General features: G+C 57.6%; 56 protein-coding genes and 1 pseudogene (1 of these 57 running past the window's edge). 33 read left to right on the forward strand and 24 right to left on the reverse strand.

The window, feature by feature from the left end; genetic code table 11:
• Window positions 1-127: 127 nt before the first annotated feature.
• Both GTU67_RS08010 and GTU67_RS08015 read right to left on the reverse strand, forming a co-directional pair.
• Window positions 128-643 (reverse strand): annotated as a pseudogene (locus GTU67_RS08010) (DUF2058 domain-containing protein); the annotation flags it as partial.
• A gap of 109 nt (window positions 644-752) precedes the next feature.
• Window positions 753-1649 (reverse strand): LysR family transcriptional regulator, encoded by an 897-nt coding sequence (locus GTU67_RS08015; RefSeq protein WP_249417636.1) that lies wholly within the window; start codon window positions 1647-1649, stop codon window positions 753-755.
• A gap of 153 nt (window positions 1650-1802) precedes the next feature.
• On the opposite strand from GTU67_RS08015, the gene GTU67_RS08020 reads away from it, so the two are divergent.
• From GTU67_RS08020 to GTU67_RS08050, 7 genes are all read left to right on the forward strand, one after another.
• The gene (locus GTU67_RS08020; RefSeq protein ID WP_185779578.1) at window positions 1803-2345 is read left to right on the forward strand and encodes a cytochrome b; all 543 of its coding nucleotides are present in this window, start codon (window positions 1803-1805) and stop codon (window positions 2343-2345) included.
• Between the two features lie 93 nt (window positions 2346-2438).
• On the forward strand, window positions 2439-3011 hold the full coding sequence (locus tag GTU67_RS08025) for a YceI family protein (protein ID WP_185779579.1): 573 nt from the start codon (window positions 2439-2441) through the stop codon (window positions 3009-3011).
• Window positions 3012-3111: 100 nt separating this feature from the next.
• Complete coding sequence (locus GTU67_RS08030; RefSeq protein WP_185779580.1) at window positions 3112-3681, forward strand: YceI family protein; 570 nt, start codon at window positions 3112-3114, stop codon at window positions 3679-3681.
• Window positions 3682-3896: 215 nt separating this feature from the next.
• Window positions 3897-5138, forward strand: a complete 1242-nt coding sequence (locus tag GTU67_RS08035; protein WP_346727004.1) for a SpoIIE family protein phosphatase — start codon at window positions 3897-3899, stop codon at window positions 5136-5138.
• A 2-nt stretch (window positions 5139-5140) separates the two neighbouring features.
• Window positions 5141-5734 carry a SiaB family protein kinase gene (locus tag GTU67_RS08040; protein ID WP_221893321.1) on the forward strand — a complete coding sequence of 198 codons (594 nt, stop codon included), beginning with the start codon at window positions 5141-5143 and terminating at the stop codon, window positions 5732-5734.
• Between the two features lie 50 nt (window positions 5735-5784).
• Window positions 5785-6174 (forward strand): DUF1987 domain-containing protein, encoded by a 390-nt coding sequence (locus GTU67_RS08045; RefSeq protein WP_185779582.1) that lies wholly within the window; start codon window positions 5785-5787, stop codon window positions 6172-6174.
• Between the two features lie 29 nt (window positions 6175-6203).
• On the forward strand, window positions 6204-6875 hold the full coding sequence (locus tag GTU67_RS08050; protein ID WP_185779721.1) for a GGDEF domain-containing protein: 672 nt from the start codon (window positions 6204-6206) through the stop codon (window positions 6873-6875).
• On the opposite strand, the gene GTU67_RS08055 is transcribed toward GTU67_RS08050, so the two are convergent.
• Window positions 6860-7768 carry a LysR family transcriptional regulator gene (locus GTU67_RS08055; protein WP_185779583.1) on the reverse strand — a complete coding sequence of 303 codons (909 nt, stop codon included), beginning with the start codon at window positions 7766-7768 and terminating at the stop codon, window positions 6860-6862. The two genes, GTU67_RS08050 and GTU67_RS08055, sit on opposite strands and share 16 nt — an antisense overlap.
• Before the next feature lie 108 nt (window positions 7769-7876).
• Here GTU67_RS08055 and GTU67_RS08060 point away from each other — a divergent pair, with 108 nt between their 5' ends.
• From GTU67_RS08060 to GTU67_RS08075, 4 genes are all read left to right on the forward strand, one after another.
• Window positions 7877-9097, forward strand: coding sequence for a M20 aminoacylase family protein (locus GTU67_RS08060; protein ID WP_249417637.1), 1221 nt, complete (start codon window positions 7877-7879; stop codon window positions 9095-9097).
• 23 nt (window positions 9098-9120) lie between these two features.
• The gene (locus GTU67_RS08065; RefSeq protein WP_185779584.1) at window positions 9121-10155 is read left to right on the forward strand and encodes a TRAP transporter substrate-binding protein; all 1035 of its coding nucleotides are present in this window, start codon (window positions 9121-9123) and stop codon (window positions 10153-10155) included.
• Window positions 10156-10261: 106 nt separating this feature from the next.
• On the forward strand, window positions 10262-10747 hold the full coding sequence (locus tag GTU67_RS08070; RefSeq protein WP_185779585.1) for a TRAP transporter small permease: 486 nt from the start codon (window positions 10262-10264) through the stop codon (window positions 10745-10747).
• Window positions 10747-12039: a TRAP transporter large permease gene (locus GTU67_RS08075; protein ID WP_185779586.1), complete on the forward strand. Its 1293-nt coding sequence runs from the start codon at window positions 10747-10749 to the stop codon at window positions 12037-12039. The genes GTU67_RS08070 and GTU67_RS08075 overlap by 1 nt, the downstream gene beginning before the upstream one ends.
• A 136-nt stretch (window positions 12040-12175) precedes the next feature.
• Here GTU67_RS08075 and GTU67_RS08080 read toward each other — a convergent pair whose 3' ends face one another.
• Both GTU67_RS08080 and GTU67_RS08085 read right to left on the reverse strand, forming a co-directional pair.
• Window positions 12176-14347 carry a xanthine dehydrogenase family protein molybdopterin-binding subunit gene (locus GTU67_RS08080; RefSeq protein ID WP_185779587.1) on the reverse strand — a complete coding sequence of 724 codons (2172 nt, stop codon included), beginning with the start codon at window positions 14345-14347 and terminating at the stop codon, window positions 12176-12178.
• Window positions 14348-14358: 11 nt separating this feature from the next.
• Window positions 14359-14820, reverse strand: coding sequence for a (2Fe-2S)-binding protein (locus GTU67_RS08085; protein WP_185779588.1), 462 nt, complete (start codon window positions 14818-14820; stop codon window positions 14359-14361).
• 311 nt (window positions 14821-15131) lie between these two features.
• On the opposite strand from GTU67_RS08085, the gene GTU67_RS15505 reads away from it, so the two are divergent.
• The 3 genes from GTU67_RS15505 (at window position 15132) to GTU67_RS08095 (ending at window position 16707) form a co-directional block, all read left to right on the forward strand.
• Window positions 15132-15731 (forward strand): catalase, encoded by a 600-nt coding sequence (locus GTU67_RS15505; RefSeq protein ID WP_221893322.1) that lies wholly within the window; start codon window positions 15132-15134, stop codon window positions 15729-15731.
• Window positions 15732-15771: 40 nt separating this feature from the next.
• Window positions 15772-16161, forward strand: a complete 390-nt coding sequence (locus GTU67_RS15510) for a catalase family protein (protein WP_221893336.1) — start codon at window positions 15772-15774, stop codon at window positions 16159-16161.
• A gap of 135 nt (window positions 16162-16296) precedes the next feature.
• The gene (locus tag GTU67_RS08095) at window positions 16297-16707 is read left to right on the forward strand and encodes a cytochrome b (RefSeq protein ID WP_346727008.1); all 411 of its coding nucleotides are present in this window, start codon (window positions 16297-16299) and stop codon (window positions 16705-16707) included.
• Here the strand turns inward: GTU67_RS08095 and GTU67_RS08100 are convergent, their stop codons facing one another.
• Window positions 16708-17331, reverse strand: a complete 624-nt coding sequence (locus tag GTU67_RS08100) for an NUDIX domain-containing protein (RefSeq protein WP_185779589.1) — start codon at window positions 17329-17331, stop codon at window positions 16708-16710.
• Between the two features lie 31 nt (window positions 17332-17362).
• Window positions 17363-18865, reverse strand: a complete 1503-nt coding sequence (locus tag GTU67_RS08105; protein WP_185779590.1) for a methyl-accepting chemotaxis protein — start codon at window positions 18863-18865, stop codon at window positions 17363-17365.
• A 332-nt stretch (window positions 18866-19197) separates the two neighbouring features.
• Here GTU67_RS08105 and GTU67_RS08110 point away from each other — a divergent pair, with 332 nt between their 5' ends.
• From GTU67_RS08110 to GTU67_RS08130, 5 genes are all read left to right on the forward strand, one after another.
• Window positions 19198-20148, forward strand: coding sequence for a MerR family transcriptional regulator (locus GTU67_RS08110; protein ID WP_185779591.1), 951 nt, complete (start codon window positions 19198-19200; stop codon window positions 20146-20148).
• Window positions 20149-20431: 283 nt separating this feature from the next.
• A complete protein-coding gene (locus GTU67_RS08115) occupies window positions 20432-21262 on the forward strand; it encodes a VOC family protein (RefSeq protein ID WP_185779592.1) in 831 nt (276 codons plus the stop codon).
• Window positions 21263-21296: 34 nt separating this feature from the next.
• On the forward strand, window positions 21297-22154 hold the full coding sequence (locus GTU67_RS08120; RefSeq protein WP_185779593.1) for a fumarylacetoacetate hydrolase family protein: 858 nt from the start codon (window positions 21297-21299) through the stop codon (window positions 22152-22154).
• A gap of 16 nt (window positions 22155-22170) precedes the next feature.
• Window positions 22171-22941 (forward strand): IclR family transcriptional regulator, encoded by a 771-nt coding sequence (locus tag GTU67_RS08125; protein ID WP_185779594.1) that lies wholly within the window; start codon window positions 22171-22173, stop codon window positions 22939-22941.
• 20 nt (window positions 22942-22961) lie between these two features.
• Window positions 22962-24560, forward strand: a complete 1599-nt coding sequence (locus GTU67_RS08130) for a bifunctional 3-(3-hydroxy-phenyl)propionate/3-hydroxycinnamic acid hydroxylase (protein WP_185779595.1) — start codon at window positions 22962-22964, stop codon at window positions 24558-24560.
• Window positions 24561-24600: 40 nt separating this feature from the next.
• Here GTU67_RS08130 and GTU67_RS08135 read toward each other — a convergent pair whose 3' ends face one another.
• Entirely contained in the window at window positions 24601-26118 is a 1518-nt protein-coding gene (locus GTU67_RS08135) for an AMP-binding protein (RefSeq protein WP_185779596.1), read from the reverse strand.
• A 196-nt stretch (window positions 26119-26314) separates the two neighbouring features.
• On the opposite strand from GTU67_RS08135, the gene GTU67_RS08140 reads away from it, so the two are divergent.
• Genes GTU67_RS08140 through GTU67_RS08150 form a run of 3 tightly spaced genes read left to right on the forward strand, consistent with a single transcriptional unit; the run spans window position 26315 to window position 31475 of the window.
• On the forward strand, window positions 26315-28768 hold the full coding sequence (locus tag GTU67_RS08140) for an ATP-binding protein (protein ID WP_185779597.1): 2454 nt from the start codon (window positions 26315-26317) through the stop codon (window positions 28766-28768).
• Window positions 28765-29484 (forward strand): heme oxygenase-like domain-containing protein, encoded by a 720-nt coding sequence (locus GTU67_RS08145; protein WP_185779598.1) that lies wholly within the window; start codon window positions 28765-28767, stop codon window positions 29482-29484. The genes GTU67_RS08140 and GTU67_RS08145 overlap by 4 nt, the downstream gene beginning before the upstream one ends.
• The gene (locus GTU67_RS08150; protein WP_185779599.1) at window positions 29481-31475 is read left to right on the forward strand and encodes a sensor domain-containing diguanylate cyclase; all 1995 of its coding nucleotides are present in this window, start codon (window positions 29481-29483) and stop codon (window positions 31473-31475) included. The genes GTU67_RS08145 and GTU67_RS08150 overlap by 4 nt, the downstream gene beginning before the upstream one ends.
• Before the next feature lie 10 nt (window positions 31476-31485).
• Here the strand turns inward: GTU67_RS08150 and GTU67_RS08155 are convergent, their stop codons facing one another.
• Together GTU67_RS08155 and GTU67_RS08160 are read right to left on the reverse strand one after the other, a co-directional pair.
• Complete coding sequence (locus tag GTU67_RS08155) at window positions 31486-31674, reverse strand: YgaP family membrane protein (RefSeq protein ID WP_185779600.1); 189 nt, start codon at window positions 31672-31674, stop codon at window positions 31486-31488.
• 108 nt (window positions 31675-31782) lie between these two features.
• Complete coding sequence (locus GTU67_RS08160) at window positions 31783-32643, reverse strand: MBL fold metallo-hydrolase (protein ID WP_185779601.1); 861 nt, start codon at window positions 32641-32643, stop codon at window positions 31783-31785.
• Between the two features lie 118 nt (window positions 32644-32761).
• Here GTU67_RS08160 and GTU67_RS08165 point away from each other — a divergent pair, with 118 nt between their 5' ends.
• From GTU67_RS08165 to GTU67_RS08180, 4 genes are all read left to right on the forward strand, one after another.
• Entirely contained in the window at window positions 32762-33094 is a 333-nt protein-coding gene (locus tag GTU67_RS08165; protein WP_185779602.1) for an ArsR/SmtB family transcription factor, read from the forward strand.
• Window positions 33084-33515 (forward strand): YeeE/YedE family protein, encoded by a 432-nt coding sequence (locus GTU67_RS08170; RefSeq protein WP_185779603.1) that lies wholly within the window; start codon window positions 33084-33086, stop codon window positions 33513-33515. The genes GTU67_RS08165 and GTU67_RS08170 overlap by 11 nt, the downstream gene beginning before the upstream one ends.
• Window positions 33516-33620: 105 nt before the next feature.
• On the forward strand, window positions 33621-34037 hold the full coding sequence (locus GTU67_RS08175; protein ID WP_185779604.1) for a DUF6691 family protein: 417 nt from the start codon (window positions 33621-33623) through the stop codon (window positions 34035-34037).
• Window positions 34038-34055: 18 nt separating this feature from the next.
• Window positions 34056-35765, forward strand: a complete 1710-nt coding sequence (locus tag GTU67_RS08180) for a SulP family inorganic anion transporter (protein ID WP_185779605.1) — start codon at window positions 34056-34058, stop codon at window positions 35763-35765.
• Here GTU67_RS08180 and GTU67_RS08185 read toward each other — a convergent pair.
• Both GTU67_RS08185 and GTU67_RS08190 read right to left on the reverse strand, forming a co-directional pair.
• Window positions 35762-37552 carry a ClcB-like voltage-gated chloride channel protein gene (locus GTU67_RS08185; protein WP_185779606.1) on the reverse strand — a complete coding sequence of 597 codons (1791 nt, stop codon included), beginning with the start codon at window positions 37550-37552 and terminating at the stop codon, window positions 35762-35764. The two genes, GTU67_RS08180 and GTU67_RS08185, sit on opposite strands and share 4 nt — an antisense overlap.
• Before the next feature lie 9 nt (window positions 37553-37561).
• Window positions 37562-39406 carry a phosphoenolpyruvate carboxykinase (GTP) gene (locus tag GTU67_RS08190; RefSeq protein WP_185779607.1) on the reverse strand — a complete coding sequence of 615 codons (1845 nt, stop codon included), beginning with the start codon at window positions 39404-39406 and terminating at the stop codon, window positions 37562-37564.
• 178 nt (window positions 39407-39584) lie between these two features.
• Between GTU67_RS08190 and GTU67_RS08195 the strand changes: the two genes are divergently transcribed.
• The 4 genes from GTU67_RS08195 to GTU67_RS08210 all read left to right on the forward strand — a co-directional run bounded on the left by GTU67_RS08195 (window position 39585) and on the right by GTU67_RS08210 (window position 44212).
• A complete protein-coding gene (locus tag GTU67_RS08195) occupies window positions 39585-40778 on the forward strand; it encodes an ABC transporter substrate-binding protein (RefSeq protein WP_185779608.1) in 1194 nt (397 codons plus the stop codon).
• 2 nt (window positions 40779-40780) lie between these two features.
• A complete protein-coding gene (locus tag GTU67_RS08200) occupies window positions 40781-41230 on the forward strand; it encodes a MarR family winged helix-turn-helix transcriptional regulator (protein WP_185779609.1) in 450 nt (149 codons plus the stop codon).
• Window positions 41231-41460: 230 nt separating this feature from the next.
• Window positions 41461-43119 carry an FAD-dependent oxidoreductase gene (locus tag GTU67_RS08205; RefSeq protein ID WP_185779610.1) on the forward strand — a complete coding sequence of 553 codons (1659 nt, stop codon included), beginning with the start codon at window positions 41461-41463 and terminating at the stop codon, window positions 43117-43119.
• Between the two features lie 28 nt (window positions 43120-43147).
• Complete coding sequence (locus GTU67_RS08210; RefSeq protein ID WP_185779611.1) at window positions 43148-44212, forward strand: maleylacetate reductase; 1065 nt, start codon at window positions 43148-43150, stop codon at window positions 44210-44212.
• Between the two features lie 129 nt (window positions 44213-44341).
• Here GTU67_RS08210 and GTU67_RS08215 read toward each other — a convergent pair whose 3' ends face one another.
• Both GTU67_RS08215 and panB read right to left on the reverse strand, forming a co-directional pair.
• On the reverse strand, window positions 44342-45892 hold the full coding sequence (locus tag GTU67_RS08215) for a DNA recombination protein RmuC (protein WP_346727006.1): 1551 nt from the start codon (window positions 45890-45892) through the stop codon (window positions 44342-44344).
• A 150-nt stretch (window positions 45893-46042) separates the two neighbouring features.
• Window positions 46043-46873, reverse strand: coding sequence for a 3-methyl-2-oxobutanoate hydroxymethyltransferase (panB, locus tag GTU67_RS08220; protein WP_185779612.1), 831 nt, complete (start codon window positions 46871-46873; stop codon window positions 46043-46045).
• A gap of 83 nt (window positions 46874-46956) precedes the next feature.
• Between panB and GTU67_RS08225 the strand changes: the two genes are divergently transcribed.
• Complete coding sequence (locus tag GTU67_RS08225; protein WP_185779613.1) at window positions 46957-47802, forward strand: aldo/keto reductase; 846 nt, start codon at window positions 46957-46959, stop codon at window positions 47800-47802.
• Here GTU67_RS08225 and GTU67_RS08230 read toward each other — a convergent pair whose 3' ends face one another.
• From GTU67_RS08230 to GTU67_RS08240, 3 genes are read right to left on the reverse strand one after another with little or no spacing between them, the layout of a single operon-like run.
• Complete coding sequence (locus tag GTU67_RS08230) at window positions 47803-49269, reverse strand: MFS transporter (protein ID WP_185779614.1); 1467 nt, start codon at window positions 49267-49269, stop codon at window positions 47803-47805.
• A complete protein-coding gene (locus tag GTU67_RS08235) occupies window positions 49266-50156 on the reverse strand; it encodes an LOG family protein (RefSeq protein ID WP_185779615.1) in 891 nt (296 codons plus the stop codon). Before GTU67_RS08235 ends, GTU67_RS08230 begins: the two co-directional genes overlap by 4 nt.
• A 35-nt stretch (window positions 50157-50191) precedes the next feature.
• Window positions 50192-51136 (reverse strand): Gfo/Idh/MocA family oxidoreductase, encoded by a 945-nt coding sequence (locus GTU67_RS08240; RefSeq protein WP_185779616.1) that lies wholly within the window; start codon window positions 51134-51136, stop codon window positions 50192-50194.
• 140 nt (window positions 51137-51276) lie between these two features.
• Here GTU67_RS08240 and GTU67_RS15515 point away from each other — a divergent pair, with 140 nt between their 5' ends.
• Both GTU67_RS15515 and GTU67_RS08250 read left to right on the forward strand, forming a co-directional pair.
• Window positions 51277-52899, forward strand: coding sequence for a methyl-accepting chemotaxis protein (locus GTU67_RS15515; RefSeq protein ID WP_185779617.1), 1623 nt, complete (start codon window positions 51277-51279; stop codon window positions 52897-52899).
• A 226-nt stretch (window positions 52900-53125) separates the two neighbouring features.
• Window positions 53126-53335 (forward strand): cold-shock protein, encoded by a 210-nt coding sequence (locus tag GTU67_RS08250; protein ID WP_093969856.1) that lies wholly within the window; start codon window positions 53126-53128, stop codon window positions 53333-53335.
• 143 nt (window positions 53336-53478) lie between these two features.
• Here the strand turns inward: GTU67_RS08250 and GTU67_RS08255 are convergent, their stop codons facing one another.
• The 7 genes in view from GTU67_RS08255 to GTU67_RS08280 are tightly spaced (at most 9 nt apart) and all read right to left on the reverse strand, a layout consistent with a single transcriptional unit that may run on beyond the window.
• The gene (locus GTU67_RS08255; RefSeq protein WP_249417639.1) at window positions 53479-53970 is read right to left on the reverse strand and encodes a nuclear transport factor 2 family protein; all 492 of its coding nucleotides are present in this window, start codon (window positions 53968-53970) and stop codon (window positions 53479-53481) included.
• Complete coding sequence (locus tag GTU67_RS08260; protein WP_185779618.1) at window positions 53967-54740, reverse strand: SDR family NAD(P)-dependent oxidoreductase; 774 nt, start codon at window positions 54738-54740, stop codon at window positions 53967-53969. The genes GTU67_RS08255 and GTU67_RS08260 overlap by 4 nt, the downstream gene beginning before the upstream one ends.
• Before the next feature lie 9 nt (window positions 54741-54749).
• Window positions 54750-55301, reverse strand: coding sequence for a DUF3833 domain-containing protein (locus GTU67_RS08265; RefSeq protein ID WP_185779619.1), 552 nt, complete (start codon window positions 55299-55301; stop codon window positions 54750-54752).
• Between the two features lies 1 nt (window position 55302).
• Window positions 55303-56331: an MFS transporter gene (locus GTU67_RS15520; protein WP_346727007.1), complete on the reverse strand. Its 1029-nt coding sequence runs from the start codon at window positions 56329-56331 to the stop codon at window positions 55303-55305.
• Complete coding sequence (locus tag GTU67_RS15525; protein WP_283245249.1) at window positions 56276-56608, reverse strand: MFS transporter; 333 nt, start codon at window positions 56606-56608, stop codon at window positions 56276-56278. The genes GTU67_RS15520 and GTU67_RS15525 overlap by 56 nt, the downstream gene beginning before the upstream one ends.
• The gene (locus GTU67_RS08275; RefSeq protein WP_185779620.1) at window positions 56608-57288 is read right to left on the reverse strand and encodes a chalcone isomerase family protein; all 681 of its coding nucleotides are present in this window, start codon (window positions 57286-57288) and stop codon (window positions 56608-56610) included. The genes GTU67_RS15525 and GTU67_RS08275 overlap by 1 nt, the downstream gene beginning before the upstream one ends.
• A gap of 3 nt (window positions 57289-57291) precedes the next feature.
• Window positions 57292-57671, reverse strand: partial view of an SAM-dependent methyltransferase gene (locus GTU67_RS08280; RefSeq protein ID WP_185779621.1) — the end only. It continues 865 nt past the right edge of the window; only the last 380 of its 1245 coding nucleotides appear in the window; its start codon lies beyond the right edge, outside the window; it ends in the stop codon at window positions 57292-57294.

A 57671-nucleotide genomic window follows, 5' to 3' on the forward strand; every position in this document is an offset into this window, starting at 1 on the left:
AATAACTAAACCCGGAATCCCTAGGATAGAATCGATTGGAGACATCGACATTACCTCCATTAAACGTGTTTCTTCGCAAAAACAAGTCTAATGAATGTCGCTGTCCCCCTTTAATGATGAAGAGCCGAATTTTGTAATCGGCATAGGGGTCATCCTCGTCGATTCTGGTCTCTGGCTTTTTCACGCGAACGACAACAGACGGGTCGCGCTCGGCAATTTTATCGGCCACAACCTTGGGCACCAGTTCAGTGGCATCGCCCAGCCGAATAATCACCAGTTGGCCTGCTGCCAACTGCGACCGCACCGTAGCGGACACATGGATACGCTCGATCTTTGTTCCGAACGTAAAGTTGTAGGCGATGTCACCGCCACCCCTACCCTGGCGGCTTTGTTGCACCATCTGCACAATCTGCGCCTGAATGGCCCTTGCCCTGGCTTCTGCATCGCGTTTTGCATTGAGCTCACGCACGGCGTCGCGCTGTTTTTGCTGCTCGTCAAGCGCCGCCTGCCGGGCTTCGTCGACAAGCGGCTCGCCGGTACGACGCGCGACCTTCTTCTGCTGGCTTTTGTCCTGGTGGACTTTCTTAACCTTTTTCTGGTCAACCAGGCCGGCCTTCAAAAACTGTTCTTGCAATGAAACCATCTTCACACCCTGTAATTGCAGTACTTTCCCGCCAAACCCTTTGAGTTGCAGGTCTAGGCCACCATTGTATGCCCTGGCTGCGCGGCACAAAGACCCAACACACCTGCCCCTACCCCAACACTTCTTTAAGCGTGTCTATAAAGGCAAGGGTTCGCTGGGGCAGCAGTTTACGGCCGGGGGTTACGCACCAGACATTCATTTGCGGCAAATGCCATTGCGGCAGTACCCGCAACAATTCGCCGCGCTCGACGTGCGGACGGGCGAAGCTTTCGGACAAGCCCACGATACCCAGACCCTGAACAGCCAATGCCTGCTGCAGGCCCACCGAGTTGGCTGACAACATGTGCAAAGGCAAGCCTTCCCAGTGTTCGGTGTTGCTGCGGCTTAAACGCCATATTTGCTGGTCTCCGGCGCTGGTAACCAGAACAAGCCCCGTATGCGACTGCAGTTGCGGCGGATTTTGGGGTGTGCCGTGCCGGGCCAGATACGCCGGCGAGGCGTACAAGCCGTTATGCAACGTAATAATGCGCCGCGCGACTAGCGCGTTGTCGTCGGGTAACTGGGCAGCGACACGCACCGCGACGTCGAAGCGCTCGGCGACCAAATCAACACGGCGTGACGACAAGTCGATATCCAACCGGACATCGGGATGACGGCGCGAAAACGTTGACAGTATTTGCACTAGCGACAGCTCGTGATATTCGGGAGGAAAAGAGACACGCAAAATGCCCTGTGGTGTCACCTGCCGATGCAAGGCAAGCGCGGTTGCCGCTTCGGTATCATCGACCAGTCGACGCGCATATTCAAGCATGCGTTCGCCAAACTCGGTCAATACCAGACGCCGGGTACTACGTTGCATCAGACGCTCACCAAACACGTTTTCCAGTTCGGCCAGCCGTCGCGACAAGGTTGATTTTGGCAAGCCCGTCAGGTCGGACGCGCGCGTAAAACTGCCGGCATCGACGATATGTGCGAACAAGATCAGGTCGTTTGCGTACAGGTTCATGGTCATCGGCTCAATCTATTGTCCCGTTTTTGGGAATATTAAAACCATTTACCCCTATTTTTGTCCATTTTTGTTTCCAATAAAATAAAGATCCTGAAACCTGAGGGAACCTTTCTGCCCCGGCATCAGACCAACTCACTTTCTGGAACCGAGATGACGCAACGCTACTCCCGCACCGCAATTTTCTTGCACTGGCTTGTCGCCCTGGGCCTGGTGGGTACGTTTGCGCTAGGCTTTTATATGGAAGGCCTGCCGCTGTCACCTAACAAGCTCAAACTGTATTCGTGGCATAAATGGGCAGGTATCACCCTGTTCGCTGTCATCATTGTTCGGGTAGCGTGGCGCCTGTCGCACCAACCTCCCGAACTCCCGGCCTCGACCGGCCCATTGGCCAAACTGGCCGCCCACGCCGGGCACCTTCTGTTGTACGTGCTTATGCTGCTCATCCCGCTTAGCGGCTGGTTAATGAGCTCTGCGCAAGGGTTCCCGGTGGTGTGGTTTGGCATGGTAGCGCTGCCTGATCTGGTGCCTAAAGACAAAGCATTGGGCGATGTGCTTCAAACTGTTCATGTCGTGCTGAACTACACCTTGCTGGCTGCGGTCGTTGGCCACGTTGTTGCCGCGCTGTACCACCAGTACGTTAAAAAAGACGGGCTGCTGCAGCGCATGTTGCCAAGGCTTCGCGTCAACGCCTGAAACGTATTCGGGCCATAAACAGCCAAGGCCACCAGGCGAAAATTTCTTTGCCTGAAACGAACACGAAAACAAACCTGTACCAGAGGAACCAAGATGAAACTGACGACCCTACCCGCCCTTGCGCTGGCATTTGCACTGAGCTTTGGCGCAGTCGCCCCCGCGGCGGCCGCCACCTACACAACCCTTGATCCGGCGGCCAGCCACATCACGTTTGGCTACAGCCAGATGAACGTCAAGATGGATGGCAGCTTTGGCGAAATTTCGGCCAAAGAGCTGCAGTTCGACCCTGCCAAACCCGAGTCGGCCAAAGTCACTCTTGACATCAAGCTGGCCAGTGTTGATGCCGGCTATGCCGAAGCCAACACAGAACTGAAAAAGGCCGAATGGCTGAACTTGGCGACCCACCCGTTGGCGACCTTTACATCAAGTTCGGTCAAGGCCCTGGGCAATAACCAGTTTGAAGTGGCCGGTACCTTATCAATTAAAGGTCACACCCAGGACATCGTCGTACCTGTCACCTTTACCGAAAAAGACGGCAAAGGCGAGTTTGAAGGCCAATTTACGTTCAAGCGGGGCGACTTCAAAATCGGCGAAGGCGAGTGGGCTGATTTCAGCATTGTTGCCAACGACATCCAGGTCAAATTCCATATCGTGACCACCCCATAGCCGCTTTGCCGATTGTCACCGCCTCGCAACCTTTTTATAAGTTAATACGCACAGCGTCTCCAACGTTATCCATCAACCTGCACCTACCCAAGGAATCTCCATGAAAAAAACTCTGATTGCCGCCGCGTTTGCCACCTTCTTTGCCGGTCAGGCCCTGGCCGCACCGCAAACTTACGTCATTGACTCCAGCCATACATTCCCGCGGTTTTCTTACAACCACATGGGTATGTCAAAGCAAATTTTGCGCTTTAACAAAACAACCGGCACGGTTGTGCTCGACAAGGCAGCCAAAGACGCCAAGGTCGACGTCACCATTGACACCACCACCATCGATACCGGTTTCGAAGCATTCGACGGCCACATCCAGGGTGCAGACTTTCTTGACACCGCGAAGTTTCCAACGGCTACGTTCAAGTCAACCAAAGTGGTCTTCGAAGGCGACAAGCCCGCCAGCATCGAAGGCGACCTGACCATCAAGGGCATCACCAAGCCTGTCACATTAACGGTCACGTCGTTCTTTAATGGCCCACACCCCATGCTGAAGAAAGAAGCCGTTGGTGCAAACGCAACGACAGTCATCAAACGCAGCGACTTTGGTGCAGGCAAGTATGCACCTGCCGTGGGTGACGAAGTCACGCTCGACATCGCGCTTGAAGCCGTCGTCAAATAAGACAGTTTTGCCTTAATAGTTATCACAAAAAGTCACGGTGCCCTGAGCGGCATCAGACAACTCAAAAGTCCCTCTCATGCGGCGGCGCGGACACTGTTCTTAACCTTGTCACGCCGCCGTCATATGCCGCGTCTATCATTCACGCAGTAGCGTCGAGTCAACACAAATTCGACGCTACGTTGTTTACGTAATGCATGCGTACAGAGACGGCGACAGTGACATCCAAATTCAGCACCCCCTCGGCGGTACCTCTAGCGAACCATCGCGCGACCGCCCGGCGGCTTGCCATCGACGTCCCAACCATCACCTCTGACATGACCAACGCCGATGTCCTGCACATCCTGGGCGAACATCGCGACCTGGTCAGCTTGCCTGTGCTTGAACATGACCAGCCGATTGGCCTGATCAGCCGCAACATCTTCATGTCGCAGATGTCCAAGCCCTACTACCGCGAGCTATACGAAAAGAAAAGCTGCATTGCGTTCATGGACAAGTCACCCCTAATCGTGGACATTGACACGCCCATAGAAACGCTTGCGGCTAAAGCGGTCGCCTCCGGCGACAAGACGCTGGCCGACGGGTTCATGTTTATAGAAGGCAACAGGTTTGCTGGTATAGGCATTGGCCTTGACCTGATGCATGCACTGGTCGAGCTTCAAATCGAAAAAAACCGGCAAGTCATGCAAAGCATTGACTACGCCAGCACCATTCAGCGCGCCATGTTGGGCGAATCGCTAAATGCCATGCAAGCCACGCTGCAAGATGTCGCGATTGTCTGGGAGCCTCGCGACATTGTGGGCGGCGATTTTTACCACTTTGAAACTTTTGCCGGCGGCTGGTTCGCCGCGCTGGCCGACTGCACCGGCCACGGCGTTCCGGGTGCATTCCTGACGTTAATTGCGTCCTCGTCGCTGCGACACGCACTGGACCAGCACGGCCCGCAAGACCCCGCATTCTTGATGTCGGAAGTGAGCCGGGGCATGAAACAAGCGCTGGGCCAACATGCGCCAGGCGCCACCGAGACGGCGTCGAATGACGGTATGGACGCTGTCTTTATGTGGTTTGACGCCGGACTTAAGTCCCTGACCAGTGCGCACGCCAAAATGCCGTTGTTTGTATTGGCTGCCGACCAGAGCGACGTTGTTACGGTTGACGGCGAACGTCGCGGCCTGGGCTACCCCGACACACCGGCCGACGCCCGCTGGACAAACCACACCACGCTGCTGCAGCCGGGCACCCTTTTATTTGCCTGCACCGACGGCCTGATTGACCAGATTGGCGGACCAAAACACATTGCCTTTGGCAAGCGGCGCCTGCGACACGCCCTGCAAAAACACCGCACGCAAGACCTGATGACACTTTCGGACACGCTGATGCATGAGCTGCGCACGTATCAGGGCACCCAGCTTCGCCGCGACGACCTCACCTTTTTCGGCTTTCGATTTCCAGAAGATTAACCATGACGAGTGCCCAGGTTTTACCCACCACAAAAAATCACAGCCTGCACTGGCGCCTGTTTTGTCAGTGCGCCGAAGCACGCGAGATCATCTTCTACTACGAAGGCTACTTTTCGCAGACCATTATTGCAGCGGTAGCCGACGCGGTAAAACTGCGCACCGAACATGTTGGCGCCGCCAACACCACACGACGCAAGTTGTTCTCGTCGTTCATCGAGATGACGCAAAACATCATCCATTATTCGGTAGATGCCTACAACACGCACAACGGCGACAACTTCAACAATGAGATCAGACACGGATCGATCTGTATTTCGACTGAAGCGGGGCGCTACTACCTGCATTGCGCAAACCCGGTCAACGTCGACGTGGCCGAGCAACTGCAAAGCAAATTGGCCCACCTGCGCAGCCTGACCATTGACGATATTAAACGCGCGTACAAAGAAAGCCTGCGCGCCGAGACGTCTGAAGACAGCAAAGGCGCCGGTCTTGGGCTGCTGACCGTCGCCCGCGACGCAAGCGAGCCTCTTGAGTTTGATTTCGTCCCCATTGCGGGCAGCCAGAACAAGTTTTTCTGCCTGAAAGCAACGATCTGACGCGTGCAAGCCCTGCCCCTTTTACCTTGCTGCCTTTATCTGTAAAGACCATGAACAATATTTTCATTGCCGCCACGGCCAGTACGCCGGAGATTGACTTTCGGTTTGACGAGCGCATTTTGTACATCAAAGGCGAGGCGTACCCCGAGAACGCCGCCCTGTTCTGGGGCGAACTGATTGCCGCCATCAAGACCTTCATCGACGAGGACGACAGCCACGACCCGGTCATCGTTGACGTGGCACTGACCTATTTCAATAGCTCGAGCACCAAAATGCTGTTTTCGCTGTTTGACGCGCTAAATGAAATGGCGGCGGGCGGCACACCCGTGCTGCTGAACTGGTACCACGATGAAGACGACGACACTATTTATGAGTTTGGCCAGGAGTTATGCGAAGACTTTGACAGCCTGACCTTTCGAGACCACGCATTGCAAGGCTGACTGTGGACAAGGCATTGTTTGAGGCCGAAATGGCCGCACTGGCAAGGGCCAACGCGGCACTGGCTGCCGAATCGGGCAGCTTGCAATTACGCGAGGCACTGGAAGATCTGGCGACGCACTATCGCAGGCTGATGCGAGAAACCCATCGGTTGATCCGGCATGGTGACCGTACCGAAGCCGAACTTAACACCGCCAACACAAAGCTGCAGCAGCTAAGCGCCGAACTGGACTACAAGGCCCGCCACGACACCTTGACGGGCAGCCTGAACCGTGGCGCCGTTTTTGAGCTGGCCCGGCGTTACCTGACCCAGGCGCCGCTGTCGCTGATTATGCTGGATATTGATTTCTTCAAGCGCATCAACGATACCTACGGTCACCCCGCAGGGGATGCCGTCATTCGGGAGCTGGTCGAACGGCTGAGCGCTGTGCTGGGCGACACAGGGCATATTGGCCGTGTGGGCGGCGAAGAATTTACCATCCTGTTGCCAGACACCGCCTTGCAAGCCGCAGCGCACATTGCAGAACGCATACGGGCCAATGTGGCCAACCACGCATTTGACTGTTTGCCGCAGCACCCGGTCACGGCAAGCTTTGGCATCAGCTGGAGCACGCCCGGCACACCGTTTGAACACGCGTATTCGCGCGCAGACGCCGCGTTGTATCAGGCCAAGAAGCAAGGGCGGAATCAGGTGGTGTGCTGATCGGCCGCCAAAATAGCGCGCTCCAGCCAGATACGCAGCCGGTCTGCTGCGGGCGTAAACGGTACACCCCGCACGCTGAACAACCCCAATGTGGCATCTGGGGGATGCGGCTGCACGCCGAACGGCACAACGCCGCAACTGGATAACGGGTCGACCATGAGCCGATCTGGCCCGATGCCCACCAGATCCGTTCTGCGCAGCATTTCCATCATCAGCGTCGGTGACGTGCAGTGCACGACATGGATTGGCCGCGGCAAACCGGCCTCGGCCAGCCAATGCAATAAATGATGCCCGGTGCTGCCATTGGTCATATTCAGAATCCAGCGCGCCTTCGACAACGCCTGCCAATCAGTCGCGTTGGCCAGCGGGTGGCCGGCACGCCCTGAAATCAGCAAACGGGTTTGGGTCAGCGGTTTGAATGAAAGCTCGGTGGGTAAGGTATCGCGCGTTGAAATGGCCACGCCGAAATCCAGCTGGCCTTCCAGTAAGCCGGGCACAATTTCGGTCATAAACCCTTCTTTAAGCGTCAGCTGGGCATCGGGAAACGCGTGGGCGAAACGCCGGTAAATATCGGGAAACACCGTCGTGGCTACCACGGGCGTAATCCCAATGGCGATCTTTGCACCTGCCCCGCCGCTAATTTGCCTGACCTCATCGCGTGCGCGGTCCATTGTGGCCAGAATATGGCGCGCCCGGGCCAGCAGCGCCTTGCCGGCATCGGTAAATGTCACGCCGCGATAGCTACGGTTCAGCAACTCGGCGCCCACGTCTTCTTCAAGCTCTTTCATCGAACGCGTCAGCGCGCTCTGGCTGATGTGTAAGGCGCGGGCTGCCGCACGAATCGAGCCGCTATCGGCAACCTGCACAAACGCTTTGATATGTTGATGTTTCATGGGGTGACATCAAAAAGTGGTCATGTATACGAAATTAACGTCTTTAAATTATCACCAAAACACTCAAGAATAGAAAAAAGTGAAATAAAAATTACCCGGAGGAGACAAATGGCATCGACGATGCTGGACCTGCACGCCATGAAGACCTGGCGTCACGCCATACACCAACACCCGGAGCTTGGCTTTGAAGAACAGCGCACCAGCGCCCTGGTGGCACAGTGCCTGACCGATTGGGGTTACGACGTACACACGGGGTTGGCCGACACCGGCGTCGTCGGGACGCTGGTGATCGGCAACGGCCGGGGGCCGCGACTGGGTTTACGCGCCGAAATGGACGCCCTGCCTATTCACGAAGCCACCGGCCTGCCCTGGCAAAGCACCATTAACGGGAAAATGCACGCCTGCGGCCACGACGGCCATACAGCCATTATGCTGGGCGCTGCCCAGGCGCTAGCCAAAATAAACGCGGCCGGCACCGAACTGGGCAACGGCACGCTGCACATTATTTTCCAACCCGCCGAAGAAGTGGGGGGCGGGGGCGGCGCACAACGCATGATAGAAGACGGTTTGTTCAAACGGTTTCCATGCGACGCCATATTTGCCCTGCACAATTTACCCGGTACCCCGGTCGGCCAGTGCTTTTTCCGGCCCGGCGCCTTTATGTGTTCGTCAGACAAAGTCACCATCAAGTTTCATGGCAAAAGCGGGCACGGGGCGATGCCCGACTTGGCGCTGGACCCAACCGTGCCCATGGCCGCGACATTGCTGGGCTTGCAAAGCATTGTGGGGCGCAACCTTAGCCCCTTCGACTCGGGCGTGATCAGTGTCGGGCGCGTGACGGCCGGCACAAGTTACAACATTATTCCGAACGAAGCCGAGCTCGAGTTGAGCGTACGTGCACTACACCCCGAAACTCGCGAAACACTGTGTTCGCGCATTTCTGAACTGGCCAAACACCAGGCGCAAGCGTATGGTTGCACGGCCACGCTTGACTACGTTTTTGGCTACCCCGTATTGGTCAACGACGACGCGCAGTCGCGCCTTGTGGAACAAGCGGCACGCGAAACCTTTGGCGCCGATAACGTCAACGCCGAGGCCCTGCCCCTGGCCAACAGCGAAGACTTTGCCTACATGCTGCAAGAAGTCCCGGGGTGCTATCTGATTATCGGTAACGGCGATAACGGTCACGCCGAGGGCCAACGCTTGGGCCCCTGCAGCGTGCACAACCCGCACTACGACTTCAACGACGAATGCCTACCCTACGGCGGTGCCTTCTGGCTGAACCTGACCCGCATGTTCTTTACCCAACCCCCGGCCACCCGGGGCTGACCCACCCAAAGGAAAACCAAAAAATGAAAATGAGACAAACCTTTAACGCGCTTAAATTGCTGGCCGCCACGGCCTTAGCCACCTGCGCCGTCGGCGTCAATGCCACAACGCTTACCTTGTCCAACTGGGTACCGCCCACCCACTTCCTGACCACCGATGTCCTTCAGGTCTGGGCAGCCAACGTCGAGAAAGCCACTGAAGGGCGAGTAAAAGTTCGCATGCTGCCCAAGCCTGTCGGCAGCCCCCCGCAACACTGGGAGCTGGCACGCAAAGGAGTGGCCGACGTCACCTGGGGTAACTTCACCTACGAGCCCGACCGTTTCAAAGCCCTGTGGTTTGCCGAATTTCCCCTGAACGGCGACAACGGTGAGGCGCAGTCCGTTGCGCTGTGGGACACCTACGAGAAATTCCTGAGCGACAAGCCTACGTTCCAGGGCGTCAAGTTGCTGGGGGTCGGCTTGTTTGGCGGCGGCGCCATCCATCACGGTAAAAAAGATATCGTTTCGCCCGAAGACCTGAACAACCAGAAAATCCGTATGGGTGGGCCCATCCAGAAACGTCTGCTGGAAGAAATGGGCGCAATCCCCATTGCTGCCCCTGGGCCGCAGGTATACGACCTGCTGCAAAGCGGTGTGGTCGACGGTTCGTTAAACCCGATTGAGTCGGTCATCAACTTCCGCGCGGCCGATTTGCTCAAGCACCACACGCTGGTGCCCGAAGGGTTCTACGATGCAACGTTCTTCCTGGCCATCAATGAAAGCAAATGGAATAAGCTGTCAGAAGCCGACCGCAAGGCGATCATGACGGTTTCGGGCGAACACTTTTCGCGGCTATGGGGCAAGGTCTACGACGATCAAACCCGGGCAGCGCTGGTTACCCTGAAAGAGAACGGTCATAAATTCAACACGCCGTCACCCGAGCTCATGGCCAAGATCAAACAAGTCAGCGATGGCATTTATGCCGACTGGGTCGCCGACAAGGCGGAGTACGGTGTTGAAAACCCGGAAGAGATGGTCAAGTTCTACCGCGAGCGGTATAAAGCGCTGAAGGCAAACTGAGCCGGCTCGCGCGTGTACTCATGCACACGCGCTTCAATCGCCCTGCGCGCATCTGCCCCTGGGGTAGGTGCGCCGTACAGGGCTCCCCCCTTTGAAGAGACGCTTCATGCCCATGCTTTTTCAAAAACTGCGCAAAGCTATCGAGACGCTACTGATCACTGCGCTACTGGCCATGGTAGGGCTGACTTTTGCCGACGTCATTGGCCGGCGCTTTTTCAGCGCGCCCATTTACGGCGCCCACGACCTGACCGAGCACCTGATGGCGCTGATTGTCTTTACCGGCCTGCCGCTGTTAACCGTGGCTCGTGGCCATCTGGTTGTCGACTTGTTCGACCGTTACCTGATGACCGACGCCATGCGCTGGTGGCGCGGCGTCATTGCCGTGCTGGTCTCGGCCGTATTGCTGCTTATTGGCTACCAGTTTGTGCTGGCTGCACTAGATGCCCACCTGATTCGCGAAATCAGCCAGGAACTGCTTATCCCGCGCAGTTACTTTTACGGCCTTATCAGCGCGAGCTGCTTTATTAGCGCCATTGCTGCGCTGTTGCCTCCACCCCACTCAAATAACATCGTCACGAAGGAAAACACATAATGATTGTGGGATTCTCTGCGCTGGTCGCAGTGTTGCTGCTGACATTTTTGCGGGTACCCCTGGCGTTTTCATTGCTGACGGTATCCATTGTGGCCATTGGTATCGACATGGGTTTTGATACCGCCTTGACCATGACATCGATGACCATATCAGAAGCCGTATTTTCGTACGAGCTGGCAGTGGTGCCGCTGTTTATCCTCATGGGCAATATTCTGTCCCGCTCGGGTATATCGGCCGACCTGTTTCGGGCCGCCAACGCCTGGTTTGGCCATGTTAAAGGCGGGCTGGCCTTGTCAACCATGGTGACATGCGCGGGGTTTAGCGCCGTGTGCGGGTCCAGTCTGGCCACTGCAGCCACCATGGCCAAAGTGGCCTACCCCAGCATGAAAAAATACGGATACTCCGACGGCTTGGCCGCCGCGTCGATTGCGGCCGGCGGCACGCTGGGCATTCTTATTCCGCCCTCAATCATTTTGATGATTTACGGCATTCTGACGCAAACCAATATCGGCCATCTGTTTATTGCTGGTGTCATACCTGGCTTGCTGGGGCTGGCGCTTTATATGGCGGCCATCTATGTTGTCGCCCTGCTTAAACCACACAGTGCGCCACGCGGCTCAAAAACCGACATCCACGAAAAGCTGGCGTCACTCAAAGGCGTATGGCCGTTCTGTTTATTGTTTTTGCTGATTATCGGCGGCATTTACGCAAAGATATTTACAGCAACCGAAGCGGCCGGCATGGGCGCCGGCTTTGCGCTGCTTATTGCACTTTTTCAAAAGCGCATCAGCAAAGACGGGTTTCGGGAAATTTTTCTCGAATCGGCGTTTATTTCGGTCATGCTGTATTGCGTGCTGTTCGGCGCCATGCTGTTTGCCAAACTCATTTCTTTCTCGGGCCTGGGCGAAGGGCTGCTGGGCTGGGTGCAATCGGCCGGGCTGTCGTCTTACGGGCTAATTTTTGCAATTTTGCTGGTGTTCTTGCTGTTGGGCTGCGTGCTCGACTCTTTGGCCATCATTCTTATCTGCGTGCCGCTGTTTGTACCCATTGTGCTGGCCAACGGGTTCGACCTGGTCTGGTTTGGCATTTTGGTTGTTGTGGCCACCGAAATCGCCCTGATCACGCCGCCCATCGGCATGAACGTCTTCGTCATCAAGGCCACCTTGCCCAATGTGTCCTTTCCCGCTATTTTCAAAGGCCTGATTCCGTTCATCGGCGTCGACATCCTGCGCCTGGTCATCCTGGTGCTATTCCCCTCTATAACCATGGGGTTGGTGTACTTGATGCAATAGGCCGAAGCCCCGACCATTGGCGGATCACGTCAACCGCTGTCGTAAGCAGTCAATTACCGCAGTAAAAAACGGCCCCTTTCGGGGCCGTATAAACTGCTTGAACGCGCTAAGAGATCAAGCTGAACGCAAAGGTTGATTAGATAGTTTTGGGAAACGGCAGTTCGCGAACGCGTTTGCCGGTTAGCTTGAACACCGCTGCGGCCACCGCAGGGGCCACGGGGGGCAAGCCCACTTCACCCATACCACCCGGCGGGTTGTCGGTGGGCATGACCTTGACCTCGATGGGTGGCACCTGGTTGGCGCGCAACAGCGGGTACTTGTCAAAGTTGGTTTCTTGTACCTGCCCCCCCTTGTACACCAGACGCTCGTCCATCATGGCCGAAATACCGAAAACAGCGGCGCCTTCGACCTGGCTACGGATATTGCGTGGCGAGATGGCATGCCCGCAATCGACAGCCGCCCAAAGCTGGTGAATATGAGGACGACCATCTTTCATGGACACTTCGGCGATCATGGCAACGTTGGTTGTCCAGGCATCGGAAAACGCCAGACCCAACGCACGCCCTTCGGCACGGGGCTTGCCCCAGCCAGCCATGGCGGCCACTTCTTTTAAAACGGCCTGAGCACGAGGCTTGTTCTGCAGAAGTTCAAGACGCAGTTCGAGCGGATCTCTTTTGGTGCCCTCGGCGATTTCATCGATTAAGGACTCGATAGCGAACTTGGTGTAGCCAGCACCCACAGCACGCCAGAACGAAACATCGATGCCGCGCTTTTCGAGGCTATGCTCGACCAGCTGACCCGGGATCTCGTAGATGGTGTCGGCCGCCTCCATGACTGGCGCGTCTTTGTTGCCTGCCGATTGATACCCCTTTGGATTGAAACGTGCGTAAATGCCTTCGGACACCACGCGATGATGCCAGCCCACAATTTTGCCTTGGGCGTCGAGCCCGGCAACCAGGTGCTGTGCCGTCAGCGGGCGGCCGCGTGAACGCTGGAAATCGTCTTCACGTGTCCAGATGACATGCACCGGCACACCCGGCATGGCCTTGGCCACCAGCAAAGCATCGACAGCGTAGTCGGCTTCGACACGACGACCATACCCGCCACCCAACAGGGTGACATTGACGGTGATGTTTTCGGGTTTGAATTTGCCGACTGCAGCCGCTGTACCCGTAACGATACTAGCAGCTTGCGCGGGCACCCAGAACTCGATTTTTTCGCCGTCGACACGCGCCGTACAGTTCATGGGTTCCATGGTGCACTGGGCCACGTGATCGGTCGTGTAAGTAGCGGTAAAAGTACGTACTGCGCCTTTCAGCATCGCCGCTGCGTCACCCTCTTTGTGCCATACATCGCCGGCCTCGCCAACCTTTTCGGCGCGGGCGACGAACTCTTTAAGGGCTGTTGCGCTGTCGTACTTGCGGGCAGGCGATGTATTGGACCAGGTCACCTTGAGCAGATCGCGCGCTTTACGGGCGGTAGCAAACGAGTCGGCCACTACGGCAACGCCGTAAGGCAGCTTGACCACTTGCTTGACACCTTTAACCGCCAACGCGGCCTTGTCGTCGACGGTTTCGGGCTTCTCGCCCTGAACCGGCGTGTACAACACCGACGCCCAAACCATATCGGGCAAACGGAAGTCGATACCGTATTGCGCGGTACCGTTGGATTTGGCCGGCAGATCGACACGGGGCACATCGGTACCGATGATTTTGAATTGGGACATCGGCTTAAGCATGGCCTTGTCGACCTTCGGCGCTTCGACGTCTCCTTTGACCTGAGCAGCGGCTTCGCCGTATGTCATTTGGCGGTTGCTGGCCGCATGCTTAAGCACGCTTTTCTCGGCGACGATTTGATCGGCCGGTACACCCCATGCCTGCGCGGCGACGTTAACCAGCGCCAGCTTGGCTTGCAGACCGGCCAAACGCATGACGTCGTAGTAGCCCACCACGGTACGCGACGAGCCGGTGAGCATGGCGCCCCCGAACTTGGGGTTACCGAACAGTTTGGCGACGCTGGGCGACTTTTCGACGCGTACAGTTGACCAGTCAAGCTCCATGTCTTCGGCCAGAATGGCCGGGATGGATGTCATGGTGCCCTGCCCCATTTCGGAGGCGGGCGAATAAATAAGGGTGCTGTTGTCGGGGGCAATACTGACCCAGACGACCGGGCTGAACCCGCCAGACTTGCTGGCGTCTTGGGCCGCCTGCGCAAGCGCGCCAAGGCTACCACCCCCAAGCATAATACCTACAGCGGCCGAACCGCTGCCCACCAGGAATGAACGACGCGAGATAGATTGAATAGTCATGTCGCTCCCCCTTATGACAAAGCTTTCTGGGCGTTGATGACTGCGGCCGCCACCTGGTTATAAGTGCCGCAACGGCAAAGGTTGCCCGACATTTCGGTCAGGACCTCTTCGCGAGACAACGGCCCTTTGGCCTTTTTCAGCACGCCGGCGGCCGACATGATCTGGCCCGACTGACAATAGCCGCACTGGGCGACCTGCTCGTCGACCCAGGCTTTTTCAAGCGCCTTGCCGGCGTCGGTTTGCATGAAGCCTTCGATGGTTGTGATGTTTTTGCCCTTGACCGCCGCGACCGGCATGACACAGGACCGGGTAGGTTCGCCATCGATGTGTACTGTACAGGCGCCGCATTGCGCCATACCACAGCCAAACTTTGTGCCAGTGAGCTCAAATTGCTCGCGCAGAACCCATAAAAGGGGCGTGTCGTCTGCTACATCTGCCGACACGGGCGCGCCGTTCAGGTTGAAATTAACCATACGAGTAGTCTCCGTCGTGTTCGATTCGTTATAAACCGCGATTCAGTGCACTGAAATACGGGTTCCTTACAATACCGGCATAAGCGCCGGTTTGCAATTCTTACAACTCCCTATATGGCGTGCAATTCTCGGCACGGCTTAGGCATTCTGCTTATGACCCGGTTTTATCACCGCAGAAACAGGGAGATCAGCAACCTGTCAGGTGTCCATGGTTCTAATCAAAATTCTGGATAAACACAGATGACTTGAATCTGCGCCACGCAGGCTCATTGCACTGAATACCATCACAAAGCGAACCTCTCTTTCTCACTATGAACTCTCATATTAAAGGCGCGCTGGCCGTCGGTTTGATCACCGCCGGACTAGCATTGGCCTTTGCCTGGGCCGGCGGTATTTTCGGACGTGAAGCGCTAAGCGCACCAGACTTCGTCAACTTGCAGCAAGGCGCACAGCCGCACGCGGGCTTTCGTCGCGCTCATGCCAAGGGCCTGTGCATTTCGGGCGAATTCGTCTCGAATGGGAACTTGGCCGCATATTCGGCAGCCCAGCTGTTTGAACCAGGCAGTACGCCATTTACCGGACGCTACTCGATTGGCGGCAGCAACCCCACGGCCCCCGACCTGGCCTCGCCCGTGCGCAGCCTGGCACTAAGTCTTGAACAGGCTAACGGCGAACAATGGCGTACCGCAATGAACACCCCGCCAGTGCTTGCGGTAGGTAACCCCGAAGACTTTTTTGAGCAGTTGCAGTCTTTACAGCCTGACCCGGCCACCGGCCGACCCGATCGCAACAAGATCATGGCTTTCTTTCAGGCGCACCCCGAAAGCGCTGCGTTCCTGGCCTGGCCTGGCCTGGCAAAAAACGTACACACCTACTGCCAGCTTTACATCAGAGCAATTTCACGGCATTAACGCCTTTTACCTGGTCGACCGCAACGGTAAACGGCAAGCAGTGCGCTGGGCCGCGGTGCCGCGCCAGACCGTTACAGAAGCAACGCTTGACCGTGACAACCCGAATGCACTGCAAGAAGAGCTGATACAAAGGCTGCAAAACGGCCCGGTGCAATATGACCTGGTATTTACATTTGCCGGCGATACCGACGTGATTGATAACGGAGCCATTCCGTGGCCCGGTGAGCGGCAACAAATAACAGCCGGCACCATCAACATCACCGGTGCCGAAAGCCAGTCTGCGGGCGCCTGCAATGCCATCAACTTCGACCCGCTGGTATTGCCCCATGGCATTGCGCCTTCCGGCGACCCGATCTTGCGCGCCCGTAGCGCAGCTTATGCCGAATCGTACCGGCGCCGCGCTCGCGAAACCTTGCTGGAATCGAATTAAATGAATACGCCTCTTGTTTACCCGTTGGCCATGCGCCTGATGCATTGGGCCATGGCCGTCATTATTTTGTCGCTGCTGTTTTTAGGCGTGTCGATGGTCGACAGCCTGGCCCCGTGACAAAACACGGCGCTGCAGATACATAAAATGCTTGGGTTAACCGCCCTGGTGCTGGTCGTGCTTCGTTTGGTTTTGCGTTTACGCCTGCCGACACCAGCATTGCCGGAAGATTTGTCTGCCCTGCAAAAGGCCGGTGCCAAAGGCGCCCATGTTTTGTTGTACGGCGCCATGCTGGCCATGCCGCTGTCGGGCTGGGCCATGCAAAGCGCTGCAGGTAACCCCGTGGTGTTGCCCTGGGGCACCGTCTTACCGGCCTTGGCGCCCCAAAGCCTGAAAACATATGGGCTGCTGCGAGAAATTCATGGCATCGTCGCCTGGCTGTTTATTGCCCTGGTCGTTGCGCACATTGCCGCCGCCCTGCACCACAAACTGGTACGACGCGACGGCGTATTCAGCAGCATGGCGGGGCGTACAAGCCGCCACCAGTAATTAAGCAGGCTGCCAATCGAGCGTCCAGGCCCCGTTACGCACGTTTTGCAGCCACAACATGCACGTAAGCGTTTTTGCGTCGGTGATGCCGCCGGCGCCACACGCGGCAATCACATCATCGACCCGCGCGGTTATAACGTCGAGGAATTCGTCGTGATCTAGCTGCGCCTGCCCGGGGCGTAAATCTTTGGCAAAAAAGATATGAATGACCTCGGTTGAGTAGGCAATAGCCAGGTCAAGCGTGCCGGCGTAGGCCCATTGCTCGGCGGTATACCCCGTTTCTTCAAGCAGCTCGCGTTGCGCGCATGCCAACGGAGTCTCGTGAGGGTCGAGCTTGCCGGCGGGGAACTCGGTCATGACTTTGCCCACCGGATAACGATACTGGCGTTCGAGCAACACCTGTTCATCATCCAATAAAGGAATAATCACCACCGCACCGGGATGAATAATGTATTCGCGGCTGGCGGTATTGCCGTTAGGCAACCTGACCACGTCACGACGGGCCTTCAAAAAACTGCCCTCGTAAACAGCGGTACTTTGAAGGACGGTTTCAGTCAGATGTGCATCGGGATCGCCCGCTTCGAGGGGCGATAATGACGGCGACGCAGACGACGGTTTGAACATAAGGCTTAACACTACAAGTAAGACAATGGCCTTACTGTAACGCCAATCGGTTACCCCCGCCTGCTAAAGCGGCGGGTTGGGTATCATGCTCGCTGGAGCCTCCATACCGACCGTCATGCGCATCTACTGTAAAAAGAGCCATCACCTCGGCCAAGGTATCTGACTCGTGCGCCAGACGCTGGACCGATGTATCTGTTTTGCCCACCAACGCCATGTTCTCGTGAACGATGTTGTTGATCTGGCCAATTGCCTGGCCCACCTCAAGAATACGCTGCCCCTGGGCTTCGTTCGCGTCCATAATTTCTTTGAAGGTTTTTGCGACATTGACAATGCCTTCAGACAGGTCATTCATGACGTCGCCGGTGCGCTCGATGCGCGTCGTGCCTTCAGATACCTGATTGACCGACGCATCGATCAAGCCGCGGATTTCGCGGGCAGCATCTGCGCTACGCTGCGCCAGGCTGCGCACCTCGCCAGCCACCACCGCAAACCCCCTGCCTTCCGGGCCAGCCCGCGCGGCCTCGACGGCAGCGTTCAGGGCCAGAATATTGGTCTGGAAAGCAATGCTGTCGATGACTGAGGTGATGTCGGCAATTTTGGCCGATGTCTGACTGATACCCTGCATGGTTTTGACAGAGGCCTGCATGGCATCGCTGCCTTGTTCGGCAAGCGCCATGACATGATCAACCTTCTTCTCGGCCTCCAGGGCCTGCTGACGATCGTGTTTGACGGTGTCACCAATGGACTGAATGGTTGCTACCGCTTGCTCAACGGCCTGGGCCTGCAAATGCGCACCGGCTTGTACATCGCGATTTCCGGCTGCAATGGCATCGACAGCGCCATGAATGGATACCGCGCCGGTACGTACCTGACCGACAGCACCAGCCACTGAAGACAACGCCGCCCGAAGCGCCCCTGCCGCCGGACTTTGTGGCGTTTCGGCAGGCAGCGTCAGATCGATACCTTGGCCACCCTGAGCCAAACGGTTGACCATGTGACGCAACTCGGCGGCCTGCAAAGCATCGCGACGCAACCACACCGCAATAATGCACAAGGCGACGGACTCGGCCACCACATACGCAGCGTGCGCAAAGACACGGCCAAGACCGGGTTCGGTGAAGCAAATTGCGCCAAAGCCCAACTCTTGAAAATAATTGAAGCTTAAGTGATGAACCGCAATAACCGCAGCAGCCACAACAATGACCAGCCAGTCGCGGTAGCAAAGCAAAATGGCCAGCAGCACAAAAATGCCGAAGTGAAGCTCGGTAACACCCAGCGACTGCTGAATATGCAACGCGCAGAACATCATGACGGCCGCAGCAACCACCACGCGCGTCAGGCGTGAGCCCGGCATAAGGAAAATAAAGGCCGTCGGCAGGGCAGCTAACGGCAAGCCAACCCCAACCGCCATCCCCCAGGTGTCGTACCACGGGGCAAGCCCTAGCGCCATCACGAATAACAACCACAGAACGGGCAGCATGATGCGGTCAGCCTGACGATACTGCGTTGCCAATAAATCAGAAGAGGATGCCATAAGTTTGAGCTTTTGAAAGAGAGAGAAGTGGCAAAGACCCGACCACGCTGCGCCCGGTCTTCAACATCATCGTGCGCAACGTTGACATTATTATTGTTTCACTAATGTCTAGGACAAACAAAGTTTAAAATGAACTTTGTCTCACCTGGACAACTCCAAGTCAAATACCGGGTCAAGCATGAATCGGCATAGCCTCATAGGGAAAAACAGCCGGGTCAAGACAAAAATTAATGCCCTATTGACCCGAAACATAACAGATCGGGCTTGTCTAAGACAGAATGGATTAATATGATGACTCGGAAATCAACCAACCTAAGGGTCAGTTCCTGGTCATGACTACACATACACTTACCTCACAAGCCGCGCCATCCGGGTACCGCAGCGGCACCGCCGCCCGGCTGACAGGCGTACCTGTTGAAACCTTGCGCGTCTGGGAGCGTCGCTACAGCGTCGTCGGGCCCCGGATGAGTGAACGTGGGCAACGGTTGTACTCCAGCGATGACATTCAGCGCTTGACGCTGATCAAGCAACTGGTCGATGCGGGCTATCCGATTGGCTCGGTGGCCCGGTTACCCACGACCACCCTGCAAGACATGCGTACCCCGTCCGAACCGCCCAGCCGCAGCTTCAAGGTAGGGGTAGCCGGCACGTTTATGGCCAGCCCGACAGTGATTGACGCGTTAAAAAGCGGCCCCCTGGAGGTGGTGTGCCACAGCATGATGCCGCAACAAGCCGCCGATATTTTTGAAGACGCTCACGTCGATGCCGTGATTGTCGAACTGCCCACACTGACCGAGGCAACATCCACATTGATCACGAATATCCAGAAGTCGTGCGATGCGCGCCAGGCCATTGTGCTTTACCGGTTTGCACCCGGAAAAGTCATCCGTCGCCTGCGCCAATCGGGATTCAAGGTAGCTCGCGCCAGTTCCGACCCTCGAGAAATCGCCACGCTGTGTCAGACCTTGCTGCAAAGCCCGGTAAACCCCGACATCGCAACGCGCCTGCCCGTTAACAACGAAACACCACCGCGCCAACGTTTTAACGACGAACAACTGTCAGCCTTTCTGGCTTCTGCCAACAACCCTTACTGTGAATGCCCACGCCATTTGGTAGAGCTGATACTCAGCTTGAACAGCTTTGAAGCCTACAGTGCCGAATGCGTAACCCGCAGCCCCGAAGATGCCGGTTTGCACCGCGACCTTCAACGTACTGCCGGGCACGCCCGCGCCCTGCTTGAAAACGCACTTGAAAGAGTTGCCGAGGTCGAAGGCTGGCAGTAAGCCCCGCATAAAGACCACGATCTATCAGAGCTACATCGCAGTAATCTTTTAACCATCCCGACCTTGTCAGGATGGTTTTTTATTTCCCAATTCCCATTATTTGATAATTATGAAATAATAAGAATGCGGTTTTACCGATCAGCAATAAAGAGTATTTTATGCTGCGGCTATTTACCTCGTTAATCGATACTGTCTGACCTATTAGTCGCTGCTGCCCACCTGTTAACCGCTGCTGTCCACCCACATTAGCCATTGCTGTCCGCCTCTATTTGCCGGAGCCCTTATGTCTGCATTTACCGCTCATCTCGACCACTTATGTATTGAGTCGGCCAACCCACAGGCGCTGGCGGCCTTTTACGGCCAGGCCATGCAAATGCAGGTGTTACCCCAGGCCGACGACAGCTACGCATGCGAGGGACGCGAAAGACGTATGGTGTTCTGCTCCGGCACGGCCAAGGCATTGCGCTACTTTGCCTGGAATTTGCCCAGCCCCGAAGCCCTGGAGGCGACGCGCAATAATGTGGTTGCAGCCGGCCTTGATATTGCGGCATCCCCGTCGCCCTTTTTTGATGACACCGCTTTTGCAGTACGCGACCCCGACGGCAACCTGCTGGTGCTGGGTCACGACCCCGCCGACCGCACAACCCGCAAGGGCCTGCCTGCACGGTTGCAACACCACGCGTTCGGCACCACACATATCCAGCCCATGCTCGACTTTTACACCGGCGTGCTGGGCATGACCGTCAGCGACAATGTTTACGCCGACGACGGCAGTCTTCGGTCTTCATTTTTGCGCGCGGGTACCGAACACCACATTTTGGCTATTTTTGTCGCGCCGCAATGCAGCTTCGACCACCATTGCTACGAAGCGGGCGAATGGAATCTGATCCGGGACTGGGCCGACCTGCTGTCAGAACAAGACATTTTGCTGGACTGGGGCCCCGGCCGGCACGGCCCGGGCAACAACCTGTTTTTCATGATTCGTGACCCGGACACCAATTGGCTTGAAATTTCCGCCGAACTCGAACTCTGTGATGCATCGCGCCCCACCGGAAGCTGGCAGCACCGGGAAAAAACCCTGAACAGTTGGGGCAAGGCTTACCTGCGTAGCTAACCCCACGCTTTCATCATTAACTCAAGGAAACCATATGCGTCTGTTATCTTTTGTCGGCCGCAACGGCCAATCGGGCTACGGCGCCCAAATCGACGAGACTCACGTCGCCAACCTTGGCGCCATTATGGGCCATCGCTATCCCGACCTACGCGCCCTGCTGGGCGGCAATGGCCTTGCCGAAGCCAAGGCCGCACTGGCCATTGCCCCAGTGCTTTCCATTCACGAAATCAAGTTGTTGCCGGTCATTCCCAACCCCGACAAAATCATATGCGTAGGTTTGAACTACGAAACCCATCGTAAAGAAACCGGGCGTCCGGTTGAACAACACCCTTCAATTTTTACTCGCTTTGCCGCCAGCCAGATCGCCGCGGGTGACCCGATTCTGATTCCCCGCGTGTCTACCGCACTTGACTACGAAGGTGAACTGGCCCTGATCATTGGCCGCCCCGGCCGGTACATCAAGGCCGAAAACGCCTTTAATCACGTCGCCGGATACGCGTGCTACAACGACGGCTCCATTCGCGACTGGCAGCGCCACTCGCACCAGTTCACCCCTGGCAAAAACTTTGTGGGTACAGGCGCCTTCGGCCCTTACATGGTTACTGCCGACGACATCGACGACATCGAAGCGCAAACACTGACCACCCGCCTGAACGGTGAAGTCATGCAGCAAGCCAAGATTTCGGACATGATTTTTTCGATTGGCCAGATTATTGAATATGTGTCGTCGTTTACACCGCTAGAACCGGGCGACGTCATTGCCACGGGCACACCCGGCGGCGTCGGCTTCAAGCGCGATCCCCAGGTTTACATGAAACCGGGCGACATCTGCGAAATCGAAATCACCAAAGTAGGCCTGCTGCGCAACCCCATCGCGCAAGACCTGGCCTAACGCTGCAGCACAACACATGCCATCAGAACGCCAAAGCTCGGTCGATCGACTGCTGTCCATACCTCGACTTTTTACCGAAGAAAAGCCGCTATGGACAGTAGAGGAAGTGGCCGGCGCATTGCAGATTTCTCTTAGCAGCGCCTACCGGTACTTTCAAAGCCTGCTCAAGTTCGAGTATCTGGATGAAGTGCCGGGCCAAGGCTATTGCCTGGGCCCGGCTTTCATTGCGTTCGACCGCACTATCCGCATTACCGACCCGCTGGCCAAAGTGGCCGGCCCGGTGCTCGCTGGCCTGACGCGGGCGCTCGACGACGGCACCGACCTGATCATCTGTCAGGTTTACCGTAAAAACGTCATGTGCATCCACCACGAAAACATTGGCAAAGCCAGCGCCGGCACCAGCTACGAGCGCGGGCGACCCATGCCTTTTTATCGTGGCGCAACCTCAAAAGTAATTTTGGCTCATTTGCCATGGCGCCAGCAAAAGCGCGAATTCGAAAGTAACAGTGTCGCTATTGCCGAGTCCGGCATGGGCTATGACTGGAAATCTTTCAGCGCCGGATTGCGCGACATCCGGAAAAAAGGTTACTGCGTTTCGCATGGCGAGGTTGACCCCGGTCGCGTGGGGATAGCCGCCCCGATTTTCAGCCCCGACGGGCAAGTCAGGCACAGCCTGAGCATTGTTGTATTTGACACCACCACCGATAGCGCCCGGGAAGACCGCCTGACCATGAGTATTGTCGCTGCTGCAGCTCTTATCTCCGAACGCCTGGCCCTGCCAAACTGATTTTTACCTGGCCACACGCTATGACCACAGAAACCATGACTCCCGTTACGATTGTTGGCGCCGGCCCTGTTGGCCTGATGCTGGCCAACCTGCTCAGCGCTTACAACATCCCCGTAGTGGTCATCGAAAAGAACGCCACCACAGTTCAGGCGCCCCGCGCGGTGTCTATCGACGACGAGTCGCTGCGCGCCCTGCAAATTGCCGGCCTGGCCGACCCACTAAAGGCGAAATGCGCAATGGATTACGGGTCGGTTTACTTGGGCCCGGGTCGTCGCCCATTTGCGCGTGTATCGCCCACATCGGCCGAATACGGGCACCCCCGCCGCAGCGCATTCGCCCAGCCCGAACTCGAGGCCTTACTGGCCGATGGGCTAAAACGGTTTGCCCGCGCCGAAGTCCGATTCGAGCAAGAGGTGGTGGGCCTTACCCAAAACGACAACCACGTGACGCTTGAAGTTAAACGAAGCGACGGCAGCACCTATATGCATACCAGTCGTTATGTGGCAGCATGCGACGGCGGCCGTAGCCCGCTGCGCCATATGATCAACGTTGGCATGCAGGGCTACACTTACGAAAAGAAGTGGCTGATTATCGACCTGAAAGGCACACGCGATAACTTTCGCGAAACCCGGGTTTACTGCGACCCGCGCAGGCCCGGCATCAACCTGCCAGGCCCAAACCGCACCCGACGGTTTGAGTTTATGCTGCTTGAAGGCGAGACCGATGAACAGGTCACCCACCCCGACTTCATCAGCAAACTGTTACGCGACCACGGCCCCGACGAAGGCATTGAAATTGTTCGTAAGCAGGTTTACACCTTCCATGCCCGTATGGCCACCGACTGGAAAAAGGGCAATGTTTTCTTGCTGGGCGACGCCGCCCACCTGACGCCGCCATTTGCCGGCCAGGGCCTTAATAGCGGCCTGCGCGACGCCGCCAACCTGTCATGGAAGCTGGCTGCCGTACTAAACGGCCAAATGGCGCCGGCAGTGCTTGAAAGCTACCAGCAAGAACGCCCCGAGCATGCCTGGCAATTGATAGAAATGGCGGTCAAACTTGGGCGCGTCATGATGCCCGAAACCATGTTCAAGGCGCATCTGCTCGAAGCGGGCTTTCGGGCGCTGCAACTTATACCGCCGGCCCACGAATACATTACCCAAATGCGCTACAAGCCCAAGCCAAGGTTTTCGAAGGGTTTTTTTGTGCGCGATGGGGCCGACCTTAAAAAAACACGCGTAGGCCGCATGCTGCCGCAACCGTGGGTTGAAACCGAGCACGATCGCAAAACACACCGGCTTGACGACATTCTGGGCCACGGCTTTACATTGATTGCGCTGACCGAAACCCCTGAAACTGCGTTTGAAGGCCTGCCACCGCTGCCATTTGAAGAGAAGCTGGGCCTGAAACGGGTCTGCATCGCCCCGCGCTACTACAACGCGTTTCCTGCCGCGCCAAGCGCTGCCACCACCGTACGCGACGTGTACGGCGATTTCGAAAAACACACCAATGCACACGATGTGTGGCTACTGGTTCGGCCCGACCGCTATGTGATGGCGTGCATCCCCCGCCAAAGCCCGCAAGCTGCCGTGGCCGAGCTAACCCGATTGCTGGAAAGCTGAATCAGGCCCAGCGGCCACTGCGGGCCATGCCGCAGCACGGCTACAACGCTTTGAACTGTTCGCGCAAAACATTTTTTTGTACTTTACCCATGGTGTTGCGAGGCAGCTCGGTAACCACGTGCACCTTTTTAGGCACCTTGAAGTTGGCAATGCCGGCTTTCAAAGCGGCCTGAATCTGGCCGGCATCCAGGGTAGCACCCTCACGCGGCACAACCACGGCCACAACCGCCTCGCCAAAATCGGCATGCGGCACACCCACGACGGCCGATTCGGCCACACCGGGCATATCGTCGATGATGCTTTCGATTTCTTTGGGGTAAATATTGAAGCCACCAGAGATAATCAGGTCTTTACTGCGCCCCACAATCACCAAATAGCCGTGCTCGTCCCAGCGCCCCATATCGCCGGTCCGAAACCAGCCGTCGGGGGTGAATTCTTCTTTGGTTTTTTCGGGCATGCGCCAATAGCCCGAAAACACGTTGTCGCCACGCACCTGGATATGACTAATATCGCCTTGCGCCACCGGCAGCAGCTGGTCATCGACCACACGCACCGATACACCGGGCAAGGGCTTGCCAACGGTACCGCCCAGTCGCGGACCTTCGGCAGCCAGATACGGATTGGAGGTCAGCATGACGGTTTCACTCATGCCGTAGCGCTCGAGAATGGTGTGCCCCGTGCGCGTTTGAAACGACTCGAAGGTGTCGGTCAGCAACGGTGCCGAGCCAGAGATGAACAACCGCATCGACCTGCATATGTCGCGACTGAAGCGCGCATCGGCCAACAGGCGCACATAAAACGTGGGCACGCCCATCATGACGGTTGAGCGCGGCAAATAATGCAAGGCCTGTTCAAGATCGAACTTGGGTAACCAGATGGTACGGGCGCCGGCCAGCAAGGCACCATGAGCCGCCACAAACAAACCATGCACATGAAATATGGGCAGCATGTGCAGTAATACGTCGTCAGACTGCCAGCCCCAATAAGTATTCAGCACCTGGGCATTGGCAATCATGTTTTTGTGCGACAGCATGGCCCCCTTGCTGCGCCCCGTCGTACCCGAGGTGTACAAAATGACGGCCAACGTATCGGGCGAACATTGCACCGTTTCAAACTCGGAAGACAAACCGGCGATGGCGTCGGTCAGACTACCCGAGCCGTCTTCTTCAAGTGTCAGCACCCGGCATCCATGCTGCTTTTGGGCCAGTTGTGCGACCCAACTGTAATTCTTGCCCGAGCACACGACGACCGCCGGCTCGGCGTCGCCCAGGAAATAGGCCACTTCTGTTTCGCGATACGCCGTATTCAACGGCAAATACACCAGGCCTGCGCGTAGCGTACCCAAATACAGCATCAAGGCTTCGGGCGATTTTTCGACCTGAACCGCAACGCGGGCGCCCGGGGGTAACTGCAACGAGGTCAGGTAATTTGCCACCCGCGCCGAGCCGGCCTCCAGGTCTTGAAACGAATAGCTTCGCTGGGGCGTTTCGAGGGCCACGCGGGACAAGTCATAAGAAAACCCGGTACGCAGAACACTGTAAAGGTTGGTTTGGGACACGTTTTAATTCCTGGCAAGGCCTAAAGCCTGAAAAATTAGCAAAAGCGAAGGTATTGGGCAACCGGCGTGCGCACGCAAGCAAGGACTATGAATAACCCGAAGGCCGGGTCATTTCGCTTCTGTTAAGCGCCCGAAGACCTGTAATATAAAAACAATAACGCCCCGCAGGCCCACCACAACCTACTCGAGGCACCGCGTGCAACAAGTCACACACATCAGGCGCCTGTTGTTCGCCCAGGCCGTTATCGTCGTTGCCATTATTGCCGGCATCGTCTACGAAATGGCGGGCGCCTATTACAACGCTATTGACGACACCTACGCACAGGCTACGCGTACGCGCAATGCAATTATGGCGCACAGCATCCAAACCTTTACGATGGTTGACCAGGCCTTGTCGAATATTGCCGAGCATTCGGGGGTCATCGTGGCTGACGGGCCCGACATCCTTAACCACTACCTGCTGGTCAGGCGCAACGACCTACCCTATGTCGAGGTACTGCAAATCACCGACAACAACGGCACCGTCATTGCTACCACCCGCCAACGGCTCGACAACCTGGGGTACCGCGACTTTTTTGCCGAACACCGCAACGACCAGCATCGGCAATTGCGTATTTCAAGGCCCTACATTGGCCAGCACGACGTCGTCAGCGGTAAATGGGTCGTTGACCTGACGCGACCGATTTTTGACAACGACGGCAACTTCAGCGGTGTGGCGGTCGCTACGCTATCTCTGGAAGACGTATCAAATACCTACGACGGCCTGCGGCATACCGAACAAGACATTATTGGTCTGGCGCGCGACGACGGTCTGTTGCTGGCACGCAGCCCGTTTGCAGTGTCAAGCATCGGGCGACGGCTGTTTGCCGACGAAGCTACCGACCAGATTATTTTGCAAACGCTGCAAGGCGACTACCGCCGCACCTCGCCGGTCGATGGTGAAGAACGCGTTGTGGCCTACGGCCAGATCAAGCACTACCCGCTTTTTGTTTATGCCGGGGTATCGGTTGATGAAGCCCTTGGGCTCTGGAAACGCCGCGCCATTCTGGATGGGTCACTTGGCATTTTGCTGGGCGCCATGGTGATTGCATTTTCTTATTTGCTGTACCGTCAAATTCACAAAAACTACGCGGCCGATGCGGCCAGACAGCAGGCCCAAGAAGAAACCGACCGCATTTTCCGCTCGATTTCCGATGCGGTTTACCGCGTTGACAACGGGTGGCGGTTCACCTTTTTAAACCGTCAGGCCGAAGAGCTCTTTGGGCAGAGCACCCAAAGCATCAAAGGCAAGCTGTTGTGGGATGTTTTCCCGGCGCTACTTGAAACACAGACCAAAGACGAATTCGAACATGCCATCCAGCACCACGAAATGGCTGACTTCGAACAGTACTATTCGCCAACACACACTTGGTTCAACGTCAGGGCGTACCCTGGCCTCGACGGGCTGACCGTCTACCTTCAAGACATCACCGCAAAGAAAATTCGCGAGGAGCAAAAGCACGAAGCCCAGCGCATGGACACCCTGGGGCAGCTGACCGGTGGCGTCGCACACGACTTCAACAACTTGCTTACCGTCATTATCGGCAATACCGAGCTGATCGCCGAGCATGTTCAACACGACCAAGCCCTGCGCGGCATGGCCGACACCTCATTAAAGGCCGCCGAGCGCGGCGCCACGCTGGTGTCACAATTATTGTCGTATGCGCGCCGCCAACCGCTGAACCCCAGTGCCATCACTATCCCCACGCTGCTCGACAGCATGAAGCACTTGCTCGACACTGCCGTCGGCAACGGCATCCGTGTCCGTTGCCTGCACGCACCCGACGTCTGGCCAGCCCTTGCCGACGAAGGTCGGCTGCAAGACGCCCTGATCAACCTGTGCATAAACGGCCGCGACGCCATGCCCGACGGCGGCACCATTACCATCAGCACCAGCAACCTGCATGTCACCCCCGATCTGGTCGGGCTGGGCGATGCGCTGGCCACAGGCGACTACGTAGCCATTTCGGTGCGTGATACTGGCATTGGCATGGATAAGAACACGCTTGAACGTGTCTTCAACCCCTTCTTTACCACCAAAGACGTAGGCAAAGGCAGCGGCCTGGGGCTGCCCATGGTGCAAGGGTTTGCACGACAATCGAACGGGTCTGTCGGCATTGAGTCCACCCTTGGTAAGGGTACAACCATTGTGCTTTACCTGCCACGCGCGGCAGGCATCGACACCGCTTCAACCGACACCCCAAAAGCCCCTTTGCCCACCGGCAAAGAAAAAATTCTGTTGGTCGAAGATGAACCGCTGGTGAAAGACCATGTCTGCGGTTTACTGAAGTCTTTGGGGTACGATTTGCTGTGCGCAGAAAACGGCGCCCAGGCATTACAGTTACTTATGGCGCATAACGATATCGACCTGCTTTTCACCGACGTGGCTATGCCCGGCGGCATGTCGGGGCCCGAACTGGCCCGTGAAGCCCGTTTGATATACCCCGAACTGCCAGTACTGTTTACATCGGGCTATCACGGCCAACTTGCCACCGAAAACTACGGCGACCTTAATGGCTTGTTGCTCGAAAAGCCCTATAACCGCGAACAACTGGCCGGTAAAATCCGCGAGGCCCTTGGCGCCGGCCCGCACACGCCAACACAAACATGAATGCTGCACATGAAGCGCGCCATGCCGGTCGCCGGGCCTGGCTTCGCGACCACACCCAGGCGCTACACACCCAGCTGGATTCGTTGGCACCACTACGCGCCCTTTTACAACCCGGCCTGACGTCACGGGCGTACCTGGGCATTATGGCGGCCATGTATACGGCCCACGCGCAACTAGAACCCGTACTTTTGGCGCTTGACAGCGCGCGGCCAACCGCACTGCCCGCTTACGCGTCACGCCTGGCACTGATTACCCGGGAAGTCGCCCGGCACCATAACGATGACACGGCAACGCCCCCCAGCCATATTGGCGCTGCACAAGGTTCGGGTTCGGACACCGTGTCGGGGTCGTCATCGACATCGGCATCAACGTTTGCATTGGCGCACATGCTTGCAGCCGTCGCTGGCGAGTGCCCTGCACCCAACACCGCCACCCTCACAAAACTGCAATCACGTTACCTGGGTTTGCGTTATGTACTGGAAGGGGCAACTCAGGGCAGTCGCTTTATTCAAAAAAGCCTGCAACAGCATAACCCCGGACTGCGCATTGGACCCGACAGTTACTGGGCGACTTTAGCCGCAAACTCGGGCGGCTGGTCTTGCCTATGCGACATCATCGACAATAAAAACACCGTTATAGATGACACCGAACTGCTGGCAGGGGCTACACTCGGATTCGAGACATTCATCAACACCTTCTACAACGCCGCGACATGACAACACACCCGCCGGTCTTTGACGATTGCCTGACTGCCCAATTGCAGTTCATGGGAAAGATCCAGACCCATGGCGCGCTGTTAATTGCCGACCAAAATGATGTCATTGTGGCGGCGTCATCTAACGTTGCCGACTGGTTGGGGTTGAGCACCCACGACGTATTGGGCCGCCCCTGGATGGCCCTGTTCCCCGAGCTCCATCCACCGTCCAGCTTGGCCGACTTCCCCATCCATGGGGTGTCCAGTGTGCACCTGCATACTGTCAATATCCGCGGGCAACGCCTGGTCATGGCGCGACACCGTGCGCGCAACCATGTCATTATCGAATTCGAAAACCCGTCCGACACCGAGCTGATCAGCAGCAATCGCGGCGCCATTCTGGCTGCCTGCTTTGGCCAGTTGGCGCGCGTGGAAACCGAACAGCAAGCGGCCGAAAGCCTGCTGCAATTTATTGCCCTGGTTACCGGCTACGACCGTGTCATGCTGTTGCAATTCATGCCCGACTGGCACGGCAAGGTTACCGCCCAAATTACCAAGCCCGGCATACAAGGGTATTTGCACCAGCACTTTCCGGCCAACGATATCCCCGAAAACGCGCGCATGCTTTACCGCAAAAAGCTGCAGCGCCTGATTGCCGACGCACAAGCGACGACGGCCGACATACTTTGCACCCGATCCGACCCCATCGACCTGACATTTGCCGAATTACGTGCCGTGCACCCGGCGCATATCCAGTACATGCACAATATGGGCATTCGCTCGGCATTCAGTGTGTCCATCATTGTCGGGGGTGACTTGTGGGGGTTGGTCACATGCCACAGCCTTGAACCCAAAGGGCTGTCGTTTGCCGACCGCCAGCTTTGCGAACACCTGGCCAGCGCCACCGGGCTTCACATGAGCGGGCTTAAACGCCTGGGCCGGGCCAACGAGCGGCACGAACACTTGCTGATGCGCCGGCAGCTTAAGCAAGACATTATGGCCAACGGCGTAACCACCGGGCTGATCCAGCGCCAAATGACCGAAGCCCGTCGGGTATTCGAGGCTGACAGTGCCTGGGTCTGTTACAAGCACGAGCATTACACCGACGGCGATGCGCCTGCAGTCGCCAACCGACGTGCGCTGCTCGACTGGCTGGTCAGCCAGCAAACCAGCCCGATTTTTTCGTGCAACCAAATAGCCGGGGCGCTCAGCGCAAACCCAGACCTCGTCAAACTGGCATCCGGCGTCTTGTATATCGAAATTTCCGACCAAGACTTCATTGTGCTTTTCCGCAAAGAAATCAGTGAAACCATAGAATGGGCCGGCTCGCCTGCCGACAAAATCGGCACCGACACCAATGCCGGGCTGTCGCCGCGCACCTCGTTTGCTGCGTGGGTAGAACAAACCCGCGGGCAGGCCAAGCCCTGGTCGCAGGTCGACCTTGAAGCGGCCGACCAGTTGCGCAAAATCATGCTTGAACTGACTGACTACATTGCACTCGAGCACCAGACACTTACCGACCCGCTAACCGGCCTGGGTAACCGGAACATGCTGAACCGGGCACTAGAGCAATCGCTGGGCGCCGGCACGGCCTCCAACGCGCATGTCGGCATGCTGCTGATCGACATGGACCATTTCAAGCCGGTTAACGACAAATATGGCCATGCCACCGGCGACAAGGTGCTGGTTGAACTGGCTCACCGAATGAAGTCTTTGCTGCGCGAAGCCGACGTCTTGGTGCGCCTGGGCGGCGACGAATTCGCCATTGTGATGCCCAACATTAAACGGCCGGAAGATACCGAAACGCTGGGGCACCGGCTGCTGAATGCCCTGACGGCGCCACTGACGCTGGAAAATGGCACCCTCATCCAGCTAACCGCCAGCATTGGCGCCGCGGTTTACCCCTTGCACGCCAAAGACGCCAAAGCACTCATGCACCATGCCGACATGGCCATGTACGCCGTAAAACACGAAAGCCGCAACGGCTTCAAGCTGTACACGGCGTCGGCCTAGCGCAACCTTTTTATTTTTTAACCGGGCAGCTGGAAAACCCGAACAGCTTGTAGGCCGGGCACGTGCCCAACAAGCCCGTGGCCAAGGGGACGACACCGATCCAGCCCCAGACACCGATGTAGCCCATCAACGTGGCCACAATCAGCGCCACGCCAACAATTACGCGCAATGCGCGGTCAATTCCGCCTACGTTTCTCATAACCCACCTCGATCAAGTTGGTAAAAAAGCCAAATAAACTGCACCTGTCTGCTAAAACAACAATGTGCTTGCAACCTGACCCCAACGGGGTAAGCGGGCCGCAAACGCCTACAACATATTGACCGGGATCTTTAAATAGCTGACCCCGTTGTCTTCAGTGGGTGGCATATGGCCGGCCCGGATATTGACCTGCACCGACGGCAAAATAAGCGTCGGCATATCGAGTGTGGCATCGCGTTTGGTACGCATGGCCACAAACGCTTCTTCAGAGACGCCGTCGTGGATGTGGATATTGTGGGCCCGCTGTTCGGCCACGGTGGTTTCGAACTGCACTTCGCGGCCCTCGGGCGGGTAGTCGTGACACATGAACATGCGTGTTTCGGGCGGCAGGCTAAGCAACTTGCGCACCGAACGGTACAAGGCGTGCGCATCGCCGCCGGGGAAGTCGCAGCGCGCGGTGCCAACGTCGGGCATGAACAGCGTGTCGCCCACAAACACGGCGTTACCGATTTTGTAGGCCATGCACGCCGGCGTATGACCTGGCACATACATGGCCTCGCCTACCAGACGGCCAATATTGAAAGGCTCGCCCTCGTGGATCAGGGCGTCGAACTGGCTGCCATCGAGCTGGAAGTCGGGTTCCAGATTGAAGATTTTTTTAAATACCCCCTGGACCTGGGTGATATTGGCGCCGATGGCGATTTTCCCGCCCAACTGTTTGCGCAGGTAAGGCGCGGCCGAGAGGTGATCGGCATGCGCATGGGTTTCGAGGATCCATTGCACGCGCAGATTGTGCTGTTTAACAAACGCGATTACCTGGTCGGCCGCATTTGTGTGCGTACGGCCGGACTTCGGGTCGTAATCGAGGACTGAATCAATGATGGCGCATTCTGAGCCTGGCTTTTCGTAGACCACATAGGTCACTGTCCAGGTTGCCGGGTCGAAGAATCCTTTAACAATGGGGTTCATGAGACACCTTTTGTGCATAAGCAGAAGAGAATGCGTTCATTATATTGATTTATATAATATTTGTAAATATAATATATACGACTTCACCACATTCTGGTTTGATCACCGTCAACACATCATGGAACAAGCCACACTAGATTTACAAGCAATACGTGCAGCGGCCAACGAGGCCTGCCGCCTTATGAAGATATTGTCGAACCCCGACCGCCTGTTGCTGCTGTGCCAGCTTACCGAGGGCGAGCGCTGCGTGAGCGAACTGGAAGATCTGGTGGGCATTGCACAACCCACGCTGTCGCAGCAGCTGGGCGTATTACGCACCGAAGGCCTGGTCACTACCCGTCGTGTCGGCAAAAACATTTACTACCAAATTGCCAGCCCGCAAACGTTGGCCATCATGCAAGTCCTGTACGAACAATTCTGTCACGACCCGGAGCCACACCATGACCATTGACTGGACAAACTTCACCCCCTGGACATCACTGTCGGGCGGCCTGCTTATCGGCCTGGCGGCCGCGCTGTTTATTTTGTTTTTTGGCCGGGTGCTGGGTATTAGCGGCATTGTCGGCGGGCTGTTACGCCCTGCCGCCGGCGATATCGGCTGGCGCGTTGCCTTTATTTTTGGCATTTTTGCCGCCCCGTGGGTATGGCTGTTGTTGGCTGATCCCGTCAGCGTCACCATTGAAGCCAATACCCCAACGCTGATTATTGCCGGGCTGCTGGTGGGCCTGGGCACCCGATTCGGCTCGGGGTGCACCAGCGGCCACGGGGTTTGCGGTCTGTCGCGGTTGTCACCGCGCTCGCTGGTGGCCACGCTGGGTTTCATGGCTGCGGGCTTTATTACCGTTTATATAGTGCGTCATGCCCTGGGCTAAAACCGCTAGCGCCCTGGTCGGGGCCAAGGCCCGCGTCCAGGCGTCAAAAATGTCGGCTGCCGCACTAAAAATATTCATCGCTCCACACCCCAGAAGGACGCCATCATGTTACGTATTTTCGAATTTACAATCGGCCTGATCTTTGGACTGGGCTTGATACTTTCAGGCATGAGCAACCCCGCCAAGGTACTGGGCTTTCTTGACCTCGCCGGCACCTGGGACCCTTCCCTCGCCTTCGTCATGGGCGGCGCCATTATCGTGGGGCTGGTGGCATTCCAGGTCGCCCGCAAGCGCACCCAAACATTTCTGGGCGGCGCACTTAAACTGCCCACCGCAAAAGACATCGACAAGCGCCTGGTGTTGGGCAGCCTTGCATTTGGCGCAGGCTGGGGCCTGGCGGGTTTTTGCCCTGGTCCGGCATTGGTGTCGCTGGGCTCCGGCGAAATCAAGGCCTTTATTTTTGTCGCAGCCATGCTGGTCGGCATGGGCCTGTTCGAGCTTATCAACCGCCCGGCCAAATAAGCCGAAAACCCCAAAACCATGAAACGACTGCTACCCGACTGGCTGAAACACTACCGGGCCGACAAGCTTTCGGGCGACCTGACCGCGGGGCTGATTGTCACGGTCATGCTTATACCGCAGAGCCTGGCCTATGCCATGCTGGCGGGCCTGCCGCCCGAAATCGGGCTATACGCCAGTGTGCTACCGCTAATCGCGTACGCTTTGTTTGGCAGCAGCATGACGCTCGCGGTAGGGCCGGTCGCCGTTGCCTCGCTCATGACAGCCAGCGCCCTTGCCCCACTGGCCGAACAGGGCAGCGCCCAGTACATTGCACTGGCGGCGCAGTTGTCGCTACTGTCAGGGGTCATGTTATTGGCCTTTGGCATGCTGCGCCTGGGCTTTCTGGCTTACTTCCTCAGCCACCCGGTCATCAGCGGGTTTATTTCGGGTTCGGCCATACTCATCACCGTCAGCCAAATCAAACACTTGTTTGGCATCAGCAGCGCGTCGCCCGATGTTGTGGGCACCTTGCGCGACCTGATTACCGGCTTGCCTCAGGCCAACCCGGCAACCACCGTCATCGGGCTGGGCACACTGGTGTTTTTGGTGATGGCCCGAAAATGGCTGGCCCTGTGGCTACAAAAACTCGGCTTGTCGGCTTCGCTGGCGGGGCTCTTGGGGCGACTGGCCCCCATGGCGGCCGTGATCGCGTCTATTGCTATTGTTAGCGGCTTTAACCTTGCCCAAGACGCCGGCGTGCGTATTGTGGGCAACGTGCCGCGGGGCCTGCCCGCCCTGCAACTAATTATGCCCACCTCAGAGGGCATGGCAGCGCTATGGCTGCCCGCCTTGCTGATTTCTTTGGTCGGCTTTGTCGAAAGTGTCTCGGTCGCGCAGTCGCTGGCGCTTAAACGTCAGCAAAAAATCGTGCCCGACCGCGAACTTTTGGGGTTGGGCGCGGCAAACGTCGCCAGCGCCCTGTCGGGCGGTTACCCCGTCACAGGCGGTTTCGCCCGGTCGGTGGTCAATTTTGCAGCCGGCGCGAACACCCCGCTGGCAGGGGTGGTTTCGGCCTTGTTAATGGCCGTGGTCATCGCCGCGTTTACCGACCTGTTCTACAACCTGCCGCAAGCGGTATTGTCGGCCACCATTATTGTGGCGGTCACCTCGCTTATCGACGTAAGCACACTTAAAGAAACCTGGCACTACGACCGCGCCGATGCGTTCTCTTTATTGGCCACCTTGCTCGGTGTGGTGCTCTTGGGGGTCGAAGCCGGTGTCATTCTGGGCGTGGCGTTATCGCTGGCGGCCTTGGTCTGGCGCAGCAGCCACCCACACATTGCCGTGGTTGGCCGTGTGCCAGGCACCGAACACTTCCGCAACATCGAACGCCACAAAGTAGATACTTTGCCCAACTTGCTGGCGTTACGCGTCGACGAAAGCCTGTTCTTTGCCAACGCCGCGCTGGTGCAAAGCAAAATAGAAACGCTCGTGGCCCGCGACCCGAACATCCGGTTCGTTTTGCTGCTTTGTCCGGCCGTGAATCAAATAGACTCTACTGCTCTCGAGGCGCTAACCCAGTTGCAAAGCAGCCTTCAGGCAAAAGACATTAAATTTATGCTGGCTGAAGTAAAAGGGCCGGTCATGGACCGCCTGCAGGGCACGACACTGGGGCAACGGCTGGAAGGGTTGATTTTTTTAAGCGCCCACGATGCGTTTTGTTATGTCGGGCGCCAGTCACCGGCCTAAAAATAAATGCTGTCACCGCCGCTATCCAACGAACGCTTCATGGCGAAGTAGGTTTCAAGCACCGATGACTTGTACACCACGCCCAGCAGTTTGGGCTGGTCGCCTCGGGTAACCACCGGCAAGCGCTCCCCCGAAAAGTTCACGAATATTTCCTGAGCCTCATCCAGGCTCATGTCGGGATGCACAGGTTTGACAAAATCAAGCCGCAACACGTCGCCCGCAGTGGTTTCGCTAATGTCACCCTGGTTGCGCAGCAAACTGGTCAGGTCTTGCTGGGCAATAACACCCTGAAACACGCTGTCTTCATCGACGACATAAACGTACCGCACCGGGTAGTCGTTAAACATTTGCAGCGCTACCGATACGGGTGTGGGCGTTGACACTACCGTTACCGCGGGTTTGACCAAATCGCCCAGCAAGGTATTGCGCAAGCGATTGCGCAGCAGCACGTCGCGCTCGCGCGTCAGGGTCACTTCGTAAATAGCGACTTCGGCAATAGCACGCGCCACAAAATACGCCAACACGCTGGCCAGCATTAGCGGCAACACCAAGGTAAAGCTATGCGTCATTTCGAAGATCATGAGGACGGCCATGAGCGGCGCCCCGGTACCTGCCGACAAAAACGCCCCCATGCCCACCGCCGTATACAAGTATGGCGACAGCGCCAGCGACGGCGCCACCCAGGCCAATACCTGGCCAAACAAGGTGCCAAAGGCTGCGCCAACAAAAATGGTGGGCGTAAACACCCCCCCAACAGCGCCGGACCCTACCGTAAAGGCCGTAGCCAGCAACTTGAACAGGATGATGAACAATACGGCATACCAGGGCCATGGCGTATTGAGCAGCGACGATACAACGCTGTACCCGTTGCCGGACACCGAGGGCAAGAACACCAGCAATACCCCTAGCAAGGCACCGCCCAGGGCCAGGCGCAAAGGTAAAGCCAGGCCGGTACGCTTGAACAACGAGCGCGAAAAATCCAGGCCTTTTAAAAAGTAAGGCGCCGCCACCCCCGACAGCACCCCAAGCAACAACAGGGGTAACACTGTCACGGCATCGACCATGGGTAAATCGGGCACCATATAACTGACCTGATGGTCGGCCAGCGTAGATACCGTCAGGCTAGACACCCCGGCAGCAATCAGCAACGGGCCAACTGTTTGAATAGCCATGGTACCCAGAACAATTTCGGCAACGAAAAGCGCGCCGGCAATAGGCGCGCCATAGGCCGCGGCAACCCCGGCGGCCGCGCCGCAGGCAACAATAAGGCGCAAACGAGAGCGGTTGAAGGAAAATAACCGGCCCAGAATGGAAGCGCCCATCGCCCCCAGGTGCACCATCGCCCCTTCGCGACCAATCGAGCCGCCGGACGCCACCGAAAACAGTGAAGAAACTGAACGCAGCAAGCCTTCCCGGACAGACAACTGCCCATCGCCAATAGCGACGGACTCCATGTAATCGGAAGGTTTGTTATTGCCGTAACGACCGGCCCAGACCAGCAAAATACCGGCAACCAGGCCGCCAAACACGGGGGCCAGCAAGCGGGCCCACCAGGGCAACGCGTGGATCACGTCTTCGACAGCACCCTGTTGACCGAAGAACGTACGCTGAAAAAGGTGAATGCCTTCGTAGAAAGCCATGGTGGCCAGTGCCCCAAGGACACCGGCCACCATGGCCCAAACCAGCATCGCCGGCTGTTGAGACAACCAGCGATAGCCTTGCAACCGGCGCTGTGACGCCACGGGCAAGGCAGCCAGGCCCGCCCAGAAGCGACGAAACACGCCCATTGACGCCGCTTAAGCCTGCAAACGGATCGTCAGTTGACTGTGGTGCCGGGGCAGTGCCTCGGGCAGACCGTGACTGAGTTTTTCGAAAAGCTCGGCATGCAGTTCGAGCTCTTTTTTCCAGGCCGCATGATCGACAGCAGTAATACGCTCGAACAGGTCGGCCGCAAACTCAAGGCCTTCCCAGTTAAGGTCGTCGTAGCGAGGGGTGATGCCCAACAGGTGTTCTTGCCCCTCGGCCTGGCCCTGGATACGTTCGAGCATCCATTTAAGAACACGCATGTTCTCGCCGAAACCTGGCCAGATGAACTTGCCGTTGTCGTCGGTCTGGAACCAGTTGACGCAGAAAATACGGGGCAAAGTTGCGTTGGCCTGTTCAAGGCGCTCGCCCATATTTAACCAGTGCTCGAAGTAGGCGCTCATGTTGTAGCCGCAGAACGGCAACATGGCGAACGGATCGCGACGTACAACGCCTTGCTGACCCACAGCGGCTGCGGTGGTTTCGGAACCAAGCGTAGCCGCCATGTAAACGCCTTCAAGCCAGTTGCGCGCCTCGGTGACCAAAGGCACCGTGTCGGAGCGACGGCCGCCAAAGATAAAGGCATCGATGGGCACACCGGCGGGGTTGTCCCAATCGGGGTCGATGACCGGGTTTTGGTCGGCAGCCACTGTAAACCGGGCATTGGGGTGGGCAGCCTTGCGGCCGCAGTCGGGGGTCCAGTCTTTACCTTGCCAGTCGATAAGGTGGCTGGGTGCCGGGCCCATGCCCTCCCACCAGACGTCGCCGTCGTCGGTTAATGCCACATTGGTGAACAGCACGTTTTCGCGCAGCGTGGCCATACAGTTGTAGTTGGTTTTTTCGTTGGTGCCGGGTGCAACACCAAAATAACCGGCCTCGGGGTTGATGGCATACAAGCGGCCATCGGCACCGGGTTTAATCCAGGCGATGTCGTCGCCAATAGTGGTGACCTTCCAGCCGGGCAGCGCCGCGGGCGGGATAAGCATGGCGAAATTAGTTTTACCGCAGGCCGACGGGAATGCCGCGGCAACGTGCATTTTTTTGCCTTCGGGCGACGTAACGCCCAGAATCAGCATGTGCTCGGCCATCCAGCCCTGGTCGTTGCCCATGGCCGATGCAATACGCAAGGCCAGGCATTTTTTACCCAGTAGCGCATTACCGCCGTAACCCGAGCCAAACGACCAGATTTCGCGGGTTTCGGGGTAGTGAACAATGTACTTGGTGCTGTTGCAGGGCCAGGCGACATCGGCCTGCCCCTGGGCCAGCGGCATGCCTACCGAATGCACGCAAGGCACATAACTGCCGTTGGTACCCAGAACGTCGTAAACCTTGCGCCCCATGCGCGTCATGATGCGCATGTTGACAACAACGTAGGGCGAGTCGGAGAGCTCGACACCGATATGAGCAATGGGCGAACCCAGCGGGCCCATAGAAAACGGAATGACATACATGGTACGACCACGCATGCAGCCCTCGAAAAGGCCATTAAGTGTTTGCCGCATTTGGGCCGGGTCCATCCAGTTGTTGGTAGGGCCGGCATCTTCTTGTTTTTGCGAACAGATAAACGTACGGTCTTCAACACGGGCCACATCGGACGGGTCGGACCAGGCCAGATACGAATTGGGGCGCTTTTCGGGGTTGAGACGGCGCAGGGTGCCGCCCTCGACCATCATGTTGCACAGGCGGTCGTACTCTTCTTGTGAACCATCGCACCACTCGATGCGATCGGGTTGTGTCAGTGCTGCGACTTCAGCAACCCATGCTTTCAGGCGCTCGTGGCGCACCCATTCGGGTGCGTTGATGTCAGTAGTAAGTTTGCCGTCGGTAGCAGCGCTCATAAGCCAGGGTCTCCGGGAAAACAGGGCACACCAATGCCCTCAAATAATTGTGGTCAATAAATAGACCGGGCCATTTTATTACCATTTCGCGACAGCGCATACCCGCCATAAACTTGACACCTTAGTAAGGCATATTTACTATCAGTGCACACAAAAACACAACCACCGGAGGCTTTCCATGCAGATGACCAAATTCCTTAAACGCAGTCTTGTTGCGCTATCCATCGCCTCGATGGGCACCGTGGCCCACGCCGCTGAAGACCTGAAAATCGGCTTCATCCTGCCCATGTCCGGCCCCTTCTCTTCCTATGGCCAGCAAATTCTTAACGGCGCCAAAGTGTATATGGCGCAGCACGGCGACACCGTTGCAGGCCGTAAGGTCGTCATCGAGGTTAAAGACGATACCGGCGTTGCGCCCGAAGTCAGCAAACGCGCCGCCCAAGAATTCGTCGTACAAGACAAGGTCGACATTCTGGCCGGCTTTGGTCTGACACCGTCGGCATTTGCCGTGGCGCCCATCGCAAGCCAGTCAAAAACCCCAATGATCGTTCTTAATGCTGCGACATCGTCTATTACAGAACGCTCCCCTTATATCGTGCGTACATCGATGACGCTGCCCCAAACCACAGCGCCCATGGCTCAGTGGGCGGCCAAAAACGGCATCAAAAAGGTCTACACGGTAGTGGCCGACTTCGGCCCGGGTCACGATGCTGAAAAGCAGTTCACCAAAACATTTACCGAGAACGGCGGTGAAATCGTCGGTCAGGTCCGCACCCCGCTGGCCAACCCCGACTTTTCCCCCTTCCTGGCGCGCGTCAAAGACAGCGGCGCTGACGCGGTCTTCCTGTTTGTCCCCGCCGGCGAACAGGGCGTGTCTTTCCTTAAGGGCTACAAGCAGCGCGGCCTAGACACGGCCGGCATCAAACTTATTGCCCCGGGCGACCTGACCGACGAAGACGTCCTCGACGCCATGGGCGACGAATCCATCGGTGTCATCACCTCGATGCATTACGCCGAAGCCCACGACTCTGACCTGAACCGCAAATATACGCAAGACTATTACAAGGCCAACCCCAACAAGCGCCCCAACTTCATGTCGGTTGCCGGTTACGACGGCATGAAGCTTATTTACAGCGTGCTTGAAAAGACCAAAGGCGACGCAAGCGGTGACGCTTTCGTTGCAGCGGCTAAAGGCATGAGCTGGGAAAGCCCGCGCGGCCCCATCACTATCGACCCCGAAACCCGCGACATCATCCAGAACGTTTACATTCGCGAAGTTAAAAAGGTCGATGGCAAGCTGCAAAACGTAGAGTTCGACGTGGTCGAGCAACTTAAAGACCCTGGCAAGGCCGCTGCCGCAGCAGCCAAGTAACCATGTCTGAAGGCGATTTGCACAACGATCTGTGGCGTCATCACAATGTAGGTCGCCTGCTCAACAATGCCATTACCCGGCTTGAACACCGCGTACTGGACGAAATGCGAAAGGCCGGCCACGGCGGCCTTTCGCTCAGCCACATCACCATTACCCGAAACCTCGACCTTACCGGCACCCGGGCCACCGAGCTGGCCCGCCGCGCCGACATTACCAAACAATCGGCCGGAGAACTGATTGCCCAGCTAGAAACACTGGGCCTGGTCGAACGTCTGCCCGACCCCGAAGACCGTCGGGCAAAAATTGTTTGCTTCACGCCTGCCGGCCTGGCCTGGTTAACAGCCTTCAAGCACGCACTTGAAATTGCCGAACAAGAAATGGCCCAAGAGGTAGGGGCCACACCATTTGCACAATTACGCAAGGCCTTGATTCGGTACACCCAGGGCCACTAAACCCCGACTCCCGGCGTTTACGCTTCAAGAGAGCGCCTGCAATTGCAAGCCCCCGACGACGTCTTCGACGGCATCAGAGCAGCACAACATTACCGCGTCCATCCAGCCACACCACCGCCAGCCTTTTTCTGTTGACAAAATAGTAAGGTAAACTTACCATATTGCAATCACGTGCCTGGGCTTGACCCTGTGGCACACCCAAAACCGAACAATTTACTGATGAGCGCGATATGACTTTACCCAGCAAAACTTCTGTCATGATTGTGGGTGGCGGCCCGTGCGGCCTGATGCTGGCCAATGAACTGGGCCGCCGCGGTATTAGCGCCGTACTGATCGACGAAAAAGCCAGTACCGCCTTCAACCCCCAAGCCAACGCCACACAGGCGCGCACCATGGAACATTACCGTCGGCTGGGTTTCGCGCACGAAATTCGCGACCTGGGCTTGCCGTCAGACTTCCCCACCGATATTGCTTATTTCACGCGTTACGCCACCCACGAACTGGCCCGCTTTCAATTGCCCTCGGCGGCCGAAGCAAAAAAGAAAATCCACTCACTATCGGGGTCGTGGAGTGCGGCCGAGCTACCCCACCGTATTTCTCAAAAGTATGTAGAGCAGGTCCTGCGTCAACACGCCGAAAAACTACCCGGCATATCGATTAACTTCGGCTGGCGCATGCTGGCGTTTCGCGACCAGGGCGACCGGGTCGAAGTGGATATTGAGTGTGTGGCCGACGGCCGGCAACAAACCATTACCGCCGACTACATGCTGGGCGCCGACGGCCCCCGCAGCAAAACGCGCGAAACTCTGGGCTACCGCTACAGCGGCGAAACCGGCGTGGTACGCGACTTCATGGGCGGACGCATGTATGCCGTTTACGCACGCTGCCCTGGTTTCTACGATACAGTCCCCCACCCGCCTGCCTGGATGAATGTCTGCTTCAATGGCGAACGTCGCGCCTTCATGGCCGCTGTCGACGGCAAGGGCGAGTTCGCATTCCACACCCAGCTCAAACCGCACGAATCAGAAGACAACATCACCGAAGCCGACGCACGGCGCATGTTCCAGATGGCGGTAGGCAAACCAGTTGACGTCGAAATTTTGTCGCACGGCGCCTGGACGGCCGGTCATGCTTTGGTGGCCGACCACATGCAAAAGGGCCGTGTGTTTATTGGCGGCGATGCAGCACACCTGTTCACACCTACCGGGGGTCTGGGCTACAACACGGCCGTCGAAGATGCTGTCAACCTGGCCTGGAAGCTGGCTGCCGTATTGAAAGGGCTGGCATCGCCTGCCTTGCTTGACACCTACGAAACCGAGCGCCGACCACTTGCTGTGCGCAACACAGGCTATGCCCGCACCTTTGCCGACTCGTTAGGGCTATACAAACCTGTCCCGGAAATTGAAGACGACAGCGACGCAGGCCAAAAGGCACGCGAAACCGCAGGTGCGTATCTGGCCGGGCACGGCAGGGCCGAGTTCAATATTCCGGGTATTACCTTTGGCGGTCGTTACGACGGGTCGGCCGCAATTGTGTCAGACGGTACGCAACCGCCGCCCGACGCCGCCAACGAGTACACGGCCACGGCCTGCCCCGGCGGCCGCCCGCCCCATTGCTGGCTTTCTGAAACCACCTCGCTGTACGATACCTTCGGGTTTGAGTGGACCTTGCTGTGCATGAACCCTGACCAGGCCAGCACCCATGAGATCGAGCAACATGCGCAGAAACGCGGTCTTGACCTTAAAATTGTAAGTGCGCCACAAGCCCGCCCGTTATACGAAGCCGATTTTGCCCTGATCCGGCCCGACCAGATCGTAGCCTGGCGGGGCAACAGTGCCGATCAGGCCGGCGAAGCACTGGCTCAAATACTGGGTTACAACATTCAATAAAAACCACACTTGCCGGGGACACCAGCACATGCAAACCGACTTTATCTACGAAGCCCTGCCCACCCGCGTCATTTTTGGCGAAGGCAAACTCGACCAACTGCTGCCGGAAATAGAGCGACTGGGTGCAAAACGCGCGTTGGTATTGTCGACCCCGCAGCAAGAAGCCTGGGCGCAGCAAATTGCCGAACAACTGGGCACGGCCAGTGCCGGCGTATTTGCCGGCGCAACCATGCATACACCGGTAACGGTAACCCTGAAGGCCATGGAACACGTTAAAGCCAGTGGCGCTGACTGCCTGGTCGCGCTGGGGGGTGGCTCTACCATTGGCCTGGCCAAGGCTATTGCCGTGCGCACCGGGCTGCCGCAAATTGCCGTCCCCACCACCTACGCCGGCTCCGAAATGACGCCCATTTTGGGGCAAACCGAAAACGGCATCAAAACAACCATTCGCCAGCCAGTCATACAACCCAAGGCCGTTATTTACGACGTCAACCTGACACTGACGCTGCCGGTGGGCATGTCAGCGACCAGCGGGCTAAACGCTATGGCGCATGCGGTCGAAGGCCTGTATGCCCAAGACCGCAACCCGATTATTTCGCTAATCGCAGAAGACGGCATCCGGGCCATGGCGTACGCCCTGCCCATCATTGCCCAATCACCCCAAGACAAAGAAGCTCGGCTGCAGGCCCAGTACGGTGCCTGGTTGTGCGGCATTTGCCTGGGCTCTGCCGGCATGGCGCTGCACCACAAGCTGTGCCATGTATTGGGGGGGTCATTCGACCTGCCGCACGCCGAAACCCACGCCATTATGCTGCCGCATACCGCCGCCTACAACACACCAAACGCAGGCGAGGCCATGTCTCGCGCCGCACGAGCGCTGGGTACCGACGACGCCGGCCACGGGCTCTGGCAACTGGCTAAAAACATTAATGCACCCATGGCGCTTAAAGACATCGGCATGACTCAGGCCGATATCGAGAAAGCGCTGGATATTGCCCTGAAAAACCCCTACTGGAACCCCCGTCCCCTTGAAGCCGAGGGGTTGCGCGGCCTGCTAGAGCGCGCGTGGGCGGGCGAACCGCCCCGCCCATAAAGACATCGCGCCCGGGCCAGCGCTCAGGCAAGCACATCGCACTTGGCCTGGCACACCACGCGTGATCCGACCGCATTAAGCGTCCGTCCCGAACCGGTGTCGACCACCGCTTTAGCGGGACCAGGCCAATCAGGCACCAGCCGTTTTATCGGCCTCGGGCGGCGCTACCAGCAGCTCAAGCTTTTCGATATTGATGTCGGTATGCAGCGGCTCGATGGCGGGCATGGTTTTATTGGCTTTGGCCGATAACTCGTTAAAGCGCGAAACTTTGCCGTACAGCCCCTGGCGGCCCGCCAGCGACGTAACGGCACGGTTGTAGTGGTTATTGGCCGTACCCAGCGTATCGCCCAGTTTTTTAAGGTTTTCGGCCACCACAACCACCTGGTTATAAATTTCGCCGGCTCTGGCGCTAAGCTCTTGTGCCTGTGCATTGCTGCGCGACACCATCCAGAGGTTCGCCACCGTTTTAAGTATGGGCATCAGCGTCGTGTGCGAGACCATGACTACGTTGCGCTGATAACCGTAATTGAACAGATCTTTATTGAACTTGAGTGCTTCGATGTAAGCCGACTCGATAGGCATGAACATCAGCACGAAACTGGGGCTGCGCATGCCGATAAGGTTGCTGTAGTCTTTGCGTGACAGGTCGTCTATATGATTGCGCACGGCCTTGACGTGCGCCTCAAGTGCAGCGTCGCGCTCGGCATCGGTAGCCGCCGACAGCGCCCGGTCGTAATCGACCAGCGACACTTTGCTGTCGATTACCATGTGTTTGTCGTCTGGCAGCTTGATAACAAAGTCGGGGTGACGATACTGGCCGTCGGTATCCTGGAAGCGCAGTTGCGCATCGTAGTGGTCGCCTTTAACCAGCCCAGCCAGTTCAAGCGTACGTTCAAGCTGGATTTCACCCCAATTACCCGTGGTTTTCTTGTCGCCCTTAAGGGCCAGCGCCAGGCTGTTGGCCTCGCTGCTCATACGCAAGCCCACTTCCAGCACCTGCTTGATTTCGGCCCCCAACGAGGCCTGACCCCGAACCGACGCATCGTGCACCTGGTTGATGCGCTGCTGAAATGCCGCAATTTGCTCGCGAAACGGCTTGAGCAAGGTGTCGAGCGATGACTGGCTGTTCTGGGCAAACGTCTTGCCCTTTTCTTCCAGGATCTGGTTGGCCAGATTCTGGAACTCGTTTTTAAGCTGTTCGCGCGACTGATCGAACGATTGGCGCAAGGTGTCGAAGCTGGCCTGCTTTTCGTCATACTCGGCCTGCAGCCGGGTAAGTTGCCTGTCGATATCAGCGAACCGGCCTTGCAACGACGTCAGTTCACGCTCTTTGTCGACGACGCTGTCGCGCGCCTCGTCGAGGCGCTCGCGCAAGTTTCGGGTTTCGGATTCGAGCCCGGCCACTTTACGATCGAGCTGCTGCTTGTCGTCGTCAAGCTCGGCGACGCGCAACATGTGCTGCTGGCGTTGCGTGTCGGCGTCGGCCAGCCTGGCTTCAAGCTGGCGGGCTCGCCCTTCGGACTCGGACAAACGAAAATCAGCCTGCTGGCGGTCAAGTTCGGCCTGCCTGCGCACCGCCGCCAACACCCCCCGAAAGTAGAGCGCCGACACGAGCACACCCAACACCACGCCGGCCAGCACCCAACCCGCAAGGGCGATTTCGTTTCCCTGGAAATTCACCGTTTACCTTTACTTTTCATTTGCGGAACCTGATCGTTGCCCCAATGGCGTAACGCCAGCCCCGCTATCACCATGCTGCTGTACAGACACGCAACATTAACCAACCGACGGGGCGCGCAAGCGCGCCCCCGCACACAGCTTCAAGACGCCTTAGCCGACATTTTTTTTAACGCCGAAGCAGTGGTCGAGCGTGGGGAAGCTGCCATCGCGTACGCTGTCGGCATATTGCGCCGCCGCGTCGCGAATAACCGTGGCGGCATCGCCAAACTGTTTTGCAAACTTGGGAATCCGATCGCCGCTTAAGCCCAGAATGTCTTCGGTGACCAGAATTTGACCATCGCATGCCGGCGAGGCGCCGATGCCGATCGTTGGAATGGACAAGGCCTCGGTGATGCGGCGTGCCAGCCCCTCGGCCACACCTTCAAGCACGACCCCGAAAGCACCTGCCTTTTCGTGCGCCAGAGCGTCCTGGAAAATACGCTCGGCTGCCGCGTCGTTAAGCCCTTGCGCCTTGAAGCCCCCCATGGTGTTGACATGCTGCGGCATCAGGCCCACATGCGCCAGTACCGGCACGCCGCGTTCGACCAGAAACTGCGTGGTGGGCGCCATGACCGCGCCGCCCTCGAGCTTGACCCCCGCCACCCCGCTCAGCGACATCATGCGGGCTGCGCTGCGAAAAGCCTGCTCGGGCGATTCTTGGTAACTGCCAAATGGCATGTCGACAATAATGCAGGCCCGGCGGGTCGCCCGCACCACCGCCGCCGCATGCGCAGCCATTTGATCGATGGTGATGGACAGGGTGTCGGGCAAGGCATAGCCCACCATGGCGGTAGAGTCGCCGATCAGGATCATGTCCTGGCTTTCGTCAAGCAGGCGTGCAATGGGCGCAATGTACGCCGTCAGGGACGCAATTTTCTTTTGACCCTTGTAGGCCATTAACTGGGGAACGGTAAGCCGCTTAACCTCGGTATGTATACTCACAGATTGCTCCTGGATGACTGCGCATTATTGGCCGTAGCATCAAAAAAGGGGCACGCCCTGTTTCAAGCTTTACGGAGATACGCATGTCCTCTATTGTAAATAGCGTCAAGTTCCACGACGGTAACACAGCGCCCCGCGTAGGTTTTGGTGTGTGGCAAATTGAAAACGACGTGGTCACGCAAGCGGTTCAGACCGCTATCGAATCGGGCTATCGCCTGATCGACACTGCAGCCATTTACGGTAATGAAGAAGGCGTTGGCCGCGCCATTAAAGCCTGCGGCCTCGATCGCAAAGACCTGTTCATCACCACAAAACTCTGGAACGACCGCCACGGGTACGACGAGACCATGGCCGCATTCAATGAAAGTATGGACAAACTTGGCCTGGACTACGTCGACCTGTACCTGATCCATTGGCCCGCACCAAAAATCGGCCTTTATGTTAAGTCGTGGGAGGCCCTGATACAACTGCGCGATGAGGGTCGGATCAGGTCGATAGGGGTATCGAACTTTAACCAGAACCACCTTGAGACGCTGCTGGATGAAACCGGCGTGCTGCCGGTGGTGAACCAGATCGAACTAAACCCCCGCTTCCAGCAGCCCGAATTACGTCAATTTCATGCGCAACACAATATTGTGACCGAATCATGGAGCCCGTTAGGCCATGGGTTGCTGTGGGACAACCCGGTGCTGAACAAAATAGCCCAGAAGCACAAGCGGTCGTTGGCTCAGGTGGTCTTGCGCTGGCATATGCAACTAAACTGCATGGTGATCCCGAAATCGGTCAACCCCGAACGCATGCGCGAAAACCTGGCCCTGTTCGACTTTAACCTTGACGAACAGGACATGGCCGATATTGCTACGCTGCACGATTCCGAGGCCCGTCATGGCCCCGATCCGGAGCGATTCAGGTTGCCCAAGGCGGTCTGATCAGGCCCGGGGGTGGCCACGAGCCGCGTCGCTTTGACGTTTGGCGGCCACCACCCGCGCCATGGCCCAAAATGCCAGTGCCGGTGCCAGCGCAAACAACAAGAACAAGGCTTGCGACGCCTGCACGGCACCCACTACGCCGCCCGGGTCTGTCATGCCGGCGGCGTTTACGATCATGCCGCCCAACGTTGACCCCAGCGCCAGCGCGTACAACTGAACGGTAATCATGCCGGACGACGCAATGCTTTCTTGCCCCGACGGTGCGCTGCGAAAAACCTGAGCCAGCAAATGTGGCCAGCACATGCCAATACCCAGCCCCACACCCAGCAAGGCCAGGCTAAGCACCCAAACCCAGCCCGTGTCGAAGGCATCGAGCCACGGCACCAGCACCAGCAGCCCCAGCAACGACAATGTGGTCACCGCAGGGCCGCTGCGCATTAAAAAGCGGGCAACTACCGGACCACGGCCCGAGCTGGAAATAGAGCCTATCGTCCAGCCCATGGACATGATTGCCGTCATGTAGCCCGCGGCCAGGGGCTCGAGGCCGTGAATGGTTTGCAGAAAATACGGCACAAAAATTTCGACGGTAATGGCCGCACTCATGAGCGCAACGCAGGCGTAAATGCTGCCCATAGGCTCGCGCACCGAGTAGGCGCCTTCGGGCAACCAGCGGATCGTGCCCGGGCGTTGCTCTAGCCGGACCACGTAAAGGGCAATCAGCACGCCCGCCAAAATGCCCAACGCGTTCCAGGTGACCGCAGTCGACAAACTGCCGGCCGAAACAGCCAGAACCGACAACACAATAAGCGCGACCTTGCCCACAGGCACATTCACGCGCTGACGCGGTGCGTCGGCATTACTGACCGTGTTTTCGTTGATTTCGCGGATAACCAGCCATGCCAGGCCGGCTGCCACGGGCAATATGGCGCCAAACGCCCACCGCCAATGGCCCGACTGGGCGAACATGCCGCCAATGGCCGGGCCGCTAAGCGTAGCCACCCCCCACATGCTCGACGTCAACCCCATGGCGCGCGTCCAGAGGCGCTCTTCGAAAACCACACGAATGGACGAATAGCAAAGCCCTAAAAGCAGACCGCCCCCAAGGCCTTGAATGGTGCGCCCAAACAGCATGAGCGCCATGGAGGGTGCCAGTGCACACAGCGTTGTGCCCACCGAGAACACCGCAATAGCCACCAGAAAGGCCTTTTTTAACCCCAAGGTGTCGAACGCCTTGGCAGACAGCGCCGATGCCATGATTGATGCGGCGACGAACAACGTCATGTTCCAGGCGTAGTACTCGAGACCGCCAATGTCGCGCACCACCGAGGGCAAAATGGTGGTGGCAATATAAACATTAACCGCATGCAACGCTACGCCACCCGCCACGGCCAGCGAGCGCAACCCGTTGCGCCCCGAAAGCAACTCACCCCACGAGGCTTGCTGCCCCGACCCTGCATGCTGACTCATATAACCCCTTTGGGTGGAAGGCGACAGTCGTCGCAATCTGGATAAAACCGCTCGAGAATGGCCACAACTTCGTCGGCCGTTTCGACCACACTGACCAGTTCGCGATCTTGCGGTGAAATCATGCCTTCTTCGACCAGAAAGTCCAGGTCGACCAGGCGTGACCAGAAGGACTTGCCCACCAACACAATAGGCATGCGTGCCATTTTTTCGGTCTGCACCAGCGTAAGCGCTTCGAAGAGCTCGTCGAGCGTGCCAAACCCCCCGGGAAAAGCCACCAATGCCCGCGCCCGCATCATGAAATGCATTTTGCGCAAGGCAAAATAGTTGAAGTGAAAGCACACCGACGGGCTGATATACGGATTGGGTTCTTGCTCGTGGGGCAAGGTGATATTAAGCCCGACGCTCAAGGCGTCGGCCTCGAAAGCCCCGCGATTACCGGCCTCCATGATGCCGGGGCCCCCGCCGGTAACCACCACAAACTGGCACGGGCTGTTGACCTGAAAGCGCTTGGACACAATATGCGCGAACCGGCGCGCTTCTTCGTAGTACCGCGAATAATGCACCTGCTTCGAGGCTTTGGCCAGCGCCTGCTGTGCCTGGGGGTCTTCGGGGTGGCGCGCGGCGTGTTCGGTAGCTTGGCCAAGCGCATGCTGGGCCTGCTCGGCCGGCAAAACGCGCGCGCTGCCAAACACCACAATGGTGGACTCGATATGATTTTTGCGCAGGTAATACTCGGGCTTGAGCAGCTCGAGCTGCAGACGCACCGGCCGCAGGTCTTCGGCCTCCATGAAGTCGGCGTCTTTGTAGGCCACCCGGTACGACGGGCTATCGATAAGGTTTTGCTTTAACGCTGCGACTTGTTCGGGGGTAAGTTTGTGACTGGACATTATTGTTCTTCATTAAAGGGGCCAAGGCGTTGGACTCAGGCCAGGCTGCGTTCAAGGCGATCAAGCGTTTCGTAGGCCGACAGCACACTCGCCACGCCCGATCGCGGTTCGCGCCCGGATTGAATCGCCTCGAAAAATTCGCGGTCTTGCAACTCAATGCCGTTCAGCGATACATCCACTCCGGACAAATCCACCGGGCGGCCGTGTCCATCGAGCAGCTCATCGTAGCGCGCAATATACGTGCCGTTGTCGCAGATGTACCGGAAAAATGTCCCCTGCGGCCCGTCGTTATTGAACGAAAGCGTTAACGAACACAGCGCCCCCGAGGGCACCTGCAACTGAATCGACATATCCATGGCAATGCCCAGGTCGGGGTGCGGCGGCCCCTGCATGGCATGTACGCGCGAGGCCGTCTGGCCCGTTTGGTACTGAAACAGGTCAACGGTATGGCACGCATGATGCCAAAGCAGGTGGTCTGTCCAGCTACGTGGCTCGCCGGCCGCGTTGATATTGCTGCGGCGAAAAAAGAACGTCTGGACATCGAGATGCTGCAAAGTAAGCTCGCCCGACAAAATACGACGACGTATCCACTGGTGCCCCGGGTTGTAGCGACGCGTATGGCCGGCCATGGCCACCACGCCGGCGTGTTGCTGCAATGCCACGATTTCGCGGGCGTCGCGCAAGTTATCGGCCATGGGGATTTCGATTTGAACCGGTTTTTTTGCCCTTAAACACGCCATGGCCTGCACGGCGTGCACCTGGGTCGGGCTGCACAAAATAACCGCGTCAACATCGCTGCGCGCAAGGCTTTCGTTCAGGTCGAGCGTGACGTGCGGCACGCCGAAACGCACGGCAACATCTTGCGCCTGCGCCAGGCTGCGTCCACCCACCACCGAACTGACGGCAACCCCATCGATGGCAGCGATCGCTTCCAGATGTTTCTGGCCAAAAGCGCCAAGTCCTGCAATACATACCTTCATTTCAGACCTTTACAGTTTGAAAAGCTTAACTAAAATGATTTCAGCTGTTTGTAAAAGTAACGCCGTCGTTTCGTTACAAAAGCACTTTTTATTTCTATTGCGCAGGCGGCATCTGCTGCGCCAGCCTTCAGGTTTTCACCATGAACAATCTAAAAATCGGCACGCGCCTCATTGTAAGCTTTGCCATCATGCTTCTCTTCATTGCCTTGCTGGCAGGCATCGGCATCTGGCGGGTACAAGGCTCCGACGCCATGGCATCAGACCTGACCGAAACTCGCCTGGCCAGCGAACGCATGATCAATGAATGGAGCAAGCTGACCGCTCTGAACGCCACCCGTACCATTGCCAACGCCCGGCTTACCGACGCCGACACCATCAAGTACTTCGAAGACCAAATGAAGGTGACCAGCGCCGAGATCAGCAAAATCCAGAGCGCGCTGAAAGAAAAACTCACCAACCCCGAGGCCCTGCGCCTTTACGACGTTATCCAGCAACGCCGCAGCGAATATGTCGGCAAGCGTAACGATGCGCTTGAGCAACGTCGTCAGGGCAACCTGCAGGCCGCGCAAAACTTTTACGACAACGAGCTCGAGGGCTTGCTGGACCGGTACAACGGCAGTATCAGCGATCTGCTCAAGTTCCAGCAGAATCTTATCAACACTAATGCGACAGCCTTGCATGCCAACAACACAGTGGCACTGAACCTGCTTGTCGGGCTAACAGCCGTGTCTTTGCTTATCGGGCTGCTGCTGGCCATTTCCATTACCCGCTCTATTACCCGCCCGCTCACCAACGCGGTTAATTTTGCCGAGAAAGTCTCTAACCGCGACCTGACCAGTCGTATCAACGTCAAGGGCAGCGACGAACTGGCCACCCTTATGGCCGCCCTGCAGCGCATGAACGCCAACCTGCTTAATGTCGTGCGCGAGGTCAAAGACGGCGCCGACTCTATCGCCACTGCCGCCGGGCAAATCGCCGCCGGCAATATGGATCTCTCTTCCCGTACCGAGCAACAAGCCAGCTCGCTGGCCGAAACCGCCGCCACCATGGAAGAGCTCACCACCACCGTCAAGCAAAATGCCGACAACGCCCGTCAGGCCAATGGCCTGGCCGAGTCGGCCGCCAGCGTAGCCACCAAAAGCGGCCAGGTCGTCGCCCAGGTGGTGGACACCATGGGCGCCATCAACGAATCGTCAAAACAGGTGGTTGACATCATCAGTGTCATCGACTCCATCGCCTTTCAAACCAATATCCTCGCCCTGAACGCGGCCGTTGAAGCGGCCCGCGCCGGCGAACAGGGTAAAGGCTTTGCCGTCGTGGCCTCCGAGGTACGCTCGCTGGCCCAGCGCAGCGCCCAGGCCGCCAAAGAAATCAAAGATCTCATCGACAAGTCGGTCAGCATCACCGAAACCGGCAACCGCCTGGTCGCCGAAGCCGGCACCACCATGCAGGAAACCGTCGCCAGCATTAAACGCGTCACCGACATCATGGGCGAAATCACCGCCGCCAGCCAAGAGCAAAGCATCGGCATCGACCAGGTCAACCAGGCTGTCTCGCAAATGGATCAGGTCACCCAGCAAAACGCCGCCCTCGTCCAGGAAGCCTCGGCTGCGTCCGACAGCCTGCAAGACCAGGCCGGCACCCTGGCCAAGCTGGTCTCTACCTTCCGGGTCGACAGCAACAACCGCGAAATCGATGTCACCCCGCGCGGCACCTCACCCGAAGCCCCGGCCATCGGCGGGTCGCGTCAGTTGCTGGCATAACCGTGCACCGGTTTTAAGCCACAAAAAACGACGGGCCAACACAACAGTGTTGGCCCGAATACATTCAGTAGTAGACAACGCGCAAAAATACGACTACATTCATCGAGAGATTTTTCAAGTTCGTTGTATTTAAGTTCAAACAGTACGTCTTTTTGCTCGAGTCGCCGTTCCTTGAATAAGTCTTGCCCAGGGCATATTGGCCCATATTTTTTTAAGGAATTGTCACATGACTACGCAAACCGGTATTGTTAAATGGTTCAACAACGAAAAAGGCTTCGGCTTCATCACTCCCGACGCTGGCGGTAAAGACCTGTTCGCCCACCACACCGACATCGTTGGTACAGGCTACAAGTCGCTGAACGAAAACCAGCGCGTTTCTTTCGAAACAGCTGACAGCCCCAAAGGCCCCCAGGCTAAAAACATCCAGGCCGCCTAAGCACACGATTACCGTGTCTTAAGCTAAAAACGCCCCGCAAGGGGCGTTTTTTATTGGGCAGTCACAACAACAAGCCCGTGGGTCGATAGTGCTGGCCTGGCCATGATTTGGGCAATACACGCACCTTATTGCAACGACATCGGTTACCGGGTTATGGGCGTCGCCAACTTGCGTTTTAAATATCGCATCAGGCCACCCAGCACCGGCAATTTTGCGTAGAGCTCTTCAGCGGCGTCCCAGTAGTCGCGATGCAGCACAATGCGGCCGTCTCGGCCCCACTGCACATGGCTGCCCCCTTTAATTTCCCACGCACGGGCGGTGCGGCCACCGGCCGAATAAAAGTGAAACGACCAAACCAGAAACCCCTTGTCGCCCTGGACAATGGTGTCGTGCACGACAAAACGCGGCTGCTGCACGGTGTCGAACATATGCCGAAAAACAGCCTGAATGGCCGCCACACCCACCACGTCGTTAAACGGGTCTTTAAAACGGGCCTGCTCGTCGTAAAGACGCCCCAAATGCTCAAGGCTGGCCGGCGACAGCTGCTCGTAGTAGGCCGCCAGCTCGGCCATGCGCCGGGCCGGGCCCAGCAAATGCGTTTGCCCGTTGGCGTTGGGCGACAAGGTTTGCGTCATAGTCCAGTTCCTTTGTGAACCAGCTTGAAGTACAGGCCATAAGGCAGCCAGCGCAGCGCTTTAAGAATGAAAGAAAAACGTTTCGGGAAGTCAATCTCGAAATGGCCTCGCATCCAGCCCTTTTCAATGGCGTCGGCCGCCTGCTCGGGTGTTTGCAGAAACGGCATGGGAAATTCGTTCTGGCGCGTCAAAGGCGTTTCGACAAACCCCGGGTGAACCACCGACACCCCGATACCTTGCGGGCGCAAATCCAGAAAAAGCGTTTCGGCCAGGTGCGTAAGTGCGGCCTTGGTGGGGCCATAGGCCAAACCTTGCGGCAGCCCGCTAAAGCCGGCCACGCTTGAAACCAGGCTGATATGCCCGGTGCCTTGCTGCAAGAACAGCGGTATAACCGGCGCCAGGACATTCAGGGCGCCAATATAGTTAACCTGCTGATGTTGGATCATTTGACTCAGGTCGAACCGCTGGGCGCGCATGGCCTTGTAGACGCCGGCGCAATACAAGACCCGGTCTAAACGCCCATAGCGCTGCACAATGGCATTACACGCCGAACGCACCGCGGCAGCATCGGTGACATCAAGCGCCAGCGCCAGACACCCGTTGAACCGGGCCTCGAAGGTATGGAGCGCCGACGCATCGCGGGCCGACACCACCACTTTAACGCCCTTCGAGGCCAGCCGTTCGGCAACGGCACGCCCGATGCCCGTTGACGCACCGACAACCCAGACAACCTGATCTGCGGAGTAATCGAAACGGGGATTCAGCGCCATAATTTGCCCTTAACGTTTATGGAACGACAACGTGACATCGCCCAGACGGATGCCAAACTTGCTCATGACCGCCTTGTTCAGCATGACCTTGTCATCCATCAGGTACATCCAGTCGTTGAACGAAACATCGTAGGTCCGGTCGCCAACCGGCAGCCGCAGCACATAGCGCCACTGGAAGGCATTACCTGCCACCTCGCCAGACGCTTCGCCGACTACATCTTCGGCAGTACCGGTGTAGCGCCCGTCACCCTCATAGGTCAGGTACCAGACGCGGCGTTGCTTCTCGCCATCGCTATAGATAAAGTCTTCTTCCAGCACCCCTTTGTTGCCTTCCCAGCTGGCTTTGATTTTGACGGTAAAGCGTCTGACCACCTTGCCGCTGCGGTCGGTAAACAAACCATAGGCGTCAATGTCACCGACAAAATACTCGCGCAAGTCAAGCACAGGCCGCTCTGCCGCATAATCGGCGGGTTTGGGCGATGCACAGGCAATCAGCCCCATACACGCGACCGATAGCGTGGCCCAGCGCACGCCCCGTTTCCAGGCTGTAAATACAGGCATATCAATGCTCCTTATCCCAACGGCGACGCCATAGCCACAAGGCGTAAAGCGCCACCAGTTTCAAACCACAAGGCAGGACCGCGTAAGCCAGACTAAGCGACCACAACCCGTGTTCATCGGTTTGGCCAGGCGTATACCCCAGCCACTGCAACATCGGCAACACCAGCCCTGCAGCCAGGGCCAGATTCAGTTTCGACGCACTGTTCCACCAGCCAAAGTAAGCCCCTTCGGAATCGGGGCTGACCGCCTCGGTGCGAATAACACGGGCCAGCAACGGTGTGGGCAGTGCGAGGTCGGCGCCCAGCGCCAACCCGCTGGCCGCGCAAATTAGAAGAAACAACGTCGTGTCACCGGCCCCCAGAAACGCCGCCCCAAAAAAACTGACGACGGCCAGCGCCATGCCCACTGCCCAGCCCGCCCCCAGGCCAACGCGGGCAACCACTTTGACCCACAGCGGCAAAGACACTGCCGCACATGCAAAGTAAATGGCCAAAAAAGCGCCTTCCCAGCCCGCAGCCTGCAAGCGATCGTTGACAAAGAAGAGCAGCAAGGTCGCCGGGATGGCACTGGCTATGCCATTGACCAGGAACACCGCCATCAGCCCGCGAAACGCGGGGCCACGCCAGGGCAACGCAAAGTAATGCAAAGAAAGCCTGGGCGCGACGGCAGGCCCCGCAAGACTGACGTTAGGGGCGACAGGGGCAGGCGCACGCCCTAACGCCAGCCAGCCCAGCCACAGCGCCACGCCCAAGACCACGGCGGTAGCCGGCATACCCGCCACAGTGGGCAAGACACTGGCCAGCATCACGCCGACCAGGGTGGCAGCTTCGCGCCAGGAGACCCACCGGCTTTGGGCGTCGTCACTGCCTTTAAGACGCGCGGCCCAGGCCTGATGCGTGATGGTCAGCGCGCTGTAGGCCAGGTAGGTCAGCATCAGCGCAAGCGCGCACCAGGCCAGCAAAGCCGTTTGCGGTTCACGCAAGGCCTGCGGCGGAAAAAAAAGCCCGATAAAGCCGGCCAGCAAAGCCACGCACCCCAGCCCCACGGCAAGCTGCAAGCTGCAAGCTGCGTCTGGATACCGAAAACAGGCGATCGGCCACATAACCCATGACCGGGTCGGTTACGGCGTCGAAGATACGGACAAACAAGAGCACCGCCCCCAATGCCGCCAAGGAGGCACCGAACTGTTCGGCGTAATAGGCGGGCATGTACACGTACAGCGGCAGCGCCACGAATGCCAGGGGCAACCCCAAGGCCCCGTAATTAAAGCCCGCCGCAGGCGCGGGGTGCACCTCGCGGGCCGTCATTACAATTGCCCCAGCAAAGCCGACCGCATCGCCGGTTCGGAGGTCTTCTCGGACAACCAGATCCCGAAGAACAGACGCCCAAACCTCGCGTTTTCTACCGACGCGGTTTGTTTACCATTAAAGAAAAACTCCACAGTGCCACCAGGCCGCCAAACGCCGGTCAGGCGGTCGCCCTCGGCAACGTCGGGAAAGGCGCGCGTCATCAGCGCCAGCCAGTCGGCTTGCTCATCGGGGCTGATGGTATCGAGATTGCTCATTTCTTCAATTGAACGCTGCGCAATCGCCTCGCCCTTCAGGCTGCGCGCATAATCAAGCTCGAGCGCAAAAGGCGCGTTGAACAACGCATCGGGCGTAGCGCCAGGCGACAGCCAAAGCCGAATGTCATACACCGAAAACGCAAACCAGCGAAACCGTTTTTGGCCCTGCAACGACGGTTGCCCCAACGCTGCAACGACCTCGGTCGGCGCCTTGACTGCAGCAGGGCCAGCGGCAGACGACCCCGACGCCGTAGGCTGCACAGGGGTTTCTTGCAACCGGTTTGACGATACCGAAGGCGCCTGGCCTACGCCTTGCCCCCCGTTGGGTTGAGTTTGCGCGCCCGCCATAGCAGCCAGCCCCATCAGGGCCAGCACCACAGGCAGGCCAGACAACACACGACGAATGACGTTGACCCCTGACATGGCTTATTCCTCCGGCTTGTACAACGTGAATTGAATAACGTCGGTGTTACCGGTATCGAAAGCCGCTTCGCAATACGACAGATAGAAGTCCCAGGTGCGCATAAAGCGGGTATCAAAGCCCAACGCGCGAATCGCTTGCTCGTTGGCCTGGAAAGGCGTGCGCCAGCGGCGCAAGGTTTCGGCGTAGTCGGGGCCAAAAGCAAATGAGCGTTCTACTTTCAGGCCTGCCGCCTGCGCATGCTGAATGAAGACGTCACGGCTGGGCAGCATGCCACCCGGGAAGATGTACTGCTGGATGAAGTCGGTAGAGCGCGCATAGCGCTCGAACAGGTCGTCGCGAATCGTGATGCTTTGAATGCAGGCGCGACCCCCGGGTTTAAGGT

The sequence above is a fragment of the Pusillimonas minor genome, from assembly GCF_014237865.1.
Taxonomy (GTDB): domain Bacteria; phylum Pseudomonadota; class Gammaproteobacteria; order Burkholderiales; family Burkholderiaceae_B; genus Neopusillimonas; species Neopusillimonas minor.

Coding starts and splice junctions, on each gene's coding strand:
- GTU67_RS08015 (WP_249417636.1), bottom strand. CDS start 1,649: ATGAACCTGTACGCAAACGACCTGATCTTGTTCGCACATATCGTCGAT.
- GTU67_RS08020 (WP_185779578.1), top strand. CDS start 1,803: ATGACGCAACGCTACTCCCGCACCGCAATTTTCTTGCACTGGCTTGTC.
- GTU67_RS08025 (WP_185779579.1), top strand. CDS start 2,439: ATGAAACTGACGACCCTACCCGCCCTTGCGCTGGCATTTGCACTGAGC.
- GTU67_RS08030 (WP_185779580.1), top strand. CDS start 3,112: ATGAAAAAAACTCTGATTGCCGCCGCGTTTGCCACCTTCTTTGCCGGT.
- GTU67_RS08040 (WP_221893321.1), top strand. CDS start 5,141: ATGACGAGTGCCCAGGTTTTACCCACCACAAAAAATCACAGCCTGCAC.
- GTU67_RS08045 (WP_185779582.1), top strand. CDS start 5,785: ATGAACAATATTTTCATTGCCGCCACGGCCAGTACGCCGGAGATTGAC.
- GTU67_RS08050 (WP_185779721.1), top strand. CDS start 6,204: ATGGCCGCACTGGCAAGGGCCAACGCGGCACTGGCTGCCGAATCGGGC.
- GTU67_RS08055 (WP_185779583.1), bottom strand. CDS start 7,768: ATGAAACATCAACATATCAAAGCGTTTGTGCAGGTTGCCGATAGCGGC.
- GTU67_RS08060 (WP_249417637.1), top strand. CDS start 7,877: ATGGCATCGACGATGCTGGACCTGCACGCCATGAAGACCTGGCGTCAC.
- GTU67_RS08065 (WP_185779584.1), top strand. CDS start 9,121: ATGAAAATGAGACAAACCTTTAACGCGCTTAAATTGCTGGCCGCCACG.
- GTU67_RS08070 (WP_185779585.1), top strand. CDS start 10,262: ATGCCCATGCTTTTTCAAAAACTGCGCAAAGCTATCGAGACGCTACTG.
- GTU67_RS08075 (WP_185779586.1), top strand. CDS start 10,747: ATGATTGTGGGATTCTCTGCGCTGGTCGCAGTGTTGCTGCTGACATTT.
- GTU67_RS08080 (WP_185779587.1), bottom strand. CDS start 14,347: ATGACTATTCAATCTATCTCGCGTCGTTCATTCCTGGTGGGCAGCGGT.
- GTU67_RS08085 (WP_185779588.1), bottom strand. CDS start 14,820: ATGGTTAATTTCAACCTGAACGGCGCGCCCGTGTCGGCAGATGTAGCA.
- GTU67_RS15505 (WP_221893322.1), top strand. CDS start 15,132: ATGAACTCTCATATTAAAGGCGCGCTGGCCGTCGGTTTGATCACCGCC.
- GTU67_RS08100 (WP_185779589.1), bottom strand. CDS start 17,331: ATGTTCAAACCGTCGTCTGCGTCGCCGTCATTATCGCCCCTCGAAGCG.
- GTU67_RS08105 (WP_185779590.1), bottom strand. CDS start 18,865: ATGGCATCCTCTTCTGATTTATTGGCAACGCAGTATCGTCAGGCTGAC.
- GTU67_RS08110 (WP_185779591.1), top strand. CDS start 19,198: ATGACTACACATACACTTACCTCACAAGCCGCGCCATCCGGGTACCGC.
- GTU67_RS08115 (WP_185779592.1), top strand. CDS start 20,432: ATGTCTGCATTTACCGCTCATCTCGACCACTTATGTATTGAGTCGGCC.
- GTU67_RS08120 (WP_185779593.1), top strand. CDS start 21,297: ATGCGTCTGTTATCTTTTGTCGGCCGCAACGGCCAATCGGGCTACGGC.
- GTU67_RS08125 (WP_185779594.1), top strand. CDS start 22,171: ATGCCATCAGAACGCCAAAGCTCGGTCGATCGACTGCTGTCCATACCT.
- GTU67_RS08130 (WP_185779595.1), top strand. CDS start 22,962: ATGACCACAGAAACCATGACTCCCGTTACGATTGTTGGCGCCGGCCCT.
- GTU67_RS08145 (WP_185779598.1), top strand. CDS start 28,765: ATGAATGCTGCACATGAAGCGCGCCATGCCGGTCGCCGGGCCTGGCTT.
- GTU67_RS08150 (WP_185779599.1), top strand. CDS start 29,481: ATGACAACACACCCGCCGGTCTTTGACGATTGCCTGACTGCCCAATTG.
- GTU67_RS08155 (WP_185779600.1), bottom strand. CDS start 31,674: ATGAGAAACGTAGGCGGAATTGACCGCGCATTGCGCGTAATTGTTGGC.
- GTU67_RS08160 (WP_185779601.1), bottom strand. CDS start 32,643: ATGAACCCCATTGTTAAAGGATTCTTCGACCCGGCAACCTGGACAGTG.
- GTU67_RS08165 (WP_185779602.1), top strand. CDS start 32,762: ATGGAACAAGCCACACTAGATTTACAAGCAATACGTGCAGCGGCCAAC.
- GTU67_RS08170 (WP_185779603.1), top strand. CDS start 33,084: ATGACCATTGACTGGACAAACTTCACCCCCTGGACATCACTGTCGGGC.
- GTU67_RS08175 (WP_185779604.1), top strand. CDS start 33,621: ATGTTACGTATTTTCGAATTTACAATCGGCCTGATCTTTGGACTGGGC.
- GTU67_RS08180 (WP_185779605.1), top strand. CDS start 34,056: ATGAAACGACTGCTACCCGACTGGCTGAAACACTACCGGGCCGACAAG.
- GTU67_RS08185 (WP_185779606.1), bottom strand. CDS start 37,552: ATGGGCGTGTTTCGTCGCTTCTGGGCGGGCCTGGCTGCCTTGCCCGTG.
- GTU67_RS08190 (WP_185779607.1), bottom strand. CDS start 39,406: ATGAGCGCTGCTACCGACGGCAAACTTACTACTGACATCAACGCACCC.
- GTU67_RS08195 (WP_185779608.1), top strand. CDS start 39,585: ATGCAGATGACCAAATTCCTTAAACGCAGTCTTGTTGCGCTATCCATC.
- GTU67_RS08200 (WP_185779609.1), top strand. CDS start 40,781: ATGTCTGAAGGCGATTTGCACAACGATCTGTGGCGTCATCACAATGTA.
- GTU67_RS08205 (WP_185779610.1), top strand. CDS start 41,461: ATGACTTTACCCAGCAAAACTTCTGTCATGATTGTGGGTGGCGGCCCG.
- GTU67_RS08210 (WP_185779611.1), top strand. CDS start 43,148: ATGCAAACCGACTTTATCTACGAAGCCCTGCCCACCCGCGTCATTTTT.
- GTU67_RS08225 (WP_185779613.1), top strand. CDS start 46,957: ATGTCCTCTATTGTAAATAGCGTCAAGTTCCACGACGGTAACACAGCG.
- GTU67_RS08230 (WP_185779614.1), bottom strand. CDS start 49,269: ATGAGTCAGCATGCAGGGTCGGGGCAGCAAGCCTCGTGGGGTGAGTTG.
- GTU67_RS08235 (WP_185779615.1), bottom strand. CDS start 50,156: ATGTCCAGTCACAAACTTACCCCCGAACAAGTCGCAGCGTTAAAGCAA.
- GTU67_RS08240 (WP_185779616.1), bottom strand. CDS start 51,136: ATGAAGGTATGTATTGCAGGACTTGGCGCTTTTGGCCAGAAACATCTG.
- GTU67_RS15515 (WP_185779617.1), top strand. CDS start 51,277: ATGAACAATCTAAAAATCGGCACGCGCCTCATTGTAAGCTTTGCCATC.
- GTU67_RS08250 (WP_093969856.1), top strand. CDS start 53,126: ATGACTACGCAAACCGGTATTGTTAAATGGTTCAACAACGAAAAAGGC.
- GTU67_RS08255 (WP_249417639.1), bottom strand. CDS start 53,970: ATGACGCAAACCTTGTCGCCCAACGCCAACGGGCAAACGCATTTGCTG.
- GTU67_RS08260 (WP_185779618.1), bottom strand. CDS start 54,740: ATGGCGCTGAATCCCCGTTTCGATTACTCCGCAGATCAGGTTGTCTGG.
- GTU67_RS08265 (WP_185779619.1), bottom strand. CDS start 55,301: ATGCCTGTATTTACAGCCTGGAAACGGGGCGTGCGCTGGGCCACGCTA.
- GTU67_RS15525 (WP_283245249.1), bottom strand. CDS start 56,608: ATGACGGCCCGCGAGGTGCACCCCGCGCCTGCGGCGGGCTTTAATTAC.
- GTU67_RS08275 (WP_185779620.1), bottom strand. CDS start 57,288: ATGTCAGGGGTCAACGTCATTCGTCGTGTGTTGTCTGGCCTGCCTGTG.